Genomic DNA, 57,671 nt, shown 5'->3' on the forward strand with positions numbered 1-57,671 from the left:
CAGGCGGTCGCCGGCGGTGAACAGGTCGTAGCGGAGGGTGCTGGCACCGATTTCCCAGCTGCGCGCACGCTCCGGCTTCAGCTCACCCACCGGCTTGGCGGCGGTGAACAGGCCCAGCGTGGTCTCGAACAGGCTCGGCAGCTTGGTGCCCTCGGCGTACTTCACATAGACCAGGGTGTCTTCGCTGAAGCGGTAGGCCACGCTGGCAGTCGGCGAGAACGCGGTATCACGGCGGCGGATCGGCGGCGACCAGCTCCAGCTGACCGGCACCTCCAGGTCCTGCGCCTTGCCGGCGTCATAGAAGTTCCACCCACCGATGTCGCCCACCGTGCCCTTCTTGTACGGCGAGGCCAGCAGCGATTCCTGGGTGAAATTGCCATTGGCATCCGGATACCAGTTCAGCAACGCGATGCGCTTGGCGCGCCACGAGGGCAGTGCCGGGTTTCCGTTGAGCAGCTCGGTGTAGCGGTACTGGCCCTGCACCTCGTAGGCATCGGGCGTGGCCAGCCGGTTGCGGTCGTGCACGTCCACCCGGTTCCAGCGGCCACCGGCCAGCAGCTCCCAGTGTTCGTCGGGCTGCCACTTCAGCGCGGCCACGGCGCTGTATTCCTTGCGCTCGGCATTACGCAGGAAGCGGTTGTTGACCAGGTCATCGTGCATGATCGAGCCCGAGCTGCCCGGGGCGATGTCTTCGTCGCTGTAGGACAGGCCGTAGTCGAGCGTGAACGCACCGGCGCGGGTGCCGAACGTCGAGGTGTTGCTGGCATCAAGGTTGAAGCGCTTCTGCCGCAGCGGGTTCCGGTAGGCATCCTTGTAGCCGGGATCGCCACTGAAACTGGGCGCGTCGTACCACTCGGTGCGGCGATCGAAGTACCACGGCGTGATGCCGGTCAGGCTGTTGTACATCACGCTGTCGGTGTCGGTGTACGCTGCATTGACGCGCAGGTCGATCAGCTCGCTGTCCGGATCGAAGCGATAGCGCAGGGTGTAGCTGTCCATGTCGACGTGGCCCGGGTCCCACTGCGGGATGCAGTCACGGTCGACGCGGATGATCTGCGAGGCCATGATCTCGCCGGCCGTGCCTTCATAGCGGCGGTAGCCGGCTTCCAGGCTCTGCGTGTCATCGATGCGCCAGGTGCCCTTGAGCAGCGCCGACTTCGAACGCGAGGAGGTATTGAACACTTCGGTACGCGGCGGATTCAGCGGCGCCAGCGTACGACGGGTCTGCGGGAAATCATCGTAGCCGTGCTTGCCGGAGAAGTAGTTGCCGTTGTCCCGGTACGCGTAGGCCGCAACCAGGTCGAAGCGGTCCCAGTGACCGGCACCGGCCACGTTGAAGAACTGGCTGCCGGTAGCGCTGCGATCGCTGCGCGGCGCCGCACTGTATGACGGCAGGTTGTTGGCACTGCCATTGGCCAGGCCACCGCGCACGCGCACGCCGAAGTCGCGGCCCTCGCGCAGCACGTCACCGATCTTCAACGTCTCCATCTCGACCACGCCGCCGATGCCACCGGACGCATTGGCCTGCAGGCTCGGGCCCTTGGTGATGGTCAGGCTGGAGATCAGGTCGGGGTCGAGGTAGGTGCGCTGTGACTGGCCCGCATAGCCGCGGTAGGTGTCCATGCTGGACTGGCCACCGTCGATGATCACCGGTACGCGGCCTTGGCCCTGGATGCCACGGATGTTGACGTCGAAGCCATTGCCGACGCGCGGATCACCGGCGGTGACACCGGCCACACCCTTGACGATGTCACCGTTGGAGGTGCCGCGGAAGCGCTCCAGATGCGCGCGGTCGAGCGTGGTGGTCGAACCCACGCTGCGGTAGCTGTCGAGCAGGCGTGCTTCATCGTTGTTCGCACCGCTGTCGACGCGGTCGCCGGCCACACTCAGCGTGCCGGTGACGATCACACCGCTGTCGGCCCGCACCGGCGTTGCTGCCTCCAGAGTGACCGCATCGGCGCTGACCCGGCGCACCGCCACGCCACTGCCCTGCAGCAGGTGCTGCAACGCCTGGTTGGCCGACAGGCTGCCGCTGACCGCGTGGGAGGTTGCGCCGTGTGCCAGCGATGCGGGGTACACGACCTGCACGCCGGATTGGCGCATGTAGCTGCGCAGCGCCTCATCCAGCGGTTGTGCAGGAATTTCGAAGCGCAGTACAGCCGCGTGGTCGCTGCGGGCGCTCTGCGCCAGTGCGGGTGGCGTCGTGCTGGCCAGCCCGGCGGCAAGCAACGCAATGCACAGAGGGGACGGGCGCAGTACGCGGCCCGAGCGGTGGGAGTCGAACATGGAAGAACCTGTCAGGTAATCGGTGCCGCGAACGCGGCGTCATCCGCAACACGGGCGGACACGGCGACGTACGTGGCGACGGCGGGTACGTTCGCCGGGTAAGACGGCTGGGCGCGCGACAACCCCAAGAGCGATTTGCGGTCGCGGGGGATGCCGACGGGGCGCGGTGGGTGCCGACCGTTGGTCGGCACAGGGACGCTCATCCACGCGTGGCGTGGATCTACTGCACGATGGCGACGCCGAATGGAAGACGAGTAACCTGAAGACCTGCCGTTGCCGCCAGCGCATCCAGCGCCTGTTCCGGGCGGTCGATGCGCAACGCAGCACTCACTGCAGGCAGACGTGACAGATCACCGCGCACGAAGGTCGGCCCCGCGCGATAGCGCCCCACCCACTGCACCGCATCGGCGACGCTGGCCTGCTCCAGCAGCAGCTCGCCCTGGCGCCAGGCGCCGACGCTGTCGGCGGTCACGTCAGCCCGTCGCATGACCCCGCCACGTTCAGTGTAGACGGCGCGCTGCCCCTGCTGCAGGTAGGTCCAGCCACCGTCGGCCGGGCTGGCCACGCGCACCCTGCCCTGCCCAACCTGGGTTTCCACCCCCTCGTCTCCACGCGCCACGGTGAACGCGGTCGAGATGTCCTCGACCAGGCCATTGCCGGCGCGCACGCTGAAACGCCGCTGTGCATCCGGGCTTACCTCGAACCAGGCGCGCCCGCGCAGCAGCTCGACCTCGCGGGCGTCCGCATCGAAGCGCACGGCAATCGCACTGTCCGCATCCAGCACCGCCCGACTGCCATCGGGCAGCCGCACGTGCTGCACCTGATGCGTGCTGCGATGATCGGACTGCAGGCGCAGCCACGCCTCCGGCCATGCCACCAGCATCGCCAGCATTGCCGCCACAGCCATCGCCCAGCGCAGTCGATGCGGCCCACGCCGTCCGCTGGCCCCGGCGGCCTGTGGGCGCGGCCCGACACTGCGCCACAACGCGCGCTCGTGTTCGAAGGCCCTGCGGTGCCCCGGCTGTTGCAGCCAGTGCTCGAACGCCTGCATGCGTGCATCGCTGATGTCACCCGAGGCCAGCCACGCGATCCAGTCCCGGGACTGTTCGGCCAGGGCATCATCATTGGCAGCGGGCAGCATGTTCGGCGGGCTCATCGGCTGGCGGACAGGCGCATTCAAGCGCAGGCGGGGGAACTAGACCGCATCCACGGTCCAGTGATCAAGACGTCTGCGCGAAGGCCAGCCCCAAGCCGGCGCGCTCATCGACCGCTGCGCGCCCAGGCCAGGCGCTGCAGCGCGGAGCGCACATGATTCTCGACGGTGGTCACCGACACCCCCAGGCGGCGTGCGATCTCGGCCTGGGTGAGGCCCTGCAGGCGGTTGAGCCGGAAGATGGTGCGGGTCGGCTCCGGCAGGTGACCCGCCGCATCGAGCACCCGCTGCAGCTCATCCTGTGCCATGGCCTGCTCCTCGGTGGAGATCACCTCGTCGCCCCCCCACAGGTAGTGGTCGGCCAGCAGCCGGTTGCGGCGGCTCGATTCGCGGCCGTGGTCAGTGGCAAGGTTGGCGGCCAGCCGATACAGATAGGCCCGCGGATTGTCGATCGCCTGGCTGTCATCGACCCCTCGCGCCTTGAACCAGACCGCCTGGATCACGTCCTCGGCGCCGTTGTCGCCCCCGAGGATGCGCTGCACCCGGCGCAGCAGCGCGGGCCGCTCGCGGATCAGCAGCTCAGTGAGGGAGGCAGCATTGGAGGGCATGCGCGGAGCCGGGACGACAGACGGGAGGCACCGCGCATGCTACTCCGGCAATGCGAATAAGTCACATTCTTGTCTATGCCGGGACTACAGGCAATCAACCAGTGCGTCGTAGGTATTGGCTTTCGTGCCGGGCAGCGGCGCGTGCAACGCATCGAACCCGTCCCCCGTTTCCCACACCTGCAACAGGGTTTCCAGGCGTGTTCCGGTTGCCAGCGGCAGCACGCAGGCATAGCGTCCGCGGTTGACCGTGATCAGGCCGCTGGGCTTTACCCTGGTGTTGCTACCGGCGAAGGTCCATACACACTGGACAACCACCCCCGTGGCCTGGTCCACGGAACAGCGCAGGCGCATGGCCCACAGATTGATGTACTCGCCCTCGCAGAAGGTATCGCCACATACCTCATCGAAGCCACGCACCAGTTGCCGCTCGGCAGCAAGGAAACGCTCGTGGCCGCCCCCCGGGCCGGCGTAATCCCGCGCATCGACGAACGCAGGCGCAGCCTGCGCGACACCGGCGCACGGCAGGCTGACAGACAGCACGCCACACAACAGCCAGCATCTACGGAAGCTCCCCATCAGCCCACCCTCCCCTGCGTGCGCAGGCATTCAGGCAAGCCATCGAAGATGCCGTGGTCAAGCCCAGGCAAAGGCGCGGTCAGGCCGCCCGGCGCTTCCAGGGAGGCGTAGAACGCGTCGACGGGCACCCCGGGCTGCATTTCGACCGGACAGACCCAGCTCCCGTTGTCGATCCGCACGTGTCCCGTGTCGGGCTCAACCTCCAGCTCGCTGGCGGCCACCACCCAGACACAGCGCTGCACGGTGCCGCGGTGGGCGAGCACGGCGCAGCGGAACTCCATCACCCGGTAGTTGCTGTAATCACCTTCACACAAGGTGTCGGCACACCATGCGGCGAATTCGCCGGCGACCGCGTCCTCCAGCGCAAAGGCACGGTCCCATCCGGCCTCGTCGGAGGGATAGTCAATCAGGTTGACATGCAACCCGCGCGCGAGCGCGGGCAGCGGCGCCAGCAGCAGCAAGGCACAACAGCCCAAGCGGTTCCAGTTCATGGCAAGTCTCCTTGGCAAGGACGTCCAGCCTGCCGGGGGAGCCGGGTCGAACCCATCGGGAAACCCCGCTCTGGCTCCTCCGCCATGGCCGAGCACCCAGGTCGGCCCTGCCCTACCCTGCACAGCGCCCGGCAAAGGCATAAAATGGTGAGCTATCCGTCTATATCCCCACCTGGAGCACACCATGGGCCTGGAACTCGTCTCGCCCGGCAAGAACCCGCCGGAAGAAATCAACGTCATCATCGAGATCCCGAAGGACTCGGAGCCGGTGAAGTACGAAGTGGACAAGGAAACCGGCGCGATCTTCGTCGACCGCATCCTGTCCACCCCGATGCGCTATCCGTGCAACTACGGCTACGTGCCGAGCACCCTGTGTGGCGACGGCGATCCGGCCGACGTGCTGGTGGTGCTGCCGCTGCCGCTGGTGCCGGGCTCGGTCGTGCGCTGCCGTCCGGTCGGCGTGCTGAAGATGAGCGATGAGGCAGGCAGCGACGAGAAGATCCTGGCCGTGCCGGTCTCGAAGATCTTCAGCGGCTACGCCCACGTCGAAGACATCGCCCAGGTCTCGAGCCACTGGCTGGAGCGCATTGGCCACTTCTTCGAGCATTACAAGGACCTGGAGAAGGGCAAGTGGGTCAAGCTGGACGGTTGGGGTGGCGCCGCTGAGGCCAAGCAGATCCTGATCGAGGCGCACCAGCGCCATCTCGACAGCAAGGCCTGAGCCTGAACCGCATCGCTCCGGCGATACCCTGCCGGAGCGATGCGGGTCACGTTTCATGACGACGGCACATCACTCTTGCTGCCGTATTAGGTAAATTGCGTCACTTCACACGTCATCGACATCCATCGTCGAGACAGCCAGGGGAACGTGTCGTGCGTATTCTGCTTGTTGGGGATGCAGCCAGCCTGCCAGCTGAGCTGACCGAATTCATTGCCGATCTTGGGGAAGACTGGCAGCCGCTGACCGCCGCCGATGGCCAGACCGCGATGACCGCGGTGGCCACGCAGGGCGTGGACGCGGTGATCGTCTGCCCGCAGTTGCCCGATCTCAATGCCACCACGCTGCTGGGCCAGATCCGGACACTGCGCCCGGAAACCATCCGCATCGCGCTGGTCGATGCGCACCATGGCAACCGCCCGCCGCCGGCGCGCCTGATCGGTGTCGCCCACCGCTTCCTGCCGCTGCCGCTGGCGCCGGAAGTGCTGCTGGAGGCATTGACCAGCCTGGAAGAACTGCGCGAAGTGCTGGACAGCCCGCGCCTGCGCGATGCCATCGGCCGTATCGAGAAACTGCCATCGCCACCGCACCTGTACCTGAGCCTGACCCAGGCCCTGGAACATGACGACGATACCGACAGTGCCGATGTGGCCAAGCTGGTCGCCGCCGATCCGGCCATCGCGGCCAAGGTGCTGCAACTGTCGAACTCGGCTTTCTTCAGCCAGGGCCGCACCATTGCCGACCTGCGCACCGCGGTCACCCGGCTGGGCCTGGCCACGCTGCGTGACCTGGTGCTGGCCAGCGAAGTGTTCTCCGCGCCGACGCTGTCGGCTGCCGAGCGCAACTCACTGCAGCAGCGCGCACTGCTCGCCTCCCGGCTGGCCGCACGCCTGCTGCCCGAGTCCAGCGCCGAACTGGGGGCGACCGCCGCACTGCTGGCCGACATCGGCCTGCTGCTGCCCGGCGTGCGCAACGAGCGCAGCGAGCCCGCGCTGGCCGGCGATGCCCGCCCAGGCCATGCCGAGGCCGGCGCCTACCTGCTGGGCCTGTGGGGCCTGCCGATGCCGATCATCGAAGCGGTGGCCTTCCACCTGCAGCCGCAGCGCGCCAACACCCGCAGCTTCTGGGTGACCGGCGCGGTGCACGTGGCCCTGGCGCTGGTCAATGGCGATCCGGTGGACGAGGACTACCTGCAGCGTGCAGGCGTGCTGAACAAGCTGCCGCAATGGCGCGAGCACGCCAATGCACTGATGGGACTGGTGCCCAGCGACGCCTGAGCGTGCTGGATGATGTCCGGACGACAGAGGGCGCACCCACACGGTGCGCCCTTTCCATGTCAGCGGGTACCGCAGGCATCCTGCACGCAACGCCGGTACTGCGACTCGCAGATGACCGGTGACTTGCCACTGGCCAGGCACTGCTGGCGGAACTCTTCGCAATAAAGCCCGCCACCACAGACCCCGAGGCCCTGCGCGAACACCGCGCCCACCAGCGTTGCATAGATCAATGCAGCCGCCGATGCCTGGCGCAGCAACGTGTTCTTCATACCCCTCTCCACATGCGAGCGTCCGGTATTGGACCTCCTGACTGTGTCGATTGCGACACGACGGGACCGTGACTGCGCTCACCTTCCAACAGTTTCCGGAATTCCCCTACAAAAAAGAGGGCGGACCTAGCGGCCCGCCCTCCTCGTGTTGCTACCGCACTTCGATGGATCAGAAGCGCTGGGTGTACTTCATGTACAGGAAGCGACCCACATCGAAGCCGCCGTAGTAGGCGAACGCCGAGTTCGGAGCCGAGTACTGCAGCGGACCCTTGTGGTCGAACACATTGTTCGCACCCAGGGCGATCGTCGCATCCCACGGTGCCTTCCAGCTGACCTGCAGGTCGTGGAAGGTGTTGGAGCCGGTGTGACGCAGCGGATCGGTTTCGCCATTGGCCATGTGGTTCGGCGCATCGCACCAGCCATCAGCCAGCGAGATGCAGCTTTCCTTCATGCCGGAGTAGTAGCGCGCGGTGTAGTTCACACCGAAATCGCCGTACTGCCAGTTGACGCCCAGGTTCGAACGCACGCGGAACAGGCCCGGCTCGCCGACGCGGCCGATCATGATGTTGTCACCCGCGCTGTTCTGGCCCTGCTCGTCGTACTTGGCGGTGTAGCTGGTGGTCCAGTCGATGCTGAACTGACCGATGGCCAGTTCCGGCAGGCGGTACTTGATGCCCAGGTCGTAACCTTCGGTTTCCATCTTGCCGAGGTTGGCGGTGCCGTAGGTGATCGCACTGACGTGGCCGTCAGCCGCACGGGTCACGCTCGAGCAACGCTCGGAGTTGCCCAGCACGTAGCAGTCACGCAGGATGCGGTCGACGCTGTCAGCGATGATCATGTCGCTGATTTCGTACTTGTACCAATCCAGCGAGACGTCCAGGCCCTGCACCCAGCGCGGGCTCCACACCAGGCCGAAAGTGGTGCTCTTGGAGGTTTCCGGCTTCAGGTTCGGGTTGGCACCCGAGACGAACTGGTCACCCGACTGGCACGGCAGGGTCGAGCACGGCAGGTTGCCCTGGCCCAGCTGCACATAGTTGGCCGGAGCGCCAGCGGCGGTGCACGCGGCATTGCCGGCAACGCTGCCCGGGGCGTTCACGCCGCACGGATCGATGTAGGACTCGAAGCTCGAGCTCAGGCCACCGTACAGGTCGCTGATGGTCGGAGCGCGGAAGCCCTCGGCGTAGGTGCCGCGGACCAGCAGTTCATCCAGCGGACGCCAGGTCAGGCCGAACTTGCTGTTGGTGGTGCCACCGAAGTTGCTGTAGTCCGAGTAACGGCTGGCAACGTTCAGGGTCAGCTCCTTGGCGAAGGCCATGTCGGCCAGCAGCGGCACGTTCAGTTCGAGATAGACCTCGTTCAGATCGTACTGGCCGCGGGTCGGCTTCTGGCCCAGGCCGGTGGACTGGCCCGACTGCGCGAAGGCGTCCGGCACGTAATTGCCTTCTTCCTTGCGGTGCTCGACACCCAGCGCGAAGCCCAGGTCGCCGGCCGGCAGGGTCACGATGGAACCGGACAGGTTGGCGGTGAAGCTGGTGGTCTTGGTGACGCCGCGGGTGGTGAAGGTCGGGAACAGGAAGTCCTGCAGCTCCTGGTTCGCCAGCGAACCCTGGCCATCAACGCCGTACGGCAGCAGCGGGTTCCACGGGCGGCAGTCGCCCAGGATCGGCTTGGCCGAGGTGCCGCAGCGTGCAACGCCGCCGGCATCGATGAACGACGGGCCCAGGGCCTGGCCTGCAGCGATCAGGCTCATGTCGCCGCGGTTGCTCTTGATCGACTCGTTGCGGTTCCACAGCGCGCCGACGTCCCAGTCGAAGGTCTTGCCGCCCAGCTCGAAGAAGCCGGTCAGGGTCGGAGCGAAGCGCAGGGTCTTGAGCTGGCTGTCAGTGGTACGCGGCACTTCCCACAGGCGGCGACGGAAGCTGACGTCCTGGCCGACCGGGTTGAAGGCGCTCGAACCCTCCAGCGGGGTGCCGAAGGAGTTGGACTGGAACGGGTAGCCGGCGATCTGCTGGAACGTCTGGCGCTCGTTGTAGAGCACGTCGGTGTTCAGGCTGATCGAATCGGTGAAGTCGTAGGTGCCGTTGATGTAGACCGACTTGCGCTTCACACCGGTCAGCAGGGTCATCTGCTCGTTGGAGTTGGCGAATTCGTCCGGCGTAATGACATGGTAGTCATTCGGGTTCTTCGGGTTGCCGCCGGCGTTCAGGGTCTTCCAGACAGCCTGCTTGGAGTCGCCGCAGTTGACCTGGGTCGGGTTGCACCAGCTGCCGTTCTGGCTGATCGGGCTCCAGGTGGCCGAGGTCGAGTTCGGACCCAGCGAGCCGTCGCGGCTGTACCAGCGGTCCTTGGCCCACACCGGATCCTGCTTCGAGTACTCGGCCGACAGGGTCAGGCTGCCGCGTTCGCCGCGGGCACCGAGGGTCATCGAATAGGTTTCGGTGTCGCCGTCGCCCTTGCCGTACTGGCCGACGTAGACGTTGGCTTCGCCGCCGTCGAAGTTCTTGCGGGTGATCACGTTGACCACGCCGGCGATGGCGTCGGAACCGTAGATCGACGAGGCGCCGTCCTTCAGGATTTCGATGCGCTCAACGGCAGACATCGGGATCTGGCTCAGATCCTGGTAGCCCGCAGTGGTTGCGCCCAGACGCTTGCCGTTCATCAGCACCAGGGTGCGCTGGGCGCCCAGGTTGCGGATGTCGACGTAGTAGCCGCCCACGTTCTCGCCCGAAGCCAGCGACTCCGAACGCGAGATGGCCGGGGAGCCGGCCGAGGTCAGGTTGTTCAGCACGTCGGCGACGCTCGAGAAGCCCTGCTTTTCCAGGGATTCGCGGGTCATCGTCAGGATCGGCTGCTGGGTTTCCACCGAGGCGCCGCGGATGCGCGAGCCGGTGACCGAAATGCGGTCCAGGTCGGTGGTGCCCTTTGCTTCCTGCGCCGAAGCAAAGGCCGGCGCCAGCGCCAGCGCAATGCCGGCCGGCAGCAAGCCGAACCGCACTGCGGGATTACGAACGTTCATCAATCTCTCCAAGGTACGTGTTAGCAGCGTGTTAAAACACCCCAGCACGTTACGATTGCGTTGCAGCGCTGTATTTGCGCGAACCAACCGGAGACTTTGCGGATTGTGGCGGGAGCAAGCCGCCGTTCTCCCTGAAGCGCGATGCGGACTGGCCGTAGCGGGCGCGGAACGCACGCGCGAAGCTGCAGCAGTTGTCGAAACCGCTGGCGGCAGCGACCTCGCCCACCATCATGTCGGTGTCGCGCAGCAGATCAGCGGCGCGTTCGAGGCGCAGTCGTGCCGAAAGCGACTGCGGGCTTTCCTCGTACAGGCTCTGGAAGGTCTTGGACAGGTACCAGCTGGAGAAGTTGGTCAGCTCGGCCAGTTCGCCGATGCGCACCACCCGGTGGCTGTTGCCTTCCAGATAGAGGCGCGCGCGCTGCATGCGGCCGAACACCTGGCGCTTGCGGCTGCGCGAGCGGCCCGGGCAGCGCTGCACGTTGTCGGCCAGGCCACGCTGCAGGCCCGCGAGGTGCAGCAGCAGCGGGCGCAGGGCCTGCGCCGGCTGGCCGCTGGCCAGCGCATCGCGCCACAGGCGCAGCGCCACGCGGGCATCAGTACGGTTCATCCGGCCACGACCTGCATACAGGCCGCAGTCGGCCATCTCGGTCAGCACGCGAAGCGCTTCGATGTTCAGGTTCAGGCCGACGCACAACCCGTTGCGACCGGCCTGCACCAGCGGCCGCGATTCCTTCTCGAAGGCGATCCACTCGCCCTGGCGCAGGCGGAAGCGCCCTTCCTTGGCCTCGACCCACGAGCTGCCACGCACCTGCATCCAGACAGTGAAGCTGGAGCCGGCGGTCTGCAGGCTGCCCAGCCGGGCCACGCCCAGGCAGGTCGGTGCGACGTCGTCGAGCGACCGGTCCAGGGAAACAGTTTGGCCGCGATCGGCCAGCGAGAGTTGACGCATGGGGGCACCACGGATTTGCCTAGTACAGGACTCCGTTTTGCCAAATCAGGCGGCACCGCGTCAGGAAGGTCCGACGAGATCGCCACGAATTCGCGACGAGATCCCGACGAAGAAATTACGAAGGCCCATTTCCCTTGAACAACAACAACTTGGAGAATGCGGGGAACAGTGCAGGCGGGCGTTCAGGCAACCGCATCACGCCGATGTCAGCGCCATCGCTGACCGCCATCGCCACGAACAGGTCCTTTCCATCGGCGCTGGCACTGAGCCCGTTGCCGGCGCTGAGCCGTTCTGCGTCCAGGCAGCGTTCCGCCTCCTCGCGGCCGGGCTGGATGCGCACGAAGGTGGTGCCACACGTGGTCGAGGTACCGAGGTAGCCGATGCCGCTGTTGCCGGTCACGGTCCAGGCCCGGTATCGCCAGCGGCTGGGCCGGTCATCGCTGATCTGCTGCACGCTGGCCGGGGACAACGCGGCATCCGCCGACCACAGGCCTCCGGCGGCCAAGCGGGTGAACAACACGCGGCCACTGCTCCGGTCAAAGCGCGCCTGCGACACCCCATCGATGCTGGCCAAGCGGCGCCAGGGCTGGACGCTGCGATCGAACAGGCTCAACCGCGTGCGCTGGTCGGCATCGCGCTCGACCACAAACAGCTGCTGCGGCGAGGCGCCATACAGTGCCTGCAACGGCTGTTCGGCCGGAACCGGCAAGGGTTGCAGGCGTTCATCGCGTGGCGCGATTTCATAGAGCACCGTGCGCCCATGCGCATCGCGGCCAACCACGAGCAACTGCCGGCTGTCGGCCGACCAGTCCGGCGCCTGCCGCGCCTCCGGCCGCAGCCCTTCGATGGGACGCAGCGAATCCGGTCGCTGCATGTCCGCCCACCACAGGGCGAAGCTGCCGGAACGATCGGAGGTGAAGACCAGCTGGCGGCCATCAGGCGCTGCCATCGGCTGCCCATCGCGGCCACTGGAGGCGAACAGGCGCTCGGGCGTGCCGCTGCCCTGCATCGGCACCTTGAACACGCCGAACTGCGCGCGCCGGTGGACGAACGCCAGCATGCCACCGCGTCGCGACACTGCTGGCCACTGCGCATCATCCAGGCCGGCATCGCGCAACGTGTGCCGCTCGACATCCAGGTAATAGAGCCGCGCCTCGCTGTCGACACGACGACCGAACACGATGGTGCGGCCATCGTCCAGCCAGGCCCAGCCGCGCAGCTCTGCCGCTTCATCGGTCAACTGCTCGGGCGTACCGCCCGCGGCCGGCACCCGCCACAGATCACCCAGCTGCGGGTTGCGCACGAACACCAGCCATTGCCCATCAGGCGAATAACGCGGTGCGTAGTCGAAGTCATCCTGATCGACGCTGTAGGCCAGCGCGCGCCACTGGCCACTGGCCAGGTCCAGCACGCGGATGCCACGGTGCGCGTAGCGACCGACCATGCTGCCGAACACCAGGCCACGCCCATCCGGCGTCCAGTCGAAGCTGAGCAGCTCCGTGCCATCGCAGCGTGTGGCCTGGCGCAGCGCGCCACCAGTGGCGCTGGCGATCAGTACCTGGCATCCGCCGTCGGCGTAGAACCGCGCGAAGGCGATTTCGCGACCATCCGGCGACCAGTTCGGGAAGCGATCGACGGCACCGGCTGGTGGCGCCAGCAACTGGCGCGCCGGCGCGTTGCCGGAGGTCTGCAGCTTGATCGCGCCACCGCCGTTGCCATCCTCGTTGGCGCCCTCATAGGCCACCAGCGAACCGTCCGGTGACAGCGTGGGATAGGTTTCAAAGCCGCTGGTCGCGGTGATCAACCGATACGGCCGCTGCGGGCTGCCGATCACCCGCGTACCGTTCTCCACGGCAGCCTCCACCGGCGAACTGCCGGCCGGTGCACGGCGCAGCAGCAGCGTGGTCAACACCAGCAGCGTGGCCAGCATCAACACGCCCAGCGCCAGCAGCACGCGCCGACGGATATGGCGCCAGCGGCGGCGCGCTGCCTGTGGATGTGCAGGCAACACAGCAGTGGTCACCGGCTGCGCGGCCATGCCTTCGTCGTCGCGGACGCCTGCGGCCACGGGCTCGGCATCGTCCAGCACCTGCACCGGGACCAGAAGCCGATAGCCTGTCTTGGCGATGGTTTCGATGTAGGCCTGGCCGTTGTCGTCGTCGTTGCTGAACGCCTTGCGCAGCTGGGTGACGGCCTGCGTCAGCACATCGTTGGTCGGCAGCGTGTCCGGCCATACCTCGGCGAACAACTCGTCGCGGGTGACAACGCGGCCCGGCTGCCGCAGCAGCACGCGCAGCACGCCCAGCGCCTTCGGCGTCAGCCGGCGCGGGCGACGCGCGCCGACGACCTCGACTTCGCGCGAGGACAGAGTGACGGTGCACTCTCCTATCCGTATCCGATCGGATACCGGGGGCTGGATTTCGCTGCTGTTCATTTTCTGCTACACAGTAGAGACAGGTCCCGGGCAGTGTTTGCCTTCGATACCGCCCCGTCCTGGGAACAGCGAAAAGCCAGACTCCGCACAAAGCATCGGCGCATACCGCAAAAACAATCGAGCGCGCGAATACTAGCCTATGCAAGTTACCTCGCCTATCGCGTGGTCGACATCAGGCTCTCTCTCGCCGACGCATTCACATAATTTGCGACATCATTCGCGCCCTATCGGGCGCGAAATTTTTATCTGGCGTTCATTTTCACATGCGCCGCAACATGGTCAATCCGACCAGCCGCGAAACCACCAAAGCCACGTACATCACGCCGGAAAACTGCTCCAGCATGACCAGTGCGCGTGCCTGTGGATGCAACGGCACGACGTCACTCAAGCCGACGCCAGACAGCAAGCTGAAGCTGAGATAAAGCAGCTCCATCCAACTGCGCTGCGCGCCTCCGCCGGTGCCCTGGAAGCTGCCCGGGTACCACTGCTGGCATACCGCGAATGCGAACGCAAATGCCCATGCAAGCAAGGTGAATGTCGCGCCTGCGGCGAACAGTTCGTCGCGGGTGACCTTGTGGTCCTGGAGCATGTAGGCGATCAGCGCGCCGGCCGTGTAGAAGTACAGCAGGCTCTCCAGCAACTGCGCGGTGGTCAGCAATGCGCTGCGGTCGAGCAATGCACCGGCCAGCGAGAACACCACCGACGGGATGGCCAGCACCAGTGCCAGCCAGGTGCCCAGCGGGCTGCGCTGCACCACCCACAGCGCCAGGCCCAGTACCGCCATGCCGAACATGCCCAGCGCCGCGCGGCCGGCAGCGGTGTCGTCCAGCGCGGGGTACAGCAGCACCGCGATCAACTGGGCACCCAGCAGCCAGGCCGAAGGATGACGGCGGGCAATGGCCAGCCAACGGGTGGTCATGGCAACAGGCATGGTGTCCTTTCCCCAGGGTGATGCGCGGAGCATAGCCGGGAGAGGCGTGATGAGCGGTGGTGCCGGCCGCTGGCCAGCACGCTTCCCGGCCCCCGCACAACCGGCTGCCGGCCAGCGGCCGGCACCCGGCTACTCGTCATCCCTGGTGGTAGACCTCTGCGCCAGCCGCGCGGAACTCCTCCGACTTCTCCTTCATGCCGGCCTCGGCGTAGTCACGCACATCCTGGGTGATCTTCATCGAACAGAAGTGCGGGCCGCACATCGAGCAGAAGTGGGCCAGCTTGTGCGCATCCTTCGGCAGCGTCTCGTCATGGAACTCCTTGGCCTTCTCCGGATCCAGGCCAAGGTGGAACTGGTCTTCCCAGCGGAACTCGAATCGCGCCTTGCTCAATGCGTTGTCGCGAACCTGCGCGCCCGGATGGCCCTTGGCCAGGTCGGCTGCATGCGCGGCAATGCGATAGGCCATGATGCCGTCGCGCACGTCCTGGCGATTGGGCAGGCCGAGATGCTCCTTCGGCGTCACGTAACAGAGCATGGCCGTGCCGAACCACCCGATCATCGCCGCGCCGATCGCGCTGGTGATGTGGTCGTAGCCCGGTGCGATATCGGTGGTCAACGGCCCCAGCGTATAGAACGGCGCCTCGCCGCACTCACGCAGCTGCTTGTCCATGTTCTCCTTGATCAGCTGCATCGGCACGTGGCCGGGGCCCTCGATCATGGTCTGCACATCGTGCTTCCAGGCGATCTTCGTCAGCTCGCCCAGCGTTTCCAGCTCACCGAACTGCGCGGCGTCGTTGGCATCGGCGATGCAGCCCGGGCGCAGGCCGTCACCCAGCGAAAAGGTCACGTCATAGGCCTTCATGATTTCGCAGATCTCTTCGAAATGCGTGTACAGGAAATTCTCCTTGTGGTGCGCCAGGCACCACTTGGCCATGATCGAGCCCCCGCGGCTGACGATGCCGGTCACCCGCTTGGCGGTGAGTGGCACGTAGCGCAGCAGCACGCCGGCGTGGATGGTGAAGTAGTCCACACCCTGCTCGGCCTGCTCGATCAGCGTATCGCGGAAGATCTCCCAGGTCAGTGCTTCGGCGCGGCCATCGACCTTCTCCAGCGCCTGGTAGATCGGCACGGTACCAATCGCCACCGGCGAGTTGCGGATGATCCACTCGCGGGTTTCATGGATGTGCTTGCCGGTGGACAGGTCCATCACGGTGTCACCGCCCCAGCGGATCGCCCACACCAGTTTCTCTACCTCCTCGGCGATTCCCGAGGAAACGGCGCTGTTGCCGATGTTGGCATTGATCTTGGTCAGGAAGTTGCGGCCGATGATCATCGGCTCGCTTTCCGGATGGTTGATGTTGTTGGGCAGCACCGCGCGGCCGCGCGCGATTTCATCCCGCACGAACTCCGGGGTGATGATCTTCTGGATCGAGGCGCCGAACGCCTCGCCCGGATGCTGCTGCAGCAGGCCCGCATCGCGGATCGCTTCCAGCCGCTGGTTCTCGCGGATGGCAACGAATTCCATTTCCGGGGTGATGATGCCGCGGCGCGCGTAGTGCATCTGGGTGACGTTCGCGCCTGCCCGTGCACGACGCGGCAGGCTGCGCGCGGGGAAGCGCACGGCATCAAGCTTCGGGTCATGCTCGCGATCACGTCCGAACGACGAACTCAGGCCTTCGAGCTGCTCGGTATCGCCACGTTCCTCCACCCAGCCGCGACGCAGTGCCGGCAGGCCGGCGGACAGATCGATACGCACGCCCGGATCGGTGTAGGGGCCGGACGTGTCGTAGACCGTGACCGGTGCATTCTCTTCGCCGCCGAACAGCGTCGGGGTGCGGGTCAACGCGATCTCCCGCATCGGCACCTGCAGATCCGGGCGCGAACCGGGCACGTGGATCTTGCGTGAGCCGGGAATGGGCCGGGTCACGGATTCGGAGAGTTGCTGGGCCTGTTGCTGCAGGGCGGAGTGCTGTGCGTTCATCGGGCATCGTCCAGGAAGGTCAGGGACGAAGCGGCGGCGCACTGCGACCGCGCCCGGACGGTCCTTGGGCGGAGTCCGGGAATGGCTGCATTGCAAAGCTTCCCTACGCCGGTATGAGCCGGATCAGGTTCCAAGGGACTGTCTCAACCGTGGCCACATGGCCCGGTACCCCCGCTTCTTGGTGCGCATTAGAGCATAGAACGTGCTGCAGTCCATGGCTGTTCCATCCACGCACGGCGTGGATCCGCTGTTTCTGTATTAACAGAACCGTGACATCGCATTCAGTAACGTGCACGCGCATCGTGCCGCTGCGGCCGGTGTTTCCTCGCCGCCTTCGCGGCCCCTGCCCGGTCTGTGCTGCATGTCGCCGGCCCCTCGCAGCAAGCTCTGCTCGCTCCCCTCAATCCTTTGATCGGAGAAGCCCCTTCATGGTGTTTCGCGTTTCCATTGCACTGGTTCTGCTGCTGGTGCTGCTCGCCGGTGTTGCACCCGGTCCCTTCAACACCGTGGTCCAGTCGATGCTGGCCGAGGTCATCCGCAGTGTCGGCTGGCTGTACCTGCTGGTCGTGTTCCTGGCGCTGGTGTTCCTGATGTACCTGGCCTTCGGCCGCTTCGGCAACCTGCGCATCGGTGGCGAAGATGCCGAGCCCGAGTTCTCGCGTGCCAGCTGGATGTCGATGCTGTTCGCTGCCGGCATGGGCATCGGCCTGGTGTTCTGGGGCGCCGCCGAGCCCATTTCGCACTTCAGCAAGCCACCGGAGGGGCTGGCGCCCGAAAGCATGGACGCCGCGCGCGCCGCCATGCGCTATGCGTTCTTCCATTGGGGCCTGCACCCGTGGGCGATCTACGCGCTGATCGGGCTGGCAATGGCCTGGTTCCAGTTCAACCGCAACGGCCGTGGCCAGATCAGCGATATGTTGCAACCGATCATCGGCCGTCACCATCGTGGCTGGATCGGGCATATGGTCAACATCTCCGCGGTCGTCGCCACCGCGGTTGGCGTGGCTACAGCACTGGGCTTCGGCACGGTACAGATCGCGGCCGGCGTGGAACACGTGTTCGGCGTGCAGGCGGGCGTGCCGCTGCAGCTGACCATCATCGCAGTGGCTTTCGTACTGTACATGGCGTCCACGCTCAGCGGCGTCGGCCGCGGCATGAAATGGCTGTCCAACTTCAACCTTGCATTGGCTGCACTGCTGCTCGCGCTGGTGCTGGTACTCGGCCCGACTGGCGCGATCTTCAACACCTTCACGACGACGTTGGGCTCCTATCTCAATCAGCTGGTGACGATGAGCCTGCGCATGTCACCGTTCTCGTCCAGCACCTGGGTCGCGGACTGGACGATCTTCTACTGGGCCTGGTGGATTTCCTGGGCACCGTTCGTGGGTTCGTTCATCGCGCGCATCTCGCGCGGGCGCAGCGTGCGCGAGTTCGTGATCGGCGTGGTGCTGGCACCGACGCTGCTGGGCTTCTTCTGGTTCTCGGTGTTCGGTGGCACCGCGATCTGGATGCAGATCTTCGGCCAGGCCGACCTGCTGCAGGCACTGGGCAACGGCTATGAAACGGTGCTGTTCACCATGTTCGACAGCATGCCGCTGCCGTTGCTGCTGTCGTGCATTGCGCTGGTGCTACTGATGATCTTCTTCGTGACCTCGGCTGATTCTGCGGTACTTGTGCTGGCCAGCATGTCCACGGACGACGCGGGCGAGCCATTGCGCAAGCACAAAGTGGCGTGGGGTGTCGGCATTGCGCTCGTGGCGGGTTCCTTGCTGTTGGCAGGGGGACTGGAGGCGCTGCAGGGCATGATCACCATCGCTGCGCTGCCGTTCGCGCTGCTGATGCTTCTTGTGATGGTGTCCCTGTACCGGGTGCTTGACCAGGAATACACCCGGGAGCGGCGGCAGGCACAGCGCCAGCGGCACATGATCGATGCGTGGATTGCACGCGAGATGGCGGTGCAGGAGGAAACCCAGGCGGAGGCAGCGCGCGCGCACGATCAGGATTGAGGGGGTTTTGCAGCCTGCGGCTGCACCGCTTTTTTCAAGCAACGGCAACAACAACTTCAAAAGCGGCTCTGGATTTCTGCTGGTTTGGCGGGGAGGGGGCCGATGGCGGGACACGCCGCAAGTACGTCCCTGTAGGCTCGGCCACGGCATCCATGCCGTGGACGGTCCCGCCATCGGCCCCCTCCCCGCCTCCGACAATTTCCCGGTGACGGCAGTAGATCCACGCCATGCGTGGATCAGGTGTATCGGAAAACAAGAAGGGGTCGGATCCGTTTTCCTTCGGAAAACGGATCCGACCCCAACCCACAGCGCGCGGCTGTTGCTGTTGCCTTTGCTCTTGATCTTCTTCCTTCTCTTCCGTGGCTGACGCGCACGGAAATTTTCGGGGGGCGTGCGGGTGGGAGTGGCGGGAGTATCCGCGCCATGGATGGTGCGGCTAAGCCTACAAGGACGTATTTACGGCGTCCCCCGACACTCCCACCCGCACGCCCCAGCGCATGAACCTGCTCCAGCGCTCAGCCGCGAGGGGGCTCAGCCCGGTGGCCGGGAAACCTCAATACCCCGCCGCCTGCCCATCCTTGCGGCTCTCCAAAGCACCGTAGTACACCCCGGTCTCGGGATCGCGCATGATCGCCTGATAGCCACCATACGGGCCGTCGGCGAACACGATGCGATGCCCCTTGCGCATCAGCGCACGCACGGTTTCATACGGGAAGCCGGTTTCCAGGTTCACTTCACCACCGTCGGTCATCGCCGTGGCCTGGCCGGTCGGCTCGGTGGAGCCCTCATGCTGGATGCGCGGTGCGTCACCGGCTTCCTGCAGGTTCATGCCGAAGTCCACCAGGTTCATCACGATCTGCGCATGGCCCTGCGGCTGCATCGCGCCCCCCATCACGCCGAAGCTGGCATACGGCTTGCCACCCTTGGTGATGAACCCCGGAATGATCGTCTGGAAGGGGCGCTTGCCCGGTGCGTATCCGTTGGGATGGTTCTTCTGCAGCACGAACATCTCGCCGCGGTCCTGCAGGATGAAGCCCAATCCCGGCGGCGCCATGCCGCTGCCCATGCCGCGGTAATTGGACTGGATCAACGAGACCATCATGCCGTCGGCGTCGGCCACGGTCATGTAGATCGTGTCGCCTTCCTCCAGCTGCTTCGGTGTGCCTGGCTGCACTTCCTTCAAGGCCTTGTCCATCGAGATCAGCGCCCGGCGCTGCGCGGCGTACTCCTTGGAGATCAGCTTCTGCACCGGCGCCGGCTGGAATGCCATGTCGGCGTAGAAGCGCGCACGGTCGGCGAAGGCCAGCTTCTTCGCTTCGACGAACAGGTGCACGTGCTCGGGTGAGCCGAACGGGATCTTCGAGAAATCGTAGCCTTCCAGCACGTTGAGGATCTGAAGCGCAGCGATGCCCTGGCTGTTGGGTGGCAGCTCCCAGACGTCGTAGCCACGGTAGTTGCTGCTGACCGGCTCGACCCATTCACCGTGGTGGTCGGCCATGTCCTGGTAGCTGAGGTAGCCACCGTTGGCCTTGAAGTAGTCACCGATGGTGCGCGCGATGTCTCCCTTGTAGAAGGCGTCGCGCCCGCCGTCGGCGATCTTCTGCAGGGTGCTGGCCAGGTTCGGGTTCTTCCACATCTCGCCCTTGCGCGGGGCGTGGCCGTTGATCGTGAACTGCTCCTTGAAGCCCGGGTACTGCGACAGCTTGGGCACCGAACGGTCCCAGTAGTAGGCGATTACCTCGGCCACCGGGTGCCCTTCGCGGGCGTAACGGATGGCCGGCGCCAGGTTGTCGGCCATCGGCTTGCGACCGAAACGGTCGTGCAGGGCGAACCAGCCGTCGACCGCACCGGGCACCGACACCGGCAACGGGCCGGTGGCCGGGATGTCCTTCAGGCCACGACGCTGGAACTCGGCCAGGGTGAGCGACTTCGGCGAGCGGCCCGAGCCGTTGTAGCCGTAGAGCTTCTGCGTCTTTGGGTCCCAGACGATGGCGAACAGGTCGCCACCGATGCCGTTGCCGGTCGGCTCCATCAGGCCGAGCGCGGCATTGGCCGCGATCGCCGCGTCGACTGCCGAGCCTCCGCCCTTCATCACGTCCAGCGCGATCTGGGTGGCCAGCGGCTGCGAGGTAGCCGCCATCGCATGCGGGGCGATCACCTCCGAACGGGTGGCGAAGGTGTGGCCGGTGATGCGGTCGGCGGCGATGGACAGTGCAGGCACGGCAGCCAGCACGGCGGCGGCGAGCAGGGAGCGGGCAAGGCGTCGGGACACGGTCGGGTTCCGGTGGAAGGGTGGTCCCTCGATCTTCGCCGCTGCGGCCTTCATGCGGTATCGGGCAGAGGTCATGGACGTTGATCCTGCGTTAGATGCGGAGGAAGCCAGAAAGCCGCCGGATTCCGCGCAAAAACCGCTCTGAAAAGAGTGAATTCGGGTTCACCGAAACACTTTCAGCGGCAACCATCCTTGTGCCGCAAGCGATTGCGCTGGATTCACTGGAAACCGATAAAAAAAACCGTCGCGAGGGTTGACACCGCCAAAACGCCTGTGTTTCTCTCGATCGCATGTTGCATCACAACACGCCACCGCGAACCCACATCGAAGCCGCCGCCATCGGCGCCGCCTCGCTGCGTTCGATTCTTGTGCTCGTACTTATTACCCAACCCACAGGTGCGGGACGAGCCAGCGTGTAAGCAACAGACACACCGGAACTCTTCAAAAACCCGCACCCGCCCCGGTGCGGGTTTTTTCATTTCAGAACCTGGTTTCAGACGCAACCACCATGACCAACGCTCATCGCACAACCCGGACCTGCAGCACCATGCCTCGTGGTGGCTGTGCCTGTGCGATGCGCGGCGCCCCCTCCACCGCTTTCCCCTGACCGGCCGGCACGTCACCTCGACGACCGGCCGTTCTTTTTTCTTCCCACCGCAAGGAACCTCCCCCATGAGCACCAACGACCTGCCCCAGACCAAGATCGCCGTCGTCGGCTACGGCAGCCAGGGCCGCGCCCACGCACTGAACCTGCGCGAATCCGGCTTCGACGTGGTGGTAGGCCTGCGTCCGGGCGGCCCGACCGAAGCCAAGGCCCAGGCCGATGGATTCACCGTGGTGGCACCCGCCGATGCGGTGAAGGACGCCGACCTGGTCGCCGTGCTGACCCCGGACATGGTGCAGAAGAAGCTCTACAACGATGTGCTGGCGCCGAACATGAAGCAGGGGGCGTGCCTGCTGTTCGCCCACGGCCTGAACGTGCACTACGGCATGATCGAGCCGCGCGCCGATCTGGACGTCGTGCTGGTCGCGCCGAAGGGCCCGGGTGCGCTGGTGCGCCGTGAGTACGAGATCGGCCGTGGCGTGCCGTGCATCTGGGCGGTCTACCAGGACGTCAGCGGCAAGGCCGCGCAGCATGCCCAGGCCTATGCGGCCGGCCTCGGCGGTGCCCGCGCCAACCTGATCCAGACCACCTTCAAGGAAGAGACCGAGACCGATCTGTTCGGCGAGCAGGCGGTGCTGTGTGGTGGTGCGTCGGCGCTGGTGCAGGCCGGTTTCGAGACCCTGGTGGAAGCCGGCTACCAGCCGGAGATCGCCTACTACGAAGTGCTGCACGAACTGAAGCTGATCGTCGACCTGTTTTATGAAGGCGGCATCTCGCGCATGCTGGAATTCATCTCCGAGACCGCGCAGTACGGCGACTACGTCAGCGGCCCGCGCGTGATCGACGCCGGCACCAAGGCACGCATGAAGGAAGTGCTGAAGGACATCCAGGACGGCACCTTCACCAAGAACTGGGTGGCCGAGTACGAAGCGGGCCTGCCGAACTACAACAGGTTCAAGCAGGCCGACCTGGAGCACCCGATCGAGAAGGTGGGCAAGGAACTGCGCGCCAAGATGGTCTGGTTGCAAGGACAGGCCGCGTAACCGCGCGGCCCTCCCCCACCCGCTTTGCAAGGTTCCCCCATGAACTCTTCCACACACCGCAGCGCGCCGCCCAACGGCGCGCGCTGGCTGACCCAGGCGCTGGAGGCCGAAGGCGTCCGCACGCTGTTCGGCTATCCCGGCGGCACCATCATGCCGTTCTACGACGCGCTGGTGGATTCGTCGCTGAAGCACATCCTGGTACGCCATGAGCAGGGCGCGGCGCTGGCCGCCAACGGTTTCGCCCGCGCCAGCAACCAGGTGGGCGTCTGCGTGGCCACCTCCGGCCCGGGCGCGTCGAACCTGGTCACCGGCATCGCCGATGCGATGCTGGACTCGGTACCGATGGTCTGCATCACCGGCCAGGTCGGCACCCCGCTGCTGGGCACCGACGCCTTCCAGGAACTGGATGTGTTCGGCCTGACGATGCCGATCGTCAAGCACAGCTGGCTGGTGCGCAGCGTCGATGACCTGCCGCGCGTGGTGGCCGATGCGTTCCGGATCGCCCGCGAAGGTCGCCCCGGCCCGGTGCTGATCGACCTGCCCAAGGATGTGCAGCTGGCCGACGCCAGCCATCTGCCGGCGCATGCGCCCAGCAGCGTCGAACCACCGCCGGCGCCAGCCGAGGCCGCCATTGCCGAGGCCATCGCCGCGCTGGCGGCGGCCGAGAAGCCGGTGGTCTACGCCGGTGGCGGCATCGCCCTGGGCGACGCCGTGCAGGACCTGCGCGACTTCGTCGAGGCCAGTGCCATCCCCACCGTGATGACCCTGCGCGGCCTCGGCGCACTGCCGGCCAGCCATCCGCAGTCGCTGGGCATGCTGGGCATGCACGGCACCCGCGCGGCCAACATGGCGGTGCAGGAAAGCGACCTGCTGCTGGTGCTGGGCGCACGCTTCGACGACCGTGCCACCGGCAAGCTGGCGGAGTTTGCACCGTTCGCCCGCGTCGTTCACATCGATGCGGACGCATATGAGATTTCCAAGCTGCGCAGCGCCGATGTCGCCGTGCCCGGCAATGTCGGTCATGCCATCCGCGCCCTGCGTGCGGCCTTCCCCTCCCCCAAGGCCCACCAGGAGGCGTGGCGCAAGCGCTGTGCACAGCACCGCGATCGTTTCGCCGCGCGCTACGACGCACCGGGTCAGCACATCTACGCCCCGGCGCTGCTGAAGCGCCTGAGCGAGCTGGCCCCGGCCGATGCGGTGATCGCCTGCGACGTTGGCCAGCACCAGATGTGGGTGGCCCAGCACTGCCGCTTCAACCACCCGCGCAACCACCTGACCAGTGGCGCGCTGGGCACCATGGGCTTCGGCCTGCCGGCCGCGATGGGTGCGCAGTTCGCCTGCCCCGATCGCACCGTGGTGCTGGTGTCCGGCGACGGCAGCTTCATGATGAACGTGCAGGAGCTGGCCACCATTGCCCGCTGCCGCCTGCCGGTGAAGATCGTGCTGCTGGACAACAGTTCGCTGGGCATGGTGCGGCAGTGGCAGGAGCTGTTCTTCGCCGAGCGCTACAGCGAGATCGACCTGTCCGACAACCCGGACTTCGTGGCGCTGGCGCAGGTGTTCGGCATTGCCGCCACCCGCATCGACGCGCGGGATGACGTCGAGGGTGGCCTGGCCGCGCTGCTGGCCGAACCCGGCCCGGCACTGCTGCACGTGGCCATCGATGCACGCGCCAACGTATGGCCGCTGGTGCCACCGAACACCGCCAACAGCACGATGCTGGAAAGCAACCCCGCCCATGCCCGCCAGGAGATCCCCAATGCACTACCGGCTTGACCTGGTGCTGCACCCGGCCGAAGGCGCGCTGTTGCGCGTGATCGGCATGGCCGAGCGCCGTGGCTTCGCGCCGCGTGCGATCAGCGGTGCGCCGGTGGCCGCCGACGATGGCCGCTGGCACCTGCAGTTGGTGGTGGATGGCCAGCGCCCGGCGGAAACGCTGTGCCGGCAGATCGAGAAGATCTACGACTGCGTGTCCGTGCAGGTCACCGCCGTGGAAGGAGCATCCGTATGAACACCCGTACCGTAGTGACCACGGTGCCGGTACGGAGGCGTCTTCTTCGCCGCCCGTGCCCGCATGCGGCGGTCGCCTGCCCCCCGCTGGTGGCCCATGCCGGCCGCTGATGCCAGCCAGGAAAGCGATGTCGGCGACGTAAGCGTCGCCGACGTACTGGCGGCGCAGGCCCGGCTGCGCCGCTTCCTGCCGCCTACCCCGCTGCACCATGCCGAGCGCTTCGGCACCTGGCTGAAGCTGGAGAACCTGCAGCGCACCGGGTCCTACAAGGTGCGCGGCGCGTTGAACGCGCTGCTGGCCGGCCGCGAGCGCGGCGATACCCGGCCGGTGATCTGCGCCTCGGCCGGCAACCATGCCCAGGGCGTGGCGTGGGCGGCCTACCGCCTGGACGTCCCGGCCATCACCGTGATGCCGCATGGCGCACCGGCCACCAAGATCGCCGGCGTCGCTCACTGGGGCGCCACCGTGCGCCAGCATGGCACCAGCTATGACGAGGCCTACGCCTTCGCCGTCGAACTGGCACAGCGCCATGGCTACCGCTTCCTGTCCGCGTTCGACGACGCCGATGTGATTGCCGGCCAGGGTACGGTCGGCATCGAGCTGGCCGCGCACGCACCGGACGTGGTGATCGTGCCGATTGGTGGTGGCGGACTGGCCTCCGGCGTTGCACTGGCGCTGAAATCACAGGGCGTGCGCGTGATCGGCGCCCAGGTGGAAGGCGTTGACTCAATGGCGCGCGCCATCCGCGGCGACGTGCGCGAGATCGCCCCCGTCGCCTCGCTGGCCGACGGCGTGCGGGTGAAGATCCCTGGATTCCTGACCCGACGCCTGTGCACCTCGCTGCTGGACGACGTGGTGATCGTGCGCGAAGCCGAACTGCGTGAAACCCTGGTCCGGCTGGCACTGGAAGAACACATCATCGCCGAGGGCGCCGGTGCGCTGGCGCTGGCAGCAGGCCGCCGTGTCGCTGGCCGCCGCAAGTGCGCGGTGGTGTCCGGCGGGAATATCGATGCGGGTGTCCTGGCCGGCCTGCTCACCGACATCCGGCCGCGCCCGCCACGCAAACCACGGCGACGGCGTAGTGAAACCCCACGCTCGCCCGGCAAGGCCAGCGCCCTCGCGTCCCCCACCTCTTCCCCTTCCCCCCTGCAAGCCGCCGCACCCGCTGTCGAGGAGATTTCCCTGTGACCACCATCGAACGAATTACCACCCCGCGCATCCGCATCTTCGACACCACCCTGCGTGACGGCGAGCAGTCCCCCGGCTGCAGCATGAGCCCGCCGCAGAAGCTGGTGATGGCGCGTGCGCTGGACGAACTGGGCGTGGACATCATCGAGACCGGCTTCCCGGCCAGCTCGCAGTCCGACCGCGAGGCGATGGCCCTGATCGGCCGTGAGCTGCGCCGCCCGAGCCTGAGCCTGGCGGTGCTGTCGCGCTGCCTGCAGGCCGATATCGAAACCTCGGCGCGTGCCCTGGAAGCTGCGGCCAACCCGCGCCTGCACGTGTTCCTGTCCACCAGCCCGCTGCACCGCGAACACAAGCTGCGGATGACCCGCGAGCAGGTGCTGGAATCGGTACGCAAGCATGTATCGCTGGCACACTCGTACATCGACGATGTCGAATTCTCGGCCGAGGATGCCACCCGCACCGAGCTGGACTACCTGATCGAAGTCTCGCGCGTAGCCATTGCCGCCGGCGCCACCACCATCAACCTGCCCGACACCGTCGGCTTCACCACGCCGGAAGAAATCCGCGCGATGTTCCAGCAGGTCATCGCCGGCGTCGCCGATGTGCCGAATGCCGCCAACGTGATCTTCAGCGCGCACTGCCACAATGACCTGGGCCTGGCCGTGGCCAACTCGCTGGCCGCCATCGAAGGCGGCGCGCGCCAGGTCGAGTGCACCATCAACGGCATCGGCGAGCGTGCCGGCAACTGTTCGCTGGAAGAGATCGCGATGGTGCTGAAAGTCCGCCAGGCCTTCTACGAGCAGGACAGTTCGATCAACACCCCGCGCATCGTCGGCACCTCGCAGCTGCTGCAGCGCCTGGTCGGCATGCCGGTGCAGCGCAACAAGGCCATCGTCGGCGCCAATGCCTTCGCCCACGAATCGGGTATCCACCAGCACGGCATGCTGCGCCATCGCGGCACCTACGAAATCATGCGCCCGGAAGACGTGGGCTGGGAAGATTCGCAGATGGTGCTGGGTCGCCACAGTGGCCGCGCCGCCGTCGAAGCACGCCTGCGTGCACTGGGCTTCTGGCTGGACGAAGACGAACTGAAGCTGGTGTTCGAGCAGTTCAAGGGCCTGTGCGAACAGCAGCGCGTGGTCACCGATGCCGACCTGCAAACCTTGATGCAGGGCGGCTCCAACGCGCAGGGCTATCGCCTGGCGTCGATGACCATCAGCGACGTCGGCAGCCGCGCCAATGCACTGGTCGAACTGTCCGACCCGGACGGCAACCGCGTGGCCGAGACCGCGCAGGGCGACGGCCCGGTCGATGCGCTGTTCGGCGCGCTGTCGGCTGCCACCGGCGTGCAGCTGATGCTGGACAGCTACCAGGTGCACAGCGTCGGCATCGGCGCCGATGCGCGCGGTGAAGCCAATCTGAGCGTGCGCCACGACGGCGTGGAGTACGACGGCACCGGCACCAGCAAGGACATCATCGAAGCCTCCGCGCTGGCCTGGCTGGACGTGGCCAACCGCCTGCTGCGCCAGCGCCACGCCGCCGCCCAAAGCAGCACCGACGTTCCCACCCCCGCAACCGCCTGAGGAACCCGAGATGAGCGCCTTCGACACTCCTACCGCAGCCGCTGGCCAGCAGTGGAACGCCCAGGACTATGCGATCGATGCCGGTTTCGTACCGTCGCTCGGTGGCGCGGTCGCGCGCCTGCTCGATCCGCGTGCCGGTGAGCGCATCCTCGACCTGGGCTGTGGCGACGGCGTGCTCAGCACCGAACTGGCCCTGAGCGGCGCGCGCATCCACGGCGTGGACGCGTCGCCGGAACTGGTGATCGCCGCCCGTGCACGTGGCGTCGACGCGCAGGTGATGGACGGCCACGCGTTGTCGTTCGATAGCGAGTTCGATGCGGTCTTCAGCAATGCCGCATTGCATTGGATGGGCAACCCGGACCGCGTGCTGGAAGGCGTGCGTCGCGCGCTGCGTCCCGGTGGCCGCTTCGTCGCCGAGTTCGGCGGCCATGGCAACGTCGCTACGATCGTCGCCGCGGTACAGGCCGCACGCGTGGCCCACGGCCATGGCGCCAGCACCTTCCAGTGGTACTTCCCGACCGCCGATGCCTATGCCGACCGCCTGCGCCAGCATGGCTTCCAGGTGCAACTGATCGAATGCACGCCGCGCCCGACCCCACTGCCGACCGGCGTGGCCGGCTGGCTGCGGGTATTCGCCGCGCCGCTGCTGGATGACCTGCCCGCCGAGGCCCGCGCCACCGTGCGCGAGGCTGCCACCGCGTTGCTGGCCGACCTGCCACGCAATGCCGCCGGCCAGGCGCTGGCCGACTACGTGCGCCTGCGTGTGCTCGCCCGCCGTCGCTGACTTGACCGTTCCGCTTTCTTTACTGATGTTCGCTATCTCGTACTTCTGCCAGGCATACGCATGACTTCCGCACCCCGCACCCTGTACGACAAACTGTGGGACGCCCACGTGGTGGTTCCCGAATCCGACAGCGCACCCGCCGTGCTGTACATCGACCTGCACCTGATCCATGAGGTCACCTCGCCGCAGGCGTTCACTGAACTGCGCGAGCGCGGCCTGTCGCCGCGCCGGCCGGACCGCACCAAGGCGACGATGGACCATTCCACGCCGACCCTGCCGGCTGCGGCGGACGGCACGTTGCCCTACGCCAGCGCCGCTTCCGAGGCACAGGTCGCCACCCTGGCGCGAAACTGCGCCGAGCACGGCATCGAACTGTTCGACATGGCCTCGGACAACCGCGGCATCGTCCATGTCATTGCGCCGGAACAGGGCTTCACCCAGCCGGGCATGACCATCGTCTGCGGCGACAGCCACACCTCCACCCACGGTGCATTCGGCTCGCTGGCCTTCGGCATCGGCACCAGCGAGGTCGGCCACGTGCTGTCCACGCAGTGCCTGCTGCAGCGCAAGGCCAAGACCTTCGCGATCACCGTTGACGGTGCGCTGGCACCCGGCGTCGGCGCCAAGGATGTGGTCCTGCACATCATCGGCGTGATCGGCGTCAACGGCGGCACCGGCCATGTGATCGAGTTCCGTGGCAGCACCATCGAAGCGATGGACATGGAACAGCGCATGACCCTGTGCAACATGTCGATCGAAGCAGGTGCACGCGCCGGCATGGTCGCGCCCGACCAGGTCACCTTCGACTTCGTCGCCGCTACGCCGCGCGGCCCCAAGGGCGCCGACTTCGACGCTGCCGTGGCGCGCTGGCAACAGCTGCGCAGCGATGACGGCGCGCGCTTCGACAGCGAAGTGCACATCGACGCCGCCGACATCCGCCCGACCCTGACCTGGGGTACGCATCCGGGTACCGCGATCGCCGTGGATGCGCCGATTCCCGCCGCCAACGATGCCGCCGCGCAGAAGGGCCTGGACTACATGCACTTCCAGGCCGGCAAGGCGCTGGCGGGCACACCGGTGGACGTAGTGTTCGTTGGTTCGTGCACCAACGGCCGCCTGAGTGATATGCGGGAAGTGGCGCAGGTGCTGCGCGGTCGTCGCGTCGCCGACCGGGTCCGCATGCTGGTGGTGCCGGGCTCGGAGATCGTCAAGCGCGAGGCCGAAGCCGAAGGCATCCACGAGATCGTGCGCGCGGCCGGGGCCGAGTGGCGCGAGCCGGGCTGCTCGATGTGCATCGCAATGAACGGCGATCTGGTCGCGCCCGGCCAGCTGGCCGTGAGCACCAGCAACCGCAATTTTGAAGGCCGGCAGGGCCCCGGTTCGCGCACGCTGCTGGCCTCGCCGATGAGCGCTGCATGGGCGGCGGTGAACGGGCACGTCGCAGATACCCGCGAACTGTTCGCACAGGAGGTGGCGTGATGGCCGGTTTCCGTACCCTGACCTCGGCCAGCGTGGTGCTGCGCCAGACCAACATCGACACCGACCAGATCATCCCGGCGCGGTTCCTGTCCACCACCGAGCGTGCCGGGCTGGGTCGCAACGCGTTCAACGACTGGCGCTGGCAAGCTGATGGTTCGCCGGTGGCCGACTTCGCCTTCAACCAGCCGCACAACGCCGGCCGCAGCATCCTGCTGGCGGGCCGCAATTTCGGTTGCGGCTCGTCGCGCGAACACGCCCCCTGGGCGCTGACCGACCTGGGCCTGCGCGCCATCGTCAGCAGCGAGATCGCGGACATCTTCCGCGGCAACGCGCTGAAGAACGGCCTGCTGCCGATCGTGCTGGACGAGGCCGACGTACAGGCGCTGATGCAGCGCCCGGACGATGCGCTGACCATCGACGTGGCTGCGCGCGAACTGCGCACCCCCGCTGGCCGCGTCTATTCCTTCCCGCTGGATGGCTTCTCGCAGACCTGCCTGCTGGAAGGCGTCGACCAGTTGGGGTATCTGCTGGGCCGTGTCCCTGAAATCGAACGTTACGAGAGTGAGCATGCACGCTGAGATTGTTGTCCTGCCCGGTGATGGCATCGGTCCGGAAGTGGCCGCCGCGGCAGTTGCCGTCCTGAAGGCGGTCGCCGACCGCTTCAACCACACCTTCACTTTCAGCGAGCACGACATCGGTGGCATCGCCATCGACCGCCACGGCGAGCCGCTGCCGGCGTCGACGCTGGCCGCCTGCCAGGCCGCCAATGCGGTACTGCTGGGCGCGGTCGGTGGCCCGAAGTGGTCCGACCCGAACGCCAAGGTGCGCCCCGAGCAAGGCCTGCTGGCGATCCGCAAGGCGCTGGGCCTGTACGCGAACCTGCGCCCGGTGCGTACCCACGAGGCCGCGCTGCACGCCTCGCCGATCAAGGCGGAGCTGCTGCAGGGCGTGGACTTCGTGGTGGTGCGTGAACTGACCGGCGGCATCTACTTCGGCGACAAGACCCGCGACGCCGACAGCGCCAGCGACCTGTGCCGCTACACCGTGGCCGAGATCGAGCGCGTGCTGCGCAGCGCCTTCCGCCTGGCCCAGCAGCGTCGCGGCAAGGTTACTTCGGTGGACAAGGCCAATGTGCTGGAAACCTCGCGCCTGTGGCGCGACGTGGCCGCACGCATTGGCCGCGAGGAGTTCCCGGACGTGGCGCTGGAGCACCAGCTGGTCGATTCGATGGCCATGCACCTGCTGGCCAAGCCACGCGAGTACGACGTGATCGTCACCGAGAACATGTTCGGCGACATCCTCACCGATGAGGCCTCGATGCTGGCCGGTTCGCTGGGCCTGCTGCCGTCGGCCTCGCTGGGCGAGCCGGGGGCGGTGGGCATTTACGAGCCCATCCACGGTTCGGCCCCGGACATCGCCGGCAAGGGCATCGCCAATCCGTATGCGACAATCTTCAGCGCCGCGATGCTGCTGCGCCATTCGCTGGGGCTGGAAGCCGAAGCGGCAGCCGTGGAAGCCGCCGTGCATGCGGTGCTGGATGACGGCGTGTTCACTGCTGATCTGGCTGCGAAGGGCAAGGCGGTGAGCACCGCGGCAGCGACCGACGCGGTGCTGGCGAAGCTGGGCTGATCCGGTAGCGCCACGCCATGCGTGGCGCGCTTCCCGTCGGATATCGTGCGCAGCCCCCCATGGGGTGGCTCTACCGGTAGATCCACGCCATGCGTGGCTGCGTTACTTGGTGGTGTACCCACCATTGACCAGAATCGTCTGCCCGGTCATCCACCAGCCATCCGTCACCAGGAAGCGGATCCACGGCACGATATCGGCGATGTCGGTCAGCCCGGTGCGGGTGAACGCCGACAACGCCGCCGCAGTCTTGTGATATGCCTGCGCATCGGCGCTCTCGGCCGGATAGAAGAACGGCGTGTCCATCGGACCGGGACCGATCGCGGTCACCGAAATGCCGCGCTCGCCGAACTCCTTCGACGCCGCGCGGGTGAAGTGCTCGACCGGCGCCTTGGTGCCGGCGTAGCTGGAATAGAACGGCGTGAACGCACCCAGCAGCGAGGTGACCAGGGTGCAGATGCGGCCACCGTCATTGACGTGGCGACCTGCCTCCTTCAGGAAGAAGAACGCGGCCTTGGCATTGACCGCGCTCATCTCGTCGTACTCCACTTCGCTGATGTCCAGCAGCGGTTTCTTCAATACCTTGCCGACCGTATTGATGGCGATGTCGGGACGGCCGACTGCGGCCACGGCATCGGCGAACAAGCGCTCCATCGCTGCCGCCGACGTCAGGTCGCCCTGCAGGGCCACCGCCTTGCTGCCGGCGGCCTGCACCGCGGCTACCGTCGCTTCTGCATCGGGCTGGGTAGCGGCACTGTTGTAGTGGATGACGATGGCTTTGGCGCCCTGTGCGGCGAAGTCGCGGGCGATCAGGCCACCCAGGTTCTTGGCGCCACCGGCGATCAGCACGGTCTTGCCCTTGAGGGAATGCTCGGTCATGGCTTCGGTCTCGGGAGGGGGCTGCCCGGGGTGGCAACCCTGCCCTGACGACGATATCGTGCAGAAAATGCGGATAAAGCCCGCCACTTTGACTTAACTTTCCAGAGCCAGCGAACAATGGACCGGATCGATCGCTTCCGCATCTTCACCCGGGTCGTGGAGTGCGCCAGCTTCACGCGCGCCGCCGACCAGTTGGGCCTGCCCCGCTCCACGGTCTCGGCAGCCATTGCGCGGAGCTGGAGCAGCGGCTCGGCACCCGCCTGCTGCAGCGCTCGACCCGGCGGGTGTCCACCACCCACGACGGCGACGTGTTCCATGCCCGCTGCCTGCGCCTGATCGCCGAGGTCGAAGACGCCGAATCGCTGTTCCTCCAGGTCGACGCCCAGCCGTCGGGCCTGCTGAAGATCGACGTACCCAGCCGCATCGGCCGCCGCATCATCGCACCGGCGCTGCCCGGGTTCTTCGCGCAGTATCCGCAGGTGGAAGTCGACCTGGGCATGACCGACCGCGCGGTGAACCTGATCGAAGACGGTTGCGATGCGGTGCTGCGGGTCGGCCAACTGGGCGATTCCAGCCTGGTGGCGCGCACGCTGGGCCAACTGGATTTTGCCAACGTTGCGGCGCCGGCCTACCTGCGCGAACACGGCGTGCCGCAGCATCCTGCCGACCTGCCGCAGCACCGCGCGGTGAACTACGCGTCGCCGACCACGGCACGGATGGAACCGTGGGAGTGGCAGGACGGCGGCCAACTGCGCACGCTGCCGATGCCTGGCTGGGTGCGTGTGAACAGCGCCGAGGCATCGATTGCGTGCTGTGTGGCGGGGTTGGGTCTTTTGCAGATTCCGCGCTACGACGTACAGGCCGAGCTGCAATCCGGCGCGCTGGTGGAAGTGATGCCACAGCACGTCGCACAGCCATTGCCGGTCACCCTGCTGCAGCCGCATCGGCAGCACCGTGCGCTGCGCGTACAGGTGTTCATCGAATGGCTGCTGCCGGTGCTACGGATCGGTCTGCAGCTGCAGTAGATCCACGCCATGCGTGGATGACGGAGCCTGGAAATCCGCAGCCACCCATGGGGTGGCTCTACTGGAAGATGTGCCAGCCAGGGTTGGCACCTACCAGGGGCCGCGGCCGCAGAACCCGGGGCATCACGCCCCGGATTCATCGGGCTTCACCCGGAACCACGCCGCGTACAACGCCGGCAGGAACACCAGGGTCAGCACCGTACCGACGATCAGGCCGCCCATGATCGAGATCGCCATCGATCCGTAGAACGCGCTGCGCGACAGCGGAATCATCGCCAGCACGGCTGCCAGTGCGGTCAGCACGATCGGGCGGAAGCGGCGCACCGTAGCGTCGATGATCGAATGCCAACGGTCATGCCCGGCATCGATGTCCTGCTGGATCTGGTCGATCAGGATCACCGAGTTGCGCATGATCATGCCGGCCAGTGCGATCGTGCCCAGCAGCGCGACGAAGCCGAACGGCGCCCGGAACAGCAGCAGGAACAGGGTCGCGCCGATGATGCCCAGCGGCGCGGTCACCAATACCATCGCTGCACGCGAGAAGCTGCGCAGCTGCAGCATCAGCAGCGTGGCCACCACCACCAGGAACAGCGGCATGCCGGCCTTGATCGAGTTCTGGCCACGCGCCGAATCCTCCACGGTACCGCCGGTTTCCAGCAGGTAACCACTGGGCAGCTCGGCACGGATGCCGTCCAGTGTGGGCAGGATCTGATGCACCACGTCCAGCGCCTGCATGCCATCACTGATGTCGGCGCGCACAGTCACCGTCGGCAACCGGTTACGGTGCCAGATGATGCCGTCCTCGAAGCCGTACTCCATCGTCGCCACCTGCGACAGCGTGATGCTGCCACCGTTGGCGGTGGGCATCGACAGGCTGGACAGTAGCTCCAGCTGGTTGCGCTCATCGGCCGGCCCGCGCAGCAGCATCTCGATCTGGCGATTGCCCTCGCGATACACGCTGACCGATTGCCCGGCCAACGAACTGGACAGGAACTGGCTGACCTGGGCGCTGCTCACGCCCAGCGCGCGGGCGCGCTCCTGGTCGACCACCAGGCGCACCACCTTGCTCGGCTCGCTCCAGTCCAGGTTGACGTTCATCACGTGCGGGTTCTCCCGCACCTTGGCCTCGACCTGGCGCGCGATCGCCTGCACCTTCTCGATGTGCTCGCCGGAGATGCGCATCTGCACCGGATAGCCGACCGGCGGGCCGTTCTCCAGGCGGGTCACGCGCATCTGCACGTCCGGGAACTTCGGGATCACCTCGTGGAGCAGCCAGTCGCGTGTGCTTTCGCGTGACCTGATGTCCTTGGCCAGCACCACGAACTGGGCGAAGTTGGTCGCCGGCAGCTGCTGGTCCAGCGGCAGGTAGAAGCGCGGCGAACCGGTGCCCACATAGGACACGTAGTTGGCAATGCCCTCGCGGCTGGACAGCAGCTTCTCAAGCTTCTCGGCCTGGGCCTGGGTCGAGCGCAGCGAGGCGCCCTCGGCCAGCTCGATGTCCACCATCAGTTCCGGCCGGGTCGAGTCCGGGAAGAACTGCTGCGGCACGAAGCGGAACATTATCAGCGAGAACACGAACAGGCCGATGGTCGCCGCGATCACCCACCAGCGATGCCGCAGGCAGGTATCGAGGAAGCGACGGAAACTACGATAGAACGGGCGCTGGTACGGATCGTGGTCGTGCCCTTGCTGCGGCGGCGCGATCAGGTTGGCCAGCGCCGGATAGCGGTCGGCCCACTGCTGGCGCTTGGCGTTCCAGCGCGCGGACAGGCTGCCCGGCTTCGGCGGCTGCGGATTGAACAGGTCCGGCAGCATCTTGTCGCCCAGGTAAGGGATGAACAGCACCGCTGCGATCCACGACACCACCAGCGCGATGGTCACCACCTGGAACAGCGAGCGGGTGTATTCACCGGTACTCGATGCCGCAGTGGCAATGGGCAGGAAGCCGGCCGCGGTGATCAGGGTGCCGGTCAGCATCGGGAAAGCGGTCGACTCCCAGGCGAAACTGGCGGCGCGCAGGCGGTCGTAGCCCTGCTCCATCTTGGTGGCCATCATCTCCACCGCGATGATCGCATCATCCACCAGCAGGCCCAGCGCCAGCACCAATGCACCCAGCGAGATCTTGTGCAGGCCGATGTCGAAGTAGTGCATGACGAAGAAGGTCATCGCCAGCACCAGCGGGATGGTCACGCCCACCACCAGGCCGGTGCGCAGGCCCAGCGAGAAGAAGCTGACCAGCAGCACGATCACCACCGCCTCGGTCAGCACCTGCACGAACTCGCCGACCGACTCTTCCACCGATTGCGGCTGGTCGGACACCTTGCGCAGCTGCATGCCGGCCGGCAGGGTCTTCTGCAGGCGTTCGAACTCGGCATCGAGGTTGGCGCCGAGCTTGAGGATGTCACCGCCATCCTTCATCGCCACCGCCAGGCCGATCGCCTCTTCGCCCATGAAGCGCATCTTCGGCGACGCCGGATCGGCGAAGCCACGCTTGACCTCGGCGATGTCGCCCAGGTGCACGGTGCGGTCACCGGCGCGGATCGGGAACTGGCGGATCGCTTCGATGTCGTTGAACTGGCCGGTCACCCGCAGCTGCACCCGATCGGTGGCGGTCTCGAAGAAGCTGGTGCCGGTCACTGCATTCTGGTCGGCCAGCGCCTGCTGCACCTGCTGCATCGACACGCCCAGCGTGGCCAGCCGGGTGTTGGACAGTTCGATCCACACCTTCTCGTCCTGCAGGCCGACCAGGTCGATCTTGCCGACGTCGGGCACCCGCTGCAGTTCCAGCTGGATGCGGTCGGCGTAGTCGCGCATCACCGCATAGTCGAAGCCCTTGCCGGTCAACGCATAGATGTTGCCGTAGGTGTCGCCGAACTCATCGTTGAAGAACGGACCGACGATCTCGCGTGGCAGCGTCGGGCGGATGTCGCCCACGCGCTTGCGCACCTGGTACCACAGGTCCGGGATCTGCCTGGAGCGCAGGCTGTCGCGCGCCATGAAGATGATCTGCGATTCGCCCGGACGCGAGTACGAGCGGATGAACTCGTACTCGCCGGTATTCATCAGCGCCTTCTCGAGCGGCTCGGTCACCTGCCGCGAGACCTGCTCGGCAGTGGCCCCGGGCCACAATGTGCGCACCACCATCGCCTTGAAGGTGAACGGCGGGTCCTCGGACTGGCCCAGATGCTTGTACGACCATGCGCCGATCAGCGCGAAGGCCAGCATCGCAAACAGCACCAGCGGGCGGTTGGACAACGCCCACTCGGAAAGATTGAAGCGGCGCACCGGCTTACTCCCTGGCCTTGGCGGCAGCGGCCGGCGTAGCCGGCTTCAGCACGGGACGGTTCTGCCGGTCCACGGCGATCACCGGCTGACCGGCCCGCAGCAGGTGGCCACCCGCAGCAACTACCCAGTCCCCCCCGCTCACGCCCGACAGTACCGGTACCGTCTCGCTGCCAAACACACCGGTGGTAACCGTTGCGGCCCTCAGCGTGCTGTTGGCTGGATCGACCACCCATACGCTGGCGGCACCGTTGACACCGCGCTGCAGCGCGCCGAGCGGCAGCTGCAGGGTGCCGTGGCGACCGGCGCTGCTGTAGACGCGGGCACTCTGGCCCAGTTCGACGTCGGCCAGCGCATCGGCCGGCAGGCTGACCCGGGTCGCATAGGTGCGAGCCTGCGGATCGGCAGCGGCGGCAATCTCCCGGATCGTGCCCGGCAGGCGCTGGCCGGGGCGGTTCCACAACTCCACCTCGACCGGCTGGCCCACCGCATAGTCGCGGATGGTGGCCTCGGGCAGGTCGATCAGCACTTCGCGGCCACCGTCGGCAGCCAGGTTGAAGATGGTCTGCCCGGCGGACACCACCTGCCCGGCCTCGGCCTCGCGGCTGGCGATCACACCGTCGGCTGGCGCGCGCAGCTGTGCGTAGCCGGCCTGGTTGCGCAACACATCGAGGTTGGCGCGGGCGGCGTTGGCCTGGCCCTGCGCGGCCTTGAACGCGGCGGACTGCTGGTCCAGCTGCGAGCGGCTGACCAGCTGCTGGTCGGCCAGCACCTGGTAACGCTTGAGGTCATCGCGGGCGCGCACCAGATCGGCTTCGGCTGCCGCCAGCTGCGCCTGCGAGGCACGGGCCTGCAGCGCGAAGTCGGCCACGTCCAGCTCGGCCAGCACGTCGCCCTTCTTCACCCGTTGCCCGGCATCGACGTGGCGCTTGACCAGGTTGCCGCCAACGCGGAACGACAGCGGGCTTTCCTGTCGCGCACGCACCGTGCCCGGGAACGCCGCCGGCGCCTGCCCGGCCTGCTCGCCGGGGTGAACCACCAGCACCGGTACGGCCGCCGGTGGCGCCTGTTCCTGCCCCGAACAGGCTGCCAGCGCAGCCATCCACACCATACCGCCCATCCAGCGCACGATCTTCATCGGTCAACGTCCTGAAAACGCAGGGTTGCAACTAAGGGAGGAGCCGCGACTGCCGGCCCAATTTAATAAACCGGCCGGTATAGTATAAATATCGAACCGCTTGGTCTAGTATTGTCGCGATGAGTTCCCACATTTCCCGCAAGCCGTCGGCCAAGCCCGCTGCCAAGGCCGCCGGACCTGGGCGCCCCAAGGACCTCGGCAAGCGCGCGGCGATCCTTGAAGCAGCCAAGGCACTGTTCATCGAACAGGGCTATACCGGCGTGAGCATGGACACCATCGCCGCTCAGGCCGGCGTCTCGAAGCTGACTGTGTACAGCCACTTCGGCGACAAGGAGACGCTGTTCTCCGAGGCGGTGCAGTCAAAGTGCATTGAAATGCTGCCCGACGCGCTGTTCGTAGCCGACGCGGACGGCCCGCTGCGCGACCAGCTGATCGGTATCGGCCTGGCCTTCTTCGAGCTGATCACCTCCGACGCGGCGATCTCGATCCAGCGCATGATGATGGCGCCGGAGACCGACGAACGCCTGCGCGCGCTGTTCTGGAAAGCCGGCCCCGAGCGTACCTGCGAGGCCCTGGCCGATTTCCTGCGTGCCCGCGCCGAACGTGGCGAACTGGATATCCCCGACTGTGCTCTGGCCGGCGAGCAGTTCCTGACCCTGGTCAAGGGCGAAGTGCACATGCATATGATGTGCGGCATGCCACTGTCACCCGTGGAATGCGACCCTCTTGCCCACGTGACCGCCAGCATCGACTTCTTCCTGCGCGCCTACGCGCCGCGAGGGGCCGGAACGGCTGAATAACCAAAACTGAACGAACCGGAGGTCGCGATGACTTCCGGCACTGCGACCCCGGCCCCCGGCAGCTGATGCTCTGGGCGCGCCGCCGGCCTCCGGCACCGGTAAAATGGCCGGCCCACTGCGCTGGATTTGAACCTCATGACGATTGATTACGCCCACGCCCGCGAACTGATGGTGGAACAGCAGATCCGTCCCTGGGACGTGCTGGACATCAAGGTGCTCGACGTCCTGGCCCGCCTGCCGCGCGAGGCCTTTGTCGCCGACGCGCACCGGGCACTGGCCTACGCCGATGTCGAACTGCCGATCGGCCACGGCCAGAAGATGATGAAGCCGGTCATCGAGGGCCGTACCCTGCAGGCACTGGACCTGCAGCCGGGTGACGAAGTGCTGGAAATCGGCACGGGCAGCGGCTTCCTGTCGGCCTGCATCGGCGCGCTGGCGCGCGATGTGCTGAGCTTGGAAATCGACCCGGAGCTGGCCGCCGCTGCGCGTGCCCGCCTGGACGCCTCCGGCCTGGGCACCAACGTCCGCGTGGAAGTGGCCGATGCCCTGTCCTGGCAGACCGAACGCCGCTTTGACGTGATCTGTGTCACTGGTGCGGTCGACGTGGTGCCGTCACAGTTCGCCTCGTGGCTGCGTCCGGGTGGCCGCCTGTTCGTGATCCACGGCCGCTCGCCGGCGATGGAGGCCCTGCTGGTCAAGGCCGACGGTAGCTCCGAGTCCCTGTTCGAGACCGATATCGATTACCTGCGTGGTGCCGCCCCGGCCCCCCAGTTCCACCTCTGAGTCCAAGGAAGCCGCAATGATCCGCCGATCCCTCGCTGTTGCGCTGGCCACTGCCCTGCTGCCGTTGTCCGCCCATGCCGCCGACCTGCTGCAGGTCTACGAAATGGCCCGCAACGGCGATCCGCAGCTGTCGGCCGCCGAATCGACCCGGCTGTACGACAAGGAAGGCGCCGTGCAGGCGCGTGCCGCCCTGCTGCCGCAGATCAACGGCCAGGCCGCGCTGAACCGCACGCGCAGCGAGCCGAACGCCGACGCCAACTCCGGCTCGTTCACCAACAAGCGCCGCACCTACACGATCGACGGCAGCCAGACGCTGTTCAACTGGACCCAGATCAACAACCTGCGCTCGCAGCGTGAGCTGAGCAAGGCGGCGGACTTCACCCTCGAATCGGCCAACGACAACCTGATCGTGCGCACCTCGGCGGCCTACTTCAATGTGCTGGTGGCGATCGAATCGCTGAACGCCGCACAGACCAATGAAGCGGCCGCGAAGAAGCAGTTCGACTTCGCCGACAAGCGCCTGGAAGTGGGCCTGGCGCCGATCACCGACGTGCACGAAGCACGCGCCCAGTACGACCAGGCGCGCGCCAACACCATCATCGCGCAGAACACCCTGGCCGATAACTACCAGGCCCTGACCGAACTGACCGGCCAGCCGGTGACCAACCTGCGTGGCCTGCCGGCGGACTTCCGCCCGGAAGTGCCGGCCAACCGCGGCAACATCGACGAGCTGGTGCAGCAGGCCACCACCCAGAATCCGGCGCTGAAGGCGCAGGAGCTGAAGGTCAGTGCCGCCGAAGCCGGCGTGCAGGCTGCCCGTGGTGGTCATTACCCGACCCTGTCGCTGGGCGGCAGCTGGGGCAAGAGCGCCACCTGGGGCGACAGCACCGGTGCCGGCTCGCTGTCGCCGGATGCGCGCACCAACAGCATCGGCCTGACCCTGAGCGTGCCGATCTTCTCCGGTGGTGCCACCCAGTCCGGCGTGCGCCAGGCGCTGGCGCAGCGTGACATCGCCCAGGACGGCTACGAGCAGCAGAAGCGTGCCCTGGATCGCAATACCCGCAATGCCTACCAGACCCTGGTGCAGGGCATCAGCGAAGTGGAAGCCCGCCGCCTGGCGGTGGTTTCGGCGCAGAGCGCGTACGACGCCTCGCAGGTGGGCCTGGAAGTCGGTACCCGTACCGTGCTGGATGTGATCCAGAACCAGCGCATCCTGTTCTCGGCGCAGCTGGACTATGCCCAGGCCCGCTACACCTTCCTGCAGAACCGCCTGCTACTGAGCCAGTCGCTGGGTGCGCTGGACGTGGCCGAACTGCAGGACATCAATCGGCTGCTGACCCAGGACGCGGGCAACCCGGCCACGACCACGCGCTGAGTCGCCGCCCCTGCAACGAAAAAGCCACCCGCGAGGGTGGCTTTTTTGCAGGTGCTGCATCCACACACGCGCCCCCCCCCCGGCGTGGCCCCACGAACCGTCAGCCCGGCCATGCGCGCAGGCGTTCCAACGCCGCAAGCACGCACAGCGCGGCTGCCAAAGGGGCCAGCATCGACATCATCAGCCCGCAGCCGGCTGCGCCTTGCCGGGTGTCATCCCGACGCCGCCGCAGCACCGCCAGGCACAGCGCCGCCATCACCGCCAGCGTTGCCGGACCCGGCAGCGCCGGCAAGGTGCCCTGCGGCAGCCACAACACCAGCATCACCGCCGGCAGCGCAACCACCATTGCGCTCAGGCGCGTGCGGGATCGTCCCGCCGCGTCAGCTGCGCGGAGCCACAACGATGTGGCCAACCGGACGGCCAGCATCAGCAGCACCAACTGCAGGGCGGCCAGGCCCGCTGCCCCGGCCAGGGGCAACAATGGCAGCATCCACTGCAGCTCGGGGTGCACCTGCAGCGCCACCGCCAGTGGCCGGGTACTGGCGAGCGCGGAAAACTCGACCAGCCCGGCCTGCAATGCTGCCAGCACGATCAGCAGCAGCATCGCCAGCAACGAGACCAGCGCCAGCACCGCCGGCTGCCACATCGCGCCCTGGCGGCGCAGCGCAGGAAAGCCCAGTGCCAGGCCCACGCTGGCAAATATGCCCAGCAGCGGCACCCCAGCCGCCAGCACGCCCCCCAGCCCGAAGCGATACGGCGCGGTCGCCGGAGGCAGCCAGGGAATCCAATGCCCGTAGTGCACGTGACGTGCCGCCAGCGCCAGCAGCAACACCCCCACACCGATCTTCACCGTCAGCAGCGCACAGGCCCGCCAGGGCCACACCCCGCGGCGGCAGCAACGCGAGCGCGCTCAACGTCAGCAGGCCCACGGCCGCCGCTATCTGCACGGGCAGCCAGTCGTTGGCATGGAGGCCTCCGGTAGCCAGCATCGCATGTACATGGCGGGCCATGGACTGTGCCGCGCCCGCCGTGGTCGCCGTCAGCTCAAGCAACAGGATCGTGCCCAGAACGACGGCCACCCGTGGCCCCCAGCTGGCGGCCAGCAGCCCGTACAGGCCATCGGCCGCCGGCAGTCGCAGCACCAGATCCTGCAGGCAGCACAGCACCAGGCCAGCCCCCAGTGCGGCCAGCAACAGGCTCAGTACGATGGCCGGGCCAGCCTGTGCCGCCGTGTGCTGGCCCACCAGCGCGATCACGCTGCCGCCCACCAGCAGCGTCAGTGCCACCACAGCCAGGTGGTCCATCCCCAAGCGCGCCCCACCGGTGCCGTCCCTGCCCCTGTCGCCGTCCATCGCAAGTTCCCTTGATATCCGCCCAAGCGCGGTCGACAGCAGGCTGGCAGCCTGCGTCGTCCTGCGGAATCGGAATCGGTGCTGCGTGCACCACGATGTGATGGCAGGCACGCTGCCATCGGCAGGGTCGGTCCAGCAACGACAGAAAAATCGTCGCTAAGCAGAATTGATGAAGTTGATCACGACAACGCAGCGCAGCGCCGCCGACGCCGCAACGCCGGGATCACTCGCGTGGCGGTGGCAGGTGCGGTGCGACCAGCGCAAGCGTGCGCTGCAGCGCGCCACGGCCATTGCTGACCAACGTGCAGCCCGCACGCGCCATGTCTTCGCGGGCCTGCGCATCTTCAAGCAGATGCTGCAGCAGGTCGCCCACCGCCTGCGCATCTTCGCCGATCAGCAGCGCACCGGCCTCGCGCATGCGCCGGGAGATTTCCGCGAAGTTGTGCAGGTGCGGGCCGGTCACCGCCGCGGTTCCCATCGCAGCGGGCTCCAGCAGGTTGTGGCCACCGATGGCCTGCAGGCTGCCGCCGACGAAGGCGACCTGGGCGCAGGCGTAGAACGGCATCAGCTCGCCGAGGGTATCGATGACGAACACGTCTGTGGCGGCGTGCGGCCACTGGTCCACGCGGCGGGTCGCCACGCTCCAGCCCTGTTCGCGCGCCAGTGCTTCCACCTTGGGGAAACGTTCGGGATGGCGCGGTGCCCACAGCAGCAGCAGATCCGGATGCTGCTGGCGCAGGCGGCGGTGCAGGTCGATCACCGCCTGCTCTTCGCCGTCATGGGTACTGGCGGCGATCCATACCGGGCGCGCGCCCGGCACCCGTGCATGGAACTGTTCGACGAAGCCCTGCACGTCCGGCGTGGTGATGTCGAACTTCAGGTTGCCCAGTGCCTGCACCTGGCCGGGCTCCGCCCCCAGCTGCACGAAGCGCTCGGCATCGTCCTGCGACTGCGCGGCCACGCAGGTGACGGTGCGCAGGGCGCGGCGGATCAATGCGGCCAGCAGCCGGTAGCCGCGCAGCGAACGCGCCGACAACCGGGCATTGAGGATGTAGACCGGAACACCACGGTCACGGCAGCCGAACAGCATGTTCGGCCACAACTCGGTTTCCAGGATCAGCGCCAGGCTGGGCTGGAAATGGCCGAGGAAGCGGTTGACGCTGCCCGGCACGTCGTAGGGCAGGTAGACATGGTCCAGCGCGTCGCCCCAGAGCGCACGCACGCGCTCGGAGCCGGTCGGAGTGATGGTGGTGATGACCCAGCGGATGTCCGGGCGCTGCTGGCGCAGGGCATTGACCAGCGGCGCGGCGGCATTGACCTCGCCCACCGAGACCGCGTGCAGCCACACCCGTGGCTGGCCGGTCGGCTGCGGATAGGAGGCGTAGCGTTCGTCCCAGCGCCGGAAGTACTCACGGACCCGGAAACCGCGCCAGACCAGGTGGTACACGGTGATCGGCAGCAGGATATAGAGCACGACCGAGTACAGGCCGCGCAGGATCCATTCGACAGGGTCTTTACGCATGCGGCAAGGATACGGGAGCCCCCCGGGAAAGACACGCGGCCGCCTTGGTAGAATGGCCCCATGTCAGATGCCTCCACCGCCGTCCGCCCGTCGCTGCGCGATCCGCGCAACTGGCCGATGTTCGCCGCCATGTTCGGCGCCTTCGCCATCGCCCGCCTGCCGTGGATGCTGCAGCGCGCGCTGGGCCGGGGCGTCGGCTGGATCACCTGGCGCCTGCTCGGCAGCCGCCGCCGCGCCGCCGAGGTCAACCTGCAGCTGTGCTTCCCCGAGAAGGACGAAGCGTGGCGGCAGCGCCTGGTGCGCGACAGTTTCGATGCGCTGGGCGTCGGCGTGTTCGAGTGCATCCGCGCCTGGTGGGGCAGCATCGACAGCATCCGCCCGCAGGTACGGGTCGAAGGCCTGGAACACCTGCGGCAGATGCAGGCCGAAGGCCGCGGCGTCCTGCTGGTCTCCGGCCACTTCATGACCCTGGAGATGTGCGGCCGCCTGCTGTGCGACTACGTCGATCTTTCCGGCATGTACCGCAAGCACAAGAACCCGGTGTACGAGTGGGCGGTCAAGTTCGGCCGCCTGCGCTATGCCAAGGCGATGTTCGCCAACGAGGACATCCGCGCGACCGTGCGCCACCTGAAGAAGGGCGGTTTCCTCTGGTACGCGCCAGACCAGGACATGCGAGGCAAGGACACGGTATTCGTGCCGTTCTTCGGCCACACCGCTTCGACCATCACCGCCACCCATCAGCTGGCGCGCATGACCGGCTGTGCGGTGATTCCGTACTTCCACCGGCGCGAAGGCGGAAAGTACTTCCTGAAGATCGGCGCGCCGCTGGAGAACTTCCCCAGCGAGGATGTGGAAGCCGATACCACCCGGGTCAACCAGGCCATCGAAGCGATGGTGCGAGAGGCTCCCGACCAGTACCTGTGGATCCACCGCCGCTTCAAGCGCCAGCCCGGCGGCCGGAGTGATTTCTACAAATAGCGGTGCGGCGGGAGGGTTTCATCCACGCATGGCGTGGATTTGATGACGCGGAGCATTCTGAAGTAGATCCACGCCATGCGTGGATGCTCTACATCCGGATGGCGGCACCTACAACGGCCAACGGCACCATGCGTGCGGGTACTCACCCAACTTGCTGGCCAGGCCCGCACGGACCGGATTGGCCATGATGTACATCGCCTTCTCATGAAGGGATTCATCGCTGCGTACGGCGTGATCGTGGTAACCGCGCTGCCACAGCGGCCCTTGTCGCTCCAATCGCCGGTTCAACAGACGGCTGCTGCGTGATTTGAGCAGGGCCATACACTCGGCCAGGGTTCCTCCGCGCAGCTCCATCAGCCAGTGCAGATGGTCGGGCATGACCACCCAGGCGAGGCTATGGCTGAAGCCCTTGCGCTCTACGAAGCGCAGTGTGTCGATAAGGATCGCAACGTTTGCCGCATCGGCGAACAACGGTTCGCGGCCGAGGGTTGCTGTGGTCAATGAGTACACGTTGCCGGATCGGGAATACCGACCGTAGCGAAGTCTGGGGCTGGCCATGCCTCCAGCGTGCGATACGCATGGAAACACCGGTAGTGGTGGTTGACCGGTATTCGCGTCGGGAATGCTCCATCCACGCATGGCGTGGATCTACCAAAGCACGCTCCGTTCGGTACATGCAGTAGAGCCGCGCCATGCGTGGATGGACGATCAGACCACCGTCGGCGTGTCGCCCGCGTCCCGCGCCAGCAGGCTGCCGGCGAACAACGCAGCCAGCAGCACCGTCAGGCCACCCCAGAAAGCCGAATAGAACGCCAGGTGCGTATTGAGCGGGAACACCGTGACCGCCAGCGCCAGCATCGCCGGCCGGGCGCGATCACGTGCAGCCGCCGGGGCATAGCGCCAGGCCCGCCAGGCCTGCGCCACCGCCGCCAACCACAGCAGCAGGCCCAGAACGCCGGTCTCGGCAAGGATTTCCAGCACGATCTGGTGGGCGTGCAACGCCGGTTGGTTGCCCCACACGGCGGGGCCCTCATCTGACACGCAGGCCGGATACGCATCGCGGAAGCCGCGCGCACCGACACCGTTGACCGGATGCTCCTCGATCATGCACACCGCCGCGGTCCAGATGCGCGCGCGCCCCGAAAGGGCCTCGTCAACGCCCTGCCCGTCTTCGTTCCATGCCTGCGCCGTGCGCGCGACACGCTCACGCAGCTGCGGCACGCCCGCTGTCAGTGCGGCCGTACCCAGCGCTGCCACCAGGGCCAGCAGCAGCAGCCGCTTCCAGCCGAACTGGCGCACGCCGCTGTAGGCCAGCACCAGCACAAAGGTGATCCACGAGGCGCGGGAACCTGCCAGCAGCAGCACGCACCCCAGTGTCGCAGCGGCGAGCAACCACCCTGCATTGCCGAAACGCCGCGCCATCGGCAGCAGCAGGAACGGTGACAGGCTGGCCAGCACCTGGCCGAATTTCAGATTGCAGGGCCCAAGCGCGCCACTGAGGCGGTCGGCCAGTGCGGCTTCGTCGGCCGGGCACAGCGCCTGGCCACTCACGGCCAGCTTCAGGTGTTCCAGCGACCAGAACCACGGGCTGGTGCCAGCCAGCGCCTGCACCAGCGCGTCCAGCGTCCACACGCCGGTGATCAGCGCCAGGCCACCGAAGGTCAAGCGCCGCCGTTCCGGCGTGGCCACCGCGATCGCCACCAGCCACATGAAGGGCAGGTAGCGCAGTCCGGCGGCCGCCTTGGTCCACGAGGCCGAAGGGTCGATCGCATCGATGGCCGAAAACGCCTGCGGCAGCCAGTAGCCGAGGAACAGGATCGAGGTCAGCGCCCACGCCGCCGTGCTCAACAGGTGCGGGCGGCGCTGCAGCCGGCGCATCACCATGCGCGCGGCAGCATAGACCGCGCCAAGGCCCAGCACGGTTTCGGCAATGCCCGGCAGCGGCCACATCGCCACGTACGCCAGCACCCACCAGGGCGCCCAGCGCCCGGCACGGTCGTCGCGCACGATGGCAGCGGGGTCAGCCGGCGAGATCGGCATAGAGGCGGAGGGTGTCGCGCTGCATGGCCTGCAGGGTAAACGGGATGCGGGTCGGCAGGGACGGCGGCTGCGCCAGCAGGGCCAGCGCACGTTCACCCAGCGCGTGCGCGTCGCCCAGCGGCACCGCACCGCTGGGCTGCAGCTGCTGCAGCAGTTCGCCGACGCCACCGTGGTCCCAGCCCAGCACCGGGCGGCCGACCGACAGCGCCTCGAGCACGGTGCGGCCAAAGGCTTCCGGCTTGTCCGACAGCTGCAGCACCAGATCGCTGGCGGCGTAGGCCTGGGCGATGCGGACGGTAGGCGTGCTGATCTGTACGGCCTCGGCCACGCCCAGCGCCGCGGCCTGGCGGCGCAGGCCAGCCACGTAGGCCTCGCGCCCGGGTTCGTCGGTGCCCAGCATCCACAGCTGGGCAGGCACGCCGGCGGCACGCACGTCGGCCAGCAGCTGCAGCGCGTGGGCGTGGCCCTTCAGTCGGGTGCCGCGCCCCGGCAGCAGCAGCAGCGGGCCCTCAACCTGCGCCAGCCACGGGTAGTCGGCCGCCAGGGCCAGCCGCGGACGGCGGTCGGCGCGCGCCACGCGCGGGAACTGGTTGACGTCGACACCTCTCGGTACGACCCGCAGTTTTTCTTCCGGCACCGTCGGGTAATGGCGTTGCACGTAGGCACGCACGGTGTTGGACACGCAGATCACGCGTTCGCCACTGGTCATCACCGCGCTGTAGCGGCTGGGCGAGTTCAACCCGTGCACGGTGGTCACCCAATGCGGGCGCTGTGCGGCGGGCATGGCGCGGATCGCGTACAGGCCCAACCAGGCCGGCAGCCGCGAACGGGCATGCACGATGTCCGCACCAACTTCGGCAAACAGCCGGCGCAGGGTCGGCAGATGGCGCAGGGTCAGCAGCGACTTGCGGCCGATATCCAGGGTGAGGTGCTCGGCACCGCTGTCCAGCAGCGGCTGCACCAGGCGGCCGCCGGCAGACACCACCAGCGCGCGATGGCCGGCGGCAACCAGGGCCGCAGCGATTTCCAGGGTCGAGCGCTCGACACCACCGGAGTGCAGCGCCGGCAGCAACTGCACCACGGTCAATCGGCGCATCGAAGGGGCCGCCGTTTAGTCGGCCAGCACGAACACGGACCCGCAGTAGGGGCACTGCGCTTCGCCGTTGGGCTCGTCCTCGATCGGCAGGTACACGCGCGGATGCGAGTTCCACAGCGCCATTTCCGGGGTCGGGCAGCTCAACGGCAGATCGCTGCGGTGCACGGTGTAGCGCTTCTCGGCGTTGGCGGGCGCGGTGGCGGTATGGCTCATGGCGGATTCGGTGAACGGGTTGCGAGGCCCGTGATTCTAGCATCTGGGCCGCAACGACATTGCCCCGCAACGGGCCTTTGCACGCCGCCGCCGATGCCTCGCATCTCCCCGCCGCACGCCGGGCGGCGGCGATTCCGGGGATTTCGCGGTCGTTCCGGCAGGTTCGCTCGCCAGAATCGACTCCAGCGATATTTCCCGCATTTGGATCGAACTAAATGGCACTTGCCAGCGCGCGGCGGCTGTTGCAGGATCGGGCCAGGTCGCACCTCGACCCACCCAATCCAACCCGATCGCATGGCCCGCCCCCACCGGACCGGCATCGCCTCTTCCACTGCCAGCCTGGCGGGCGGAGCGATGCTGTCCGTGGTGTCCGCCGATGCGGGTTCGCCCGCCGCCAGCCCTTCCGGGAGACCCTTGCATGACCCTGTCCGATCCGCGCCGCGCCCTGCTTCCGCTCGCCCTGGCCCTGGCCTGTGCGACCCCTGCGATGCCGGTGCTGGCGCAGGGGCTGCAGACCTCGTTCGAACCGGGCGAACCTGCCCCGGCGCAGGCCACCGGTGCGCTTCAGGTCACGATCGGCAATGGACCGGCCGCGCCCTACGCCGCCAAGCGCAACGCCGGCTACAGCGGCCTGCATGCGCTGCGCTACAGCAGCGAAGGCGGCAGCGCGCGGCGCGAACTGTTCAAGGCCGACCTGCCCATCGAGGCCGATACCACGCTGTCGTGGCTGGTGCTGCCGGAAATCGTCGGCAAGGACACCGTCGCCTCGACCTATGTATCGCTGGACCTGCTGCTGGACGATGGCAGCCGCGTTTCGGCCGGTGCGGCACGCGACCAGCATGGCGTGGCGATCGGCGCGCGGGCGCAGGGCGAATCGAAGACGCTGTACCCGCAACAGTGGGCCCGCAAGGCGGTGCGGCTGGGCGACGTGCCCACGCTGAAGGGCCGCCGCGTGGTGGCGATCGAGCTGGAGGTGGCCAGCGCCGAGGGCGCGCCGGTCTCTGGCTGGATTGATGACGTGCGCCTGGATGCCCAACCGCGGCAGCGGCCGCAGCGCGTCTCCGACTGGGTGCTGACCACCCGCGGCACCCAGGCCAACGGCACCTTCTCGCGCGGCAACAATTTCCCGGCCACGGCGGTGCCGCACGGGTTCAACTTCTGGACCCCGGTGACCGACGCCGGCGCACTGAACTGGCTGTACCGCTGGAACGAACAGAACGATGCGCAGAACCGCCCGCAGCTGCAGGCACTGGCACTGAGCCACCAGCCCAGCCCGTGGATGGGCGACCGCCAGACCTTCCAGGTGATGCCCTCGGCCAGCCGTGGCGTGCCGGATGCCGACCGCCGCAAGCGCGCGCTGTCGTTCGACCGCCGTCATGAAAGCGCGCGCCCCTACCGCTACGACGTGCGCTTCGACAATGGCATCGCTGCTGCCATCGCACCGACCGACCATGCCGCGCTGTTCCGCTTCGAGTTCCCCGAGGGCGGCGACGCCAACCTGCTGTTCGACAATGTCGATGCGCGTGGTGGCCTGACCCTGGACACGGCCACGCAGACCCTCAGCGGCTACACCGATACGCGCAGCGGCCTGTCCAACGGCGCCAGCCGCATGTACGTGGTGGCCAGCTTCGACAAGCCGTGGCGCAGCAGCGGCCGCCTGGACACCGGCCGCCCGACCGGTTACATCAAGTTCAATGCCGGCAGCGACCGGCAGGTGACGATGCGTATCGCCACCTCGCTGATCTCGGTGGAACAGGCGCGTCACAACCTGGCGCTGGAAATCGCCGCGGCCGACACGCTGGAAAGCGTGTCCGGCCGTGCGCAGGATGCATGGGACGCACGCCTGGCCCGCTTCGACATCGGCGATGCCAGCGACGACCAGAAGACCACGCTGTATTCCAGCCTGTACCGGCTGTTCCTGTACCCGAATTCCGGCCATGAGAACGTGGGCAGCGCCGCCGCACCGGAGTGGCGCTACGCCAACCAGGCCAGCGCCAGCGATGACAACACCGAGGGCAGCGCGACCCGCAGCTACGCCGCCGTGCGCGACGGCAAGGTATTCGTCAACAACGGCTTCTGGGACACCTTCCGCACCACCTGGCCGGCCTATGCGCTGTTCACGCCCGACGATGCCGGCCAGCTGGTGCAGGGCTTCATCGAGCAGTACCGCGCCGGCGGCTGGATCGCGCGCTGGTCGTCGCCGGGTTACGCCGACCTGATGGTCGGTACCAGCTCGGACGTGGCCTTCGCCGATGCGTGGCTGAAGGGCATCGGCGGCTTCGATCCGGCCGAGGCCTACGCCGCCGCGCTGAAGAACGCGACCGTGGTCCCCCCCGACCGCCATGTCGGCCGCAAGGGCATGGACCGCTCGACCTTCCGTGGCTACGCCAGCGCGGACGTGCACGAAGGCATGTCGTGGACGATGGAAGGCGCACTGAATGACTTCGGCATCGCCAACATGGCCGAGGCCCTGGCCAAGCGCGCGACCACGCCGGCCGCGCGCGAGCGCTACAGCACCGAGGCCGACTACTTCCGCCATCGCGCCGCCAGCTACGCGACGATGTTCGATCCGGCCGCCGGCTTCTTCCAGGGCCGCAAGGCCGATGGCCAGTGGCGCGTGGACGCCAAGGCCTACGACCCGCGCGTGTGGGGCCACGACTACACCGAATCCAATGGCTGGACCTTCGCCTTCACCGCCGCCCACGATGGCGAAGGACTCGCCGCGCTCTATGGTGGCCGTGACAAGCTGGCAGCGAAGCTGGATGCCTTCTTCTCCACCCCGGAAACCGCCGACCCCGCGTTTGCCGGATCCTACGGCGGCACCATCCACGAGATGACCGAAGCGCGCGATGTGCGCATGGGCATGTACGCGCACAGCAACCAGCCGGCACACCACATCCCATGGATGTACCTGTACGCCGGGCAGCCGTGGAAGACCCAGCAGCACGTGCGCGAGATCCTGTCGCGGCTGTATGTGGGCAGCGAGATCGGTCAGGGCTATCCGGGCGACGAGGACAACGGCGAGACCTCCGCGTGGTACGTGCTGGCCTCGCTGGGCCTGTATCCACTGCGCATGGGCGCCCCGGAGTACGTGATCGGTTCACCGGCGTTCGAACATGCGAGGGTGGAACTGCAGGGCGGTGCGGTGCTGACCGTGAACGCGGCCAACAACTCACGCGAGAACGTCTACGTGCAGTCGCTGAAGATCAATGGCAAGCCGTGGACGAAGACCTGGGTGCCGCACGAGCTGATCGCCAAGGGCGCGACGCTGGACTTCGTGATGGGGCCGCAGCCGTCGCGCTGGGGCAGCGGCGTGGACGATGTGCCGCGCTCGCTGACCGCGCGGGGCCAGCGCCCGCAGCTGCTGCACGACCTGCTCGGCAGTGGCGCCAAGGCGACGCTGGCCGATGGTCGCGCCCTGCCAGCGCTGGTCGACGACGATGCCGCCACGACCGTCGGCCTGGGCGGCGGCGCAACCATCGCACTGACCGGCCTGGGCGACGGCGTGCCGACCATGTACACGCTCACCAGCGGTGACGGCCGCATCCAGGGCGGCGAATGGACGCTGGAAGCGCGCAGTGGCAACGGCCGCTGGATCGTGCTCGACCAGCGCAGCGGCGAAGCCTTCGAGTCTGCCCGCCAGACCCGACCGTTCCGCATCGCCAAACCCGGTCGTTACAGCGAGTATCGGCTGCGCCTGGCCGCACCGGGCCGGCTGCCGCTGGCGGAGATCGAACTGTTGGCGCCCAGCGCCGTACAATGAGCCCCATGCGCTACCGTCTGCTGCCTCTGGCCCTTGTTGCCCTTTCCTTCTCCAGCTTCGGCCAGACCCAGGCCTTTGATGCGCAGCTGACCCGCGACGGCGTGACGCTGAACTACCAGGACGCCCGTGGCGCCCTGGCCGCGCCGCAGCGCAAGCGGGTGATCGATACGTTCTACTTCGCCTACCTGCGCGAACGTGCGGACTTCCACCCGGCCGCGCCGTCGATGGTGCGCATCGTGATCGACCCGGCCTACACCGGGATCGCCTTCGTCGGTGACAAGGACCAGGCCGCAACGATCACCATCAACCCGGGTTGGCTGGCGCAGCACCCCAACGACATCGACCTGGTCACCCATGAGGCCATGCACATCGTGCAGGGCTATCCGGGCTATGGCGACGCACGGGTGCCGGGTTGGCTGGTGGAGGGCATCGCCGACTACGCACGCGACCGCTACGGCATGGACAATGCCGCCGCGGGCTGGGCACTGCCGGGCAAGGTCGAGAAGGGGCAGAACTTCGACAGCGGCTACCGTGTCACCGGTGCGTTCCTGAAATGGGCCGACGCCGAACATCCAGGCCTGGTGCTGGCACTGGACAAGGCCCTGCGCGACGGCCGCTATGCACCGGCGCTGTGGCAGAAGCACACCGGCAAGGCACTGCCGGCGCTGTGGGCGCAGTACGCCAAGCCGCGTTCCGACGCTCCGTCGCCGGCCCCTGCACGCCGCGGCAAGCGGCGCTGACGCCTACGCTGTCGCCGGCGCCTCAGCGCGACTGCACGAAACCGGCGTACAGCGCGAACAGCTGCTGGAAGTACCGCCGCGTCACTCGATTGCGCATGACACCCTCGCCGATGGGAAGTTGGTCGGGCCCAGGGTGGGAAGGCCGGTCCGGTCCCTTCCCACGGCCGGGCCGCGTGGGCGTATTGGGCCGCAGCGGCGTTGCAGGGAAATGACCGCCGGACTGCAATTCATCGGGTAGCGCCGGGCCATGCCCGGCGAGCGCGCAGCGCGGCGCTTCTCGCATTTCGCCGGGCATGGCCCGGCGCTACCCGATCCGGTTTCCGCTGGGCGGAAACGAAACGCGCCCCGAAGGGCGCGTTTCTGCAGATCGCAGCGGAACGAAGGCTTACGCCTTCTTTTCCGCTTCGATCTGCTTGCGGATCTGCGCATCGACCGCCGCAATGGCGGTCATGTTCAGGATCCGGCGCGAGGTCGCGCTGGTGGTCAGGATGTGCACCGGCTTGTTCACGCCCATCAGGATCGGGCCGATCGCCACGCCGTCGGTGAACACGCGCACCAGGTTGTAGGCGATGTTGGCCGCTTCCAGGTTCGGCAGCACGAACAGGTTGGCGCGGCCCTGCAGGGTCGAGCCCGGCAGCAGCTTCTGGCGCAGCGCTTCATCCCATGCGGTGTCGCCCTGCATTTCGCCATCCACGTTCAGGCGCGGGTTGCGCTTGAGCAGCAGCTCGCGCACCTGGCGCATCTTCAGCGCATCCTTCGAATCATGGCTGCCGAAGTTGGAGTGCGACAGCAGCGCCACCTTCGGCTCGATGCCGAACAGCTTCATGCGATAGGCCGCCTGCAGGGTCGCCTCGCACAGCTGCTCGGCGGTCGGGTCTTCCTGCACGTGGGTGTCCACGAAGAAGAACACGCCCTGCTGGTTGATCACGCCGGTCATCGCCGAGGTCGAGGTGACCTTCGGCTCCAGCGGCAGCACGCTGCGCACGTAGCCCAGCTTCTTGTGGAAGCGGCCGACGATGCCGGTCAGCATCGCATCGGCTTCGCCACGGGCGACCATCACCGCTGCGATCAGGGTCGGGCGCGAACGCATCAGGTTCTTCGCCGCGGCCACGGTCACGCCACGACGGCCGGTCAGGCCGTGGTAGTACTGCCAGTATTCGTTGAAGCGCGGGTCGTCGTTGATGTTGGTGACTTCAACGTTCTCGCCGATCTTCAGGCGCAGGCCGAGGCGCTCGATGCGCGACTCGATCACTTCCGGGCGGCCGATCAGGATCGGATGCGCCAGGCCGTCATCGACCACGTTCTGCACCGCCTGCAGCACCACTTCCTCTTCGCCCTCGGCGTACACCACGCGCTGCTTGTCGCTGCGCGCGCGGTCGTACACCGGCTTCATCATCAGGCTGGTGCGGTAGACGAACTGGGCCAGCTTGTCGCGGTAGGCGCCCATGTCCTCGATCGGGCGCGAGGCCACGCCCGAATCCATCGCGGCCTGGGCCACGGCGGCCGACAGTTCCACCAGCAGGCGGCGGTCGAACGGACGCGGGATCAGGTATTCACGGCCGAAGCTCGGGGTCTCGCCGCCGTAGGCCGAGCCCATGTCGGTGGCCGCGCGGCGCGCCAGCGCGGCGATGGCACGCACGCAGGCGATCTTCATTTCCTCGTTGATCGCGGTCGCACCCACGTCCAGCGCACCACGGAACAGATACGGGAAGCACAGCACGTTGTTGACCTGGTTCGGGTAGTCCGAACGGCCGGTGCCGATGATCGCGTCCGGACGCGCAGCGCGCGCCACCTCCGGCATGATTTCCGGGGTCGGGTTGGCCAGCGCGAAGATCACCGGATCCGGCGCCATGGTCTTGACCATGTCGGCAGTCAGGATGCCCGGTGCCGACAGGCCCAGGAAGATGTCCGCGCCGTCGACGATCTCGGCCAGGGTGCGCTTGTCGGTGTCACGCGCATAGCGCTGCTTTTCCGGGTCCAGGTCGGTACGACCGGTGTGGATCACGCCCTCGCGATCGAAGGCCAGGATGTTCTCCGGCTTCAGGCCCAGCTGCACCAGCATGTTCACGCAGGAAATGCCGGCCGCGCCCATGCCCGTGGTCGCCAGCTTCACGTCCTCGATCTTCTTGCCGGTGATCGCCATCGCGTTGAGCACGGCCGCGCCGACGATGATCGCCGTGCCGTGCTGGTCGTCATGGAACACCGGGATCTTCATGCGCTCGCGCAGCTTGCGCTCGACCACGAAGCATTCCGGCGCCTTGATGTCCTCCAGGTTGATGCCGCCGAAGGTCGGTTCCAGCGAGGCGATGATGTCGACCAGCTTGTCCGGGTCGGTCTCATCCACTTCGATGTCGAACACATCGATGCCGGCGAACTTCTGGAACAGCACGCCCTTGCCTTCCATCACCGGCTTGCCGGCCAGCGCGCCGATGTTGCCCAGGCCCAGCACCGCGGTGCCGTTGGAGATCACCGCCACCAGGTTGCCGCGGGCGGTCAGCTCGCTGGCCTGCTGCGGGTCGGCCTTGATCGCTTCACAGGCGTACGCCACGCCCGGCGAATACGCCAGCGACAGGTCGCGCTGGGTCAGCATGGGCTTGGTAGCGGAAACCTTGATCTTTCCCGGCGGGGACATCCGGTGGTAATCGAGGGCGGCCTGTTTGAAATCTTCGTTGGACATCGATGTGGGTTACATGAATGGGCAGAAGGGACAGGGGATGATACCCCCGTTGGAGCGTCCGGACCTGTCGCTATCCTGTCGCAAGCATGCTGCGACCGCACAATTCCGTGCCGTATGCGACGGTACCGCGATACAAGCTTCGGCGCTGCCCATGACAGCCATGGGACGCCCTGAAACGCCGCGGGGCCGTACCACTGACGTGATCGGCCCCGCGGTACCACACACCTGGATCAGCCCTTGGCCGGCAGCGCCTCGGGCAGCGCATCGACCGGCGGCGGCAGTTCGCTCTCGCGGCCATCCAGCGCCAGCTGCAGGCGGTTGCGGTCCAGCGCGCCTTCCCAGCGCGAGACCACCACGGTGGCCACCGCATTGCCGATGAAATTGGTCAGCGAGCGGCATTCGCTCATGAACCGGTCCACGCCCAGGATCAGCGCCATGCCAGCCACCGGCACCTCCGGCACCACGGCCAGGGTAGCGGCCAGGGTGATGAAACCGGCGCCGGTGACACCGGCCGCGCCCTTGGAGCTGAGCATGGCGACCAGCAGCAGGGCGATCTGGTGGCCCAGGGTCAGTTCGGTGTTGGTGGCCTGGGCGATGAACAGTGCCGCCAGGGTCATGTAGATGTTGGTGCCGTCCAGGTTGAACGAGTAGCCGGTCGGGACCACCAGGCCCACCACCGACTTGCTGCAGCCGGCGCGTTCCATCTTCTCCATCAGCGACGGCAGCGCCGACTCCGACGAGGAGGTGCCGAGCACCAGCAGCAGTTCGGCCTTCAGGTAGCGCGCCAGCTTGAACACCGAGAAGCCGCACAGGCGGCAGACCACACCGAGGATCACCGCCACGAACAGGAACGCGGTGAGGTAGAACGAGCCCACCAGCCAGGCCAGGTTGATCAGCGAGCCGACGCCGTACTTGCCGATGGTGAAGGCGATCGCACCGAAGGCACCGATCGGGGCGGCCTTCATCAGGATGTTCACCAGCTTGAACACCGGGGCGACCAGCGCCTCCAGGAAGTTCACGATCGGCTTGCCCTTCTCGCCCACTGATGCCAGCGCGATGCCGAACAGCACGGCCACGAACAACACCTGCAGGATGTTGCCATCGACGAACGCGCTGATCAGTGTCTTCGGGATGATGTCCATCAGGAAGCCGACCAGGGTCAGGTCATGCGACTTCTCGACGTAGCTGTGCACTGCGGTCTGGTCCAGCTCGGCCGGGTTGATGTTCATGCCCGCGCCGGGCTGTACCACGTGCGCCACGATCATGCCGACAATCAGCGCCAGCGTGGAGAAGAACAGGAAGTACGCCATCGCCTTGGCGAACACCCGGCCCACCGTGCGCAGGTGGGTCATGCTGGCGATGCCGGTGACGATGGTGAGGAAGATCACCGGCGCGATGATCATCTTCACCAGGTTGATGAAGGCATCGCCGAGCGGCTTCATCTTCTCGCCGACCAGTGGCTCGTAATGGCCGAGGATGGCACCCAGGACGATCGCCACGATCACCTGGAAGTACAGCTGGCGATAGATCGGCAACGGCTTTGCAGGCACCGGTGCTGCGGTCGGGATGTGCATGGCGGACTCCGGAAGGGGCGTTTTCAGGCACGTACGGCCCCGGGACTGCACGGGAGCCGTTACCGTGGAAACTGATCGCAGGCCCTGTACTGCACGCACAGGGGGTGCGACCAATGGACGCCTTTGTACGCGCCAGGCACGTCGGCGCAGATAACCTATTGGTACTAGCCCCCCGGTTCAGGTGGCACAGGTGCCTACACTGGCGCCGCACCGCCCGGAAACGGGAAGGCCGGTGGCCCGGGCTGAACGGCTGGGCATGTCCCTGCGAAAGTTTCGGCCCCTGCGGCCGTTGATGTCCTGTCCACACGCAATCTGAGAGAGCCGCACCCTACATGCGCCCGAATCCCACCTTGCTGGCCCTGTCGCTGGCCGCCCTTCCCGCCTTCGCTTCGGCTGCCGATTTCGACAACTGGCCGACAAAATACACCTTCGGCGACGGCACCGAGTTGGCCGCTACCGCCAACATCGCCTACGACTACAACGACTTTTCCTCGGCCAGTGGCCTCGAGGACGACGACGCCATGCGCCGCAAGGAATTCGGTGCGACGCTGAAGAAGAAGGGCGTCTACGACGCGATGGTCTACTACGACTTCCAGGCCGATACCTGGCTGGACGTGTTCGTGCGCTTCGAGAGCAAGGCCTTCTTCGGCCGTGACGTCGGCCGCTTCCGCTTCGGCTACATGAAGACGCCGGTCGGCCTGGATGCGAACACCTCATCGCGTGCCGGCAGTTTCCTGGAAACCTCGCTGCCGGTGCAGGCCTTCTACGAAGGCCGCCGTACCGGTGTGGAATGGGTGCTGGAGCGCCCGCAGTACCTGCTGCAGGCAGGCGCCTATGGCGGCAAGGACCTGCAGGGCGACAACCCCGGAACCACCCAGGCGGTGCGTGCGGTGTGGACGCCGGTGAAGGCACCGGGTGACGTTATCCACCTGGGCCTGGCCTACTCGCAGGAGAACCCACGCGGCTACAGCGATGGCCGCGACGTGCACCACGAGGCCAGCGCCCGCCTGCGCGCGCGCCCGGAAGCCGGCCTGACCGACATCCGCTACGTCGATTCCGGCGCGCTGGTCACCGCCGACCAGATCCGCCGCACCGGCCTGGAAGGCATCTGGATCCGCGGCCCGTTCTCGCTGCAGGCCGAAGCGCTGC

At 67.0% G+C, this 57,671-nt stretch carries 41 protein-coding genes, 2 pseudogenes and 1 riboswitch (2 of these 44 only partly in view); of the genes and pseudogenes, 20 read left to right on the forward strand and 23 right to left on the reverse strand.

Features of this window, described 5'->3' with window-relative positions:
* The 5 genes from ACM0PK_RS04520 to ACM0PK_RS04540 form a co-directional block, all read right to left on the reverse strand.
* Positions 1 to 2,286, reverse strand: the 5' portion of a protein-coding gene (locus tag ACM0PK_RS04520; RefSeq protein ID WP_414607455.1) for a TonB-dependent receptor. Its footprint begins 633 nt before the window's first position; 2,286 of the gene's 2,919 nt are visible here — the first part of the coding sequence; it begins with the start codon at positions 2,284 to 2,286; its stop codon lies off the left edge, out of view.
* A gap of 220 nt (positions 2,287 to 2,506) precedes the next feature.
* Entirely contained in the window at positions 2,507 to 3,442 is a 936-nt protein-coding gene (locus ACM0PK_RS04525) for a FecR family protein (protein ID WP_134971410.1), read from the reverse strand.
* A 104-nt stretch (positions 3,443 to 3,546) separates the two neighbouring features.
* Positions 3,547 to 4,047, reverse strand: a complete 501-nt coding sequence (locus ACM0PK_RS04530) for an RNA polymerase sigma factor (RefSeq protein WP_134971412.1) — start codon at positions 4,045 to 4,047, stop codon at positions 3,547 to 3,549.
* 84 nt (positions 4,048 to 4,131) lie between these two features.
* Positions 4,132 to 4,587 (reverse strand): hypothetical protein, encoded by a 456-nt coding sequence (locus tag ACM0PK_RS04535; RefSeq protein WP_414607454.1) that lies wholly within the window; start codon positions 4,585 to 4,587, stop codon positions 4,132 to 4,134.
* Between the two features lie 35 nt (positions 4,588 to 4,622).
* Positions 4,623 to 5,114, reverse strand: a complete 492-nt coding sequence (locus ACM0PK_RS04540; RefSeq protein ID WP_005419076.1) for a hypothetical protein — start codon at positions 5,112 to 5,114, stop codon at positions 4,623 to 4,625.
* A gap of 184 nt (positions 5,115 to 5,298) precedes the next feature.
* Between ACM0PK_RS04540 and ppa the strand changes: the two genes are divergently transcribed.
* On the forward strand, positions 5,299 to 5,835 hold the full coding sequence (gene ppa / locus ACM0PK_RS04545; RefSeq protein WP_005410935.1) for an inorganic diphosphatase: 537 nt from the start codon (positions 5,299 to 5,301) through the stop codon (positions 5,833 to 5,835).
* Between the two features lie 152 nt (positions 5,836 to 5,987).
* Entirely contained in the window at positions 5,988 to 7,109 is a 1,122-nt protein-coding gene (locus tag ACM0PK_RS04550; RefSeq protein WP_069139245.1) for an HDOD domain-containing protein, read from the forward strand.
* A gap of 59 nt (positions 7,110 to 7,168) precedes the next feature.
* Here the strand turns inward: ACM0PK_RS04550 and ACM0PK_RS04555 are convergent, their stop codons facing one another.
* The 6 genes from ACM0PK_RS04555 to thiC form a co-directional block, all read right to left on the reverse strand.
* Positions 7,169 to 7,378 (reverse strand): hypothetical protein, encoded by a 210-nt coding sequence (locus tag ACM0PK_RS04555; protein WP_014648325.1) that lies wholly within the window; start codon positions 7,376 to 7,378, stop codon positions 7,169 to 7,171.
* Positions 7,379 to 7,547: 169 nt separating this feature from the next.
* Positions 7,548 to 10,394, reverse strand: a complete 2,847-nt coding sequence (locus ACM0PK_RS04560) for a TonB-dependent receptor (protein WP_061479548.1) — start codon at positions 10,392 to 10,394, stop codon at positions 7,548 to 7,550.
* A gap of 49 nt (positions 10,395 to 10,443) precedes the next feature.
* Positions 10,444 to 11,343 carry a helix-turn-helix transcriptional regulator gene (locus tag ACM0PK_RS04565; protein WP_053497516.1) on the reverse strand — a complete coding sequence of 300 codons (900 nt, stop codon included), beginning with the start codon at positions 11,341 to 11,343 and terminating at the stop codon, positions 10,444 to 10,446.
* Positions 11,344 to 11,458: 115 nt separating this feature from the next.
* Positions 11,459 to 13,777 carry a winged helix-turn-helix domain-containing protein gene (locus ACM0PK_RS04570; protein ID WP_227837588.1) on the reverse strand — a complete coding sequence of 773 codons (2,319 nt, stop codon included), beginning with the start codon at positions 13,775 to 13,777 and terminating at the stop codon, positions 11,459 to 11,461.
* A gap of 259 nt (positions 13,778 to 14,036) precedes the next feature.
* Positions 14,037 to 14,708 (reverse strand): ion channel, encoded by a 672-nt coding sequence (locus ACM0PK_RS04575; protein WP_065196438.1) that lies wholly within the window; start codon positions 14,706 to 14,708, stop codon positions 14,037 to 14,039.
* A gap of 136 nt (positions 14,709 to 14,844) precedes the next feature.
* On the reverse strand, positions 14,845 to 16,689 hold the full coding sequence (gene thiC / locus ACM0PK_RS04580; RefSeq protein ID WP_414607453.1) for a phosphomethylpyrimidine synthase ThiC: 1,845 nt from the start codon (positions 16,687 to 16,689) through the stop codon (positions 14,845 to 14,847).
* An 82-nt stretch (positions 16,690 to 16,771) separates the two neighbouring features.
* Positions 16,772 to 16,872, reverse strand: a riboswitch (TPP riboswitch).
* A gap of 245 nt (positions 16,873 to 17,117) precedes the next feature.
* Here thiC and ACM0PK_RS04585 point away from each other — a divergent pair.
* Positions 17,118 to 18,695, forward strand: a complete 1,578-nt coding sequence (locus ACM0PK_RS04585) for a BCCT family transporter (RefSeq protein ID WP_414607452.1) — start codon at positions 17,118 to 17,120, stop codon at positions 18,693 to 18,695.
* Between the two features lie 553 nt (positions 18,696 to 19,248).
* Here the strand turns inward: ACM0PK_RS04585 and ggt are convergent.
* Positions 19,249 to 21,042: a gamma-glutamyltransferase gene (ggt, locus tag ACM0PK_RS04590; RefSeq protein ID WP_414607451.1), complete on the reverse strand. Its 1,794-nt coding sequence runs from the start codon at positions 21,040 to 21,042 to the stop codon at positions 19,249 to 19,251.
* Positions 21,043 to 21,639: 597 nt separating this feature from the next.
* Between ggt and ilvC the strand changes: the two genes are divergently transcribed.
* The 9 genes from ilvC (at position 21,640) to leuB (ending at position 31,288) form a co-directional block, all read left to right on the forward strand.
* Complete coding sequence (gene ilvC, locus ACM0PK_RS04595) at positions 21,640 to 22,614, forward strand: ketol-acid reductoisomerase (RefSeq protein WP_188240627.1); 975 nt, start codon at positions 21,640 to 21,642, stop codon at positions 22,612 to 22,614.
* A gap of 39 nt (positions 22,615 to 22,653) precedes the next feature.
* A complete protein-coding gene (ilvG, locus tag ACM0PK_RS04600) occupies positions 22,654 to 24,390 on the forward strand; it encodes an acetolactate synthase 2 catalytic subunit (RefSeq protein ID WP_180867596.1) in 1,737 nt (578 codons plus the stop codon).
* Positions 24,374 to 24,625, forward strand: coding sequence for an ACT domain-containing protein (locus ACM0PK_RS04605; RefSeq protein WP_005419108.1), 252 nt, complete (start codon positions 24,374 to 24,376; stop codon positions 24,623 to 24,625). Before ilvG ends, ACM0PK_RS04605 begins: the two co-directional genes overlap by 17 nt.
* A gap of 96 nt (positions 24,626 to 24,721) precedes the next feature.
* Positions 24,722 to 25,813 carry a threonine dehydratase gene (locus tag ACM0PK_RS04610; protein WP_053499063.1) on the forward strand — a complete coding sequence of 364 codons (1,092 nt, stop codon included), beginning with the start codon at positions 24,722 to 24,724 and terminating at the stop codon, positions 25,811 to 25,813.
* The gene (locus ACM0PK_RS04615) at positions 25,810 to 27,396 is read left to right on the forward strand and encodes a 2-isopropylmalate synthase (protein WP_414607450.1); all 1,587 of its coding nucleotides are present in this window, start codon (positions 25,810 to 25,812) and stop codon (positions 27,394 to 27,396) included. The genes ACM0PK_RS04610 and ACM0PK_RS04615 overlap by 4 nt, the downstream gene beginning before the upstream one ends.
* 10 nt (positions 27,397 to 27,406) lie before the next feature.
* Positions 27,407 to 28,180 (forward strand): class I SAM-dependent methyltransferase, encoded by a 774-nt coding sequence (locus ACM0PK_RS04620; protein ID WP_414607449.1) that lies wholly within the window; start codon positions 27,407 to 27,409, stop codon positions 28,178 to 28,180.
* A 60-nt stretch (positions 28,181 to 28,240) separates the two neighbouring features.
* Complete coding sequence (gene leuC / locus ACM0PK_RS04625) at positions 28,241 to 29,659, forward strand: 3-isopropylmalate dehydratase large subunit (RefSeq protein ID WP_414607448.1); 1,419 nt, start codon at positions 28,241 to 28,243, stop codon at positions 29,657 to 29,659.
* The gene (leuD, locus tag ACM0PK_RS04630; protein WP_111201712.1) at positions 29,659 to 30,237 is read left to right on the forward strand and encodes a 3-isopropylmalate dehydratase small subunit; all 579 of its coding nucleotides are present in this window, start codon (positions 29,659 to 29,661) and stop codon (positions 30,235 to 30,237) included. Before leuC ends, leuD begins: the two co-directional genes overlap by 1 nt.
* A complete protein-coding gene (gene leuB / locus ACM0PK_RS04635) occupies positions 30,227 to 31,288 on the forward strand; it encodes a 3-isopropylmalate dehydrogenase (RefSeq protein ID WP_134972399.1) in 1,062 nt (353 codons plus the stop codon). Before leuD ends, leuB begins: the two co-directional genes overlap by 11 nt.
* 102 nt (positions 31,289 to 31,390) lie before the next feature.
* Here leuB and ACM0PK_RS04640 read toward each other — a convergent pair whose 3' ends face one another.
* On the reverse strand, positions 31,391 to 32,164 hold the full coding sequence (locus tag ACM0PK_RS04640; protein ID WP_072167591.1) for an SDR family oxidoreductase: 774 nt from the start codon (positions 32,162 to 32,164) through the stop codon (positions 31,391 to 31,393).
* A gap of 117 nt (positions 32,165 to 32,281) precedes the next feature.
* Here ACM0PK_RS04640 and ACM0PK_RS04645 point away from each other — a divergent pair.
* Positions 32,282 to 33,189 (forward strand): annotated as a pseudogene (locus ACM0PK_RS04645) (LysR family transcriptional regulator).
* A gap of 123 nt (positions 33,190 to 33,312) precedes the next feature.
* Here the strand turns inward: ACM0PK_RS04645 and ACM0PK_RS04650 are convergent.
* Both ACM0PK_RS04650 and ACM0PK_RS04655 read right to left on the reverse strand, forming a co-directional pair.
* On the reverse strand, positions 33,313 to 36,474 hold the full coding sequence (locus ACM0PK_RS04650; protein WP_414607447.1) for an efflux RND transporter permease subunit: 3,162 nt from the start codon (positions 36,472 to 36,474) through the stop codon (positions 33,313 to 33,315).
* A 4-nt stretch (positions 36,475 to 36,478) separates the two neighbouring features.
* Positions 36,479 to 37,609 carry an efflux RND transporter periplasmic adaptor subunit gene (locus ACM0PK_RS04655; protein WP_088497410.1) on the reverse strand — a complete coding sequence of 377 codons (1,131 nt, stop codon included), beginning with the start codon at positions 37,607 to 37,609 and terminating at the stop codon, positions 36,479 to 36,481.
* A gap of 119 nt (positions 37,610 to 37,728) precedes the next feature.
* Between ACM0PK_RS04655 and ACM0PK_RS04660 the strand changes: the two genes are divergently transcribed.
* The 3 genes from ACM0PK_RS04660 to ACM0PK_RS04670 all read left to right on the forward strand — a co-directional run bounded on the left by ACM0PK_RS04660 (position 37,729) and on the right by ACM0PK_RS04670 (position 40,567).
* Positions 37,729 to 38,409 (forward strand): TetR/AcrR family transcriptional regulator, encoded by a 681-nt coding sequence (locus ACM0PK_RS04660; RefSeq protein WP_005419125.1) that lies wholly within the window; start codon positions 37,729 to 37,731, stop codon positions 38,407 to 38,409.
* 135 nt (positions 38,410 to 38,544) lie between these two features.
* The gene (locus tag ACM0PK_RS04665) at positions 38,545 to 39,192 is read left to right on the forward strand and encodes a protein-L-isoaspartate O-methyltransferase family protein (protein WP_014648346.1); all 648 of its coding nucleotides are present in this window, start codon (positions 38,545 to 38,547) and stop codon (positions 39,190 to 39,192) included.
* Between the two features lie 16 nt (positions 39,193 to 39,208).
* Entirely contained in the window at positions 39,209 to 40,567 is a 1,359-nt protein-coding gene (locus ACM0PK_RS04670) for a TolC family outer membrane protein (RefSeq protein ID WP_414607446.1), read from the forward strand.
* Between the two features lie 100 nt (positions 40,568 to 40,667).
* On the opposite strand, the pseudogene ACM0PK_RS04675 reads toward ACM0PK_RS04670, so the two are convergent.
* Both ACM0PK_RS04675 and waaA read right to left on the reverse strand, forming a co-directional pair.
* Positions 40,668 to 41,919: pseudogene (locus ACM0PK_RS04675) on the reverse strand (amino acid transporter).
* Positions 41,920 to 42,142: 223 nt separating this feature from the next.
* Positions 42,143 to 43,441, reverse strand: a complete 1,299-nt coding sequence (gene waaA, locus ACM0PK_RS04680) for a lipid IV(A) 3-deoxy-D-manno-octulosonic acid transferase (protein ID WP_065178339.1) — start codon at positions 43,439 to 43,441, stop codon at positions 42,143 to 42,145.
* 60 nt (positions 43,442 to 43,501) lie between these two features.
* On the opposite strand from waaA, the gene ACM0PK_RS04685 reads away from it, so the two are divergent.
* Positions 43,502 to 44,419, forward strand: a complete 918-nt coding sequence (locus ACM0PK_RS04685) for an LpxL/LpxP family Kdo(2)-lipid IV(A) lauroyl/palmitoleoyl acyltransferase (protein WP_061479569.1) — start codon at positions 43,502 to 43,504, stop codon at positions 44,417 to 44,419.
* 108 nt (positions 44,420 to 44,527) lie between these two features.
* Here ACM0PK_RS04685 and ACM0PK_RS04690 read toward each other — a convergent pair whose 3' ends face one another.
* From ACM0PK_RS04690 to ACM0PK_RS04705, 4 genes are all read right to left on the reverse strand, one after another.
* Positions 44,528 to 44,977: an REP-associated tyrosine transposase gene (locus ACM0PK_RS04690; RefSeq protein ID WP_414607445.1), complete on the reverse strand. Its 450-nt coding sequence runs from the start codon at positions 44,975 to 44,977 to the stop codon at positions 44,528 to 44,530.
* 150 nt (positions 44,978 to 45,127) lie between these two features.
* Positions 45,128 to 46,459: an O-antigen ligase family protein gene (locus ACM0PK_RS04695; protein ID WP_134969511.1), complete on the reverse strand. Its 1,332-nt coding sequence runs from the start codon at positions 46,457 to 46,459 to the stop codon at positions 45,128 to 45,130.
* On the reverse strand, positions 46,440 to 47,555 hold the full coding sequence (locus ACM0PK_RS04700) for a glycosyltransferase (protein ID WP_061479571.1): 1,116 nt from the start codon (positions 47,553 to 47,555) through the stop codon (positions 46,440 to 46,442). Before ACM0PK_RS04700 ends, ACM0PK_RS04695 begins: the two co-directional genes overlap by 20 nt.
* 15 nt (positions 47,556 to 47,570) lie before the next feature.
* Positions 47,571 to 47,768, reverse strand: a complete 198-nt coding sequence (locus ACM0PK_RS04705) for a zinc-finger domain-containing protein (protein WP_005410967.1) — start codon at positions 47,766 to 47,768, stop codon at positions 47,571 to 47,573.
* Between the two features lie 418 nt (positions 47,769 to 48,186).
* Here ACM0PK_RS04705 and ACM0PK_RS04710 point away from each other — a divergent pair, with 418 nt between their 5' ends.
* Entirely contained in the window at positions 48,187 to 51,531 is a 3,345-nt protein-coding gene (locus ACM0PK_RS04710; protein WP_414607444.1) for a GH92 family glycosyl hydrolase, read from the forward strand.
* Positions 51,528 to 52,271 carry a basic secretory protein-like protein gene (locus ACM0PK_RS04715; protein ID WP_414607443.1) on the forward strand — a complete coding sequence of 248 codons (744 nt, stop codon included), beginning with the start codon at positions 51,528 to 51,530 and terminating at the stop codon, positions 52,269 to 52,271. Before ACM0PK_RS04710 ends, ACM0PK_RS04715 begins: the two co-directional genes overlap by 4 nt.
* Before the next feature lie 385 nt (positions 52,272 to 52,656).
* Here the strand turns inward: ACM0PK_RS04715 and ACM0PK_RS04720 are convergent, their stop codons facing one another.
* Positions 52,657 to 54,948 (reverse strand): NADP-dependent malic enzyme, encoded by a 2,292-nt coding sequence (locus tag ACM0PK_RS04720; protein WP_012481213.1) that lies wholly within the window; start codon positions 54,946 to 54,948, stop codon positions 52,657 to 52,659.
* Positions 54,949 to 55,178: 230 nt separating this feature from the next.
* On the reverse strand, positions 55,179 to 56,522 hold the full coding sequence (locus ACM0PK_RS04725; RefSeq protein ID WP_414607442.1) for a dicarboxylate/amino acid:cation symporter: 1,344 nt from the start codon (positions 56,520 to 56,522) through the stop codon (positions 55,179 to 55,181).
* A gap of 332 nt (positions 56,523 to 56,854) precedes the next feature.
* Here ACM0PK_RS04725 and ACM0PK_RS04730 point away from each other — a divergent pair, with 332 nt between their 5' ends.
* Positions 56,855 to 57,671 carry the 5' portion of an OprO/OprP family phosphate-selective porin gene (locus ACM0PK_RS04730; protein ID WP_134968454.1) on the forward strand. The gene runs 353 nt beyond the window's last position, so 817 of the gene's 1,170 nt are visible here — the first part of the coding sequence; the start codon lies at positions 56,855 to 56,857; the stop codon falls past the right edge of the window.

Origin of the sequence: Stenotrophomonas sp. FR010 (assembly GCF_047520755.2) — a bacterium.
Taxonomy (GTDB): domain Bacteria; phylum Pseudomonadota; class Gammaproteobacteria; order Xanthomonadales; family Xanthomonadaceae; genus Stenotrophomonas; species Stenotrophomonas sepilia.

Excerpts from the sequence above, each read along its gene's own strand:
- ACM0PK_RS04540 (WP_005419076.1), bottom strand. The coding sequence starts at position 5,114 with ATGAACTGGAACCGCTTGGGCTGTTGTGCCTTGCTGCTGCTGGCGCCG.
- ACM0PK_RS04585 (WP_414607452.1), top strand. The coding sequence starts at position 17,118 with ATGGTGTTTCGCGTTTCCATTGCACTGGTTCTGCTGCTGGTGCTGCTC.
- ACM0PK_RS04695 (WP_134969511.1), bottom strand. The coding sequence starts at position 46,459 with ATGCCGATCTCGCCGGCTGACCCCGCTGCCATCGTGCGCGACGACCGT.
- ACM0PK_RS04690 (WP_414607445.1), bottom strand. The coding sequence starts at position 44,977 with ATGGCCAGCCCCAGACTTCGCTACGGTCGGTATTCCCGATCCGGCAAC.
- ACM0PK_RS04570 (WP_227837588.1), bottom strand. The coding sequence starts at position 13,777 with ATGAACAGCAGCGAAATCCAGCCCCCGGTATCCGATCGGATACGGATA.
- ACM0PK_RS04620 (WP_414607449.1), top strand. The coding sequence starts at position 27,407 with ATGAGCGCCTTCGACACTCCTACCGCAGCCGCTGGCCAGCAGTGGAAC.
- ACM0PK_RS04560 (WP_061479548.1), bottom strand. The coding sequence starts at position 10,394 with ATGAACGTTCGTAATCCCGCAGTGCGGTTCGGCTTGCTGCCGGCCGGC.
- ACM0PK_RS04670 (WP_414607446.1), top strand. The coding sequence starts at position 39,209 with ATGATCCGCCGATCCCTCGCTGTTGCGCTGGCCACTGCCCTGCTGCCG.
- ACM0PK_RS04720 (WP_012481213.1), bottom strand. The coding sequence starts at position 54,948 with ATGTCCAACGAAGATTTCAAACAGGCCGCCCTCGATTACCACCGGATG.
- leuD (WP_111201712.1), top strand. The coding sequence starts at position 29,659 with ATGGCCGGTTTCCGTACCCTGACCTCGGCCAGCGTGGTGCTGCGCCAG.
- ACM0PK_RS04565 (WP_053497516.1), bottom strand. The coding sequence starts at position 11,343 with ATGCGTCAACTCTCGCTGGCCGATCGCGGCCAAACTGTTTCCCTGGAC.
- ACM0PK_RS04665 (WP_014648346.1), top strand. The coding sequence starts at position 38,545 with ATGACGATTGATTACGCCCACGCCCGCGAACTGATGGTGGAACAGCAG.
- ACM0PK_RS04725 (WP_414607442.1), bottom strand. The coding sequence starts at position 56,522 with ATGCACATCCCGACCGCAGCACCGGTGCCTGCAAAGCCGTTGCCGATC.
- ACM0PK_RS04575 (WP_065196438.1), bottom strand. The coding sequence starts at position 14,708 with ATGCCTGTTGCCATGACCACCCGTTGGCTGGCCATTGCCCGCCGTCAT.
- ACM0PK_RS04530 (WP_134971412.1), bottom strand. The coding sequence starts at position 4,047 with ATGCCCTCCAATGCTGCCTCCCTCACTGAGCTGCTGATCCGCGAGCGG.
- ACM0PK_RS04640 (WP_072167591.1), bottom strand. The coding sequence starts at position 32,164 with ATGACCGAGCATTCCCTCAAGGGCAAGACCGTGCTGATCGCCGGTGGC.
- ACM0PK_RS04715 (WP_414607443.1), top strand. The coding sequence starts at position 51,528 with ATGAGCCCCATGCGCTACCGTCTGCTGCCTCTGGCCCTTGTTGCCCTT.
- ACM0PK_RS04660 (WP_005419125.1), top strand. The coding sequence starts at position 37,729 with ATGAGTTCCCACATTTCCCGCAAGCCGTCGGCCAAGCCCGCTGCCAAG.
- ilvC (WP_188240627.1), top strand. The coding sequence starts at position 21,640 with ATGAGCACCAACGACCTGCCCCAGACCAAGATCGCCGTCGTCGGCTAC.
- ilvG (WP_180867596.1), top strand. The coding sequence starts at position 22,654 with ATGAACTCTTCCACACACCGCAGCGCGCCGCCCAACGGCGCGCGCTGG.
- leuB (WP_134972399.1), top strand. The coding sequence starts at position 30,227 with ATGCACGCTGAGATTGTTGTCCTGCCCGGTGATGGCATCGGTCCGGAA.
- ACM0PK_RS04710 (WP_414607444.1), top strand. The coding sequence starts at position 48,187 with ATGACCCTGTCCGATCCGCGCCGCGCCCTGCTTCCGCTCGCCCTGGCC.
- thiC (WP_414607453.1), bottom strand. The coding sequence starts at position 16,689 with ATGAACGCACAGCACTCCGCCCTGCAGCAACAGGCCCAGCAACTCTCC.
- ACM0PK_RS04655 (WP_088497410.1), bottom strand. The coding sequence starts at position 37,609 with ATGAAGATCGTGCGCTGGATGGGCGGTATGGTGTGGATGGCTGCGCTG.
- ACM0PK_RS04685 (WP_061479569.1), top strand. The coding sequence starts at position 43,502 with ATGTCAGATGCCTCCACCGCCGTCCGCCCGTCGCTGCGCGATCCGCGC.
- ACM0PK_RS04605 (WP_005419108.1), top strand. The coding sequence starts at position 24,374 with ATGCACTACCGGCTTGACCTGGTGCTGCACCCGGCCGAAGGCGCGCTG.
- ACM0PK_RS04700 (WP_061479571.1), bottom strand. The coding sequence starts at position 47,555 with ATGCGCCGATTGACCGTGGTGCAGTTGCTGCCGGCGCTGCACTCCGGT.
- ACM0PK_RS04525 (WP_134971410.1), bottom strand. The coding sequence starts at position 3,442 with ATGAGCCCGCCGAACATGCTGCCCGCTGCCAATGATGATGCCCTGGCC.
- ACM0PK_RS04610 (WP_053499063.1), top strand. The coding sequence starts at position 24,722 with ATGCCGGCCGCTGATGCCAGCCAGGAAAGCGATGTCGGCGACGTAAGC.
- leuC (WP_414607448.1), top strand. The coding sequence starts at position 28,241 with ATGACTTCCGCACCCCGCACCCTGTACGACAAACTGTGGGACGCCCAC.
- waaA (WP_065178339.1), bottom strand. The coding sequence starts at position 43,441 with ATGCGTAAAGACCCTGTCGAATGGATCCTGCGCGGCCTGTACTCGGTC.
- ACM0PK_RS04555 (WP_014648325.1), bottom strand. The coding sequence starts at position 7,378 with ATGAAGAACACGTTGCTGCGCCAGGCATCGGCGGCTGCATTGATCTAT.
- ggt (WP_414607451.1), bottom strand. The coding sequence starts at position 21,042 with ATGACCTCTGCCCGATACCGCATGAAGGCCGCAGCGGCGAAGATCGAG.
- ppa (WP_005410935.1), top strand. The coding sequence starts at position 5,299 with ATGGGCCTGGAACTCGTCTCGCCCGGCAAGAACCCGCCGGAAGAAATC.
- ACM0PK_RS04705 (WP_005410967.1), bottom strand. The coding sequence starts at position 47,768 with ATGAGCCATACCGCCACCGCGCCCGCCAACGCCGAGAAGCGCTACACC.